Here is a 57,671-nt window from a genome sequence, read left to right on the forward strand (position 1 = left end):
GTCTCCCTCCGGCGAGGGCCGCCTTGTTGGATTAGTCCAATTGGTGCGTAACAGTCCTTATGGACAGCCATAAGCGCAGTACTCAGCTTGAACGGCTTGAGGTGGTCGAGACTGGTCGCCGGCGACGCTGGTCGGATGACGAAAAGCTGCGGATCGTGACCGAAAGCTTTCAAGCGCCGCGCGCGATATCGTCGACAGCAAGACGCCATGGCATATCACGTTCGTTGCTGATGACATGGCGGCGCTCGTTCGGTCCCGAGCCGATCAGCCCTCAAAGCGAGCAATCCGGCTTTGCGCGGGTCGTCCTTGCCGCTGAGGTCGAGCCGGCGGTTGCTGCCACAGCGACGAGCGGGCAGATGGTGATCGTCGTTGGCCGGGATCGTCGGGTGATTGTCGATGCGGGCGTCGATGCGGCCGCCCTGGCGCGGGTGCTGCAGGTTCTGGAGCGTCGATGATCCCAGTCTCTTCGAGCGCACGCATCTGGATTGCGACCGGCTACACTGACATGCGCAAGGGCATGCAGGGTTTGTCATTATTGGTGCAGGAAAGCCTTGGTCGCGATCCGTTCGCCGGAGATGTCTTCGTGTTCCGCGGACGCGGCGGTTCGCTGATCAAGGCCTTGTGGCACGATGGAATTGGATTGTCGCTCTACGCGAAGCGGTTGGACCGTGGCCGTTTTGTCTGGCCGGCGACGGTGGGCGGTGTGGTGGGGCTGAGCGCGGCGCAGATGAGTTATCTGCTGGAGGCGATCGACTGGCGCAATCCGCAGCACACGTGGCGGCCACAGAGCGCAGGATAGGCTCAAAAAAGTTCTGAGGTGCGGAAGAAAAGACGCCTCAAATCGCCTCTTTTGTGATTCCATCGGGGCCATGGGTGACGGCCTTGAATCGCTGCCAGACGACATCGAAACGCTGCAAGCGGCATTGATCGTTGCTCGGGCGGAGGCTGCGGCCGCCCGTGCCCGGCAGTCCGACGACCAGGCGTTGATCGCCCATCTGAAGCTGCAGATCGAGAAACTCAACCGCGACCGCCATGGTCCGCGCTCGGAGCGTACCGCGCGGCTATTGGATCAGCTTGAACTGACGCTGGAGGAGCTGGAGAGTTCGGCGACGGAGGACGAACTCGCCGCCGAAATGGCCGCGGCCAAAACCACGAAGGTGGCGTCGTTCACGCGCAAGCGGCCGTCACGCCAGCCGTTCCCGGAGCATCTACCTCGCGAGCGGGTGATCGTGCCGGGACCTGTGGCGTGCGCCTGCTGTGGCGGCGCGCGGCTGTCCAAGCTCGGCGAGGACATCACCGAGACGCTGGAGGTGATCCCGAAATCCTGGAAAGTGATCCAGCACGTCCGCGAGAAGTTTACTTGCCGTGATTGCGAGAAGATCAGCCAGGCTCCGGCGCCGTTCCATGTGCTTGCCCGCGGCTGGGCGGGGCCAAGCCTGCTGGCGATGGTGCTGTTCGAGAAGTTTGGTCAACATCAGCCGCTGAACCGGCAAGCGGAGCGCTATGCCAAGGAGGGCGTGCCGATCAGTCTGTCGACCCTGGCCGACCAGGTCGGCGGCTGCACCGCGGCGCTGGCACCTTTGTTCAAGCGCCTCGAGGCCTACGTACTGAGCGCCGAGCGATTGCACGGGGACGACACCACGGTTCCGGTCCTGGCCAAAGGCAAGACCGACACCGGCCGGATCTGGGTCTATGTGCGCGACGACAAGCCTTTTGGAGGGCAGGCCCCGCCGGGCGCGGTGTTCTATTACTCGCGCGATCGGGCCGGCGAGCATCCCCAGGCTCACTTGGCCAACTACAGCGGAATCTTCCAGGCCGATGCCTATGGCGGCTATGGCAGGCTTTACGAACCGGGCCGCAACGCAGGTCCGATCCTGGAAGCCGCGTGCTGGGTCCATGCCCGGCGGCCGTTCTTCGTGATGGCTGATCTGGCCGAGAATGCGCGTCGCAAGGCTCAGGGCAAGAGGCCGGCAGTGATCTCGCCGCTGGCGCTGGAAACAGTCCGCCGGATCGACGCCCTGTTCGAGATCGAGCGGACCATCAACGGTCAGAGCGCCGAAAGGCGCCAGGCAGTTCGCCGGGAACTCAGCGCGCCGCTCGTGGCCGATCTGGAAGCCTGGATGCGCACACAACGCGCCAAGCTCTCGCGCAGCAACGATGTCGCCAAGGCCATGGACTACATGCTCAAGCGCTGGAGCGCATTTACCCGCTTCCTCGATGACGGCCGCATCTGCCTGTCCAACAATGCGGCGGAGCGTGGCGTGCGCGGCATCGCTTTAGGTCGGAAGTCGTGGTTGTTCTGCGGCTCGGATCGCGGCGGCGAGCGGGCGGCGGTGATGTACAGCCTGATCGTCACCGCCAAGATGAACGACGTCGATCCGCAAGCCTGGCTCGCCGACGTTCTGGCGCGCATCGCCGAGCATCCCGTCCAAAGGCTCGACGAACTGCTGCCATGGAATTGGCGCTCTGCCATCCGGAACGTTGATCAAGCCGCCTGAGCCGAAAATGACCCGCGCGCGGTCTTCGCCGGATGCTTACGCAGAAGCCGGGCCGGGAGGCATTCGCTTTCCTCTTGGCGCAGCGGGCGACGCGATCGGTATCGTTTCAGGGGTGGGAAATGATCGATCAAGCAGAGAAGGCCCGCGGCACGCCCTTCGGCAAGCCGCGGGAGAAATTCACGAGAATTCCCGAAATGCTTGCAGCAAGCACCGGCCGGCCGTAGGCTTACTCTCCGGTACGACCGAGGGCTACCACCCGGGAGTGCCGAAATCCCAAATTGTCTACGAGCTTTGATCGCAACAAGCAGTTTGACAGACGCACTTACCGACAGGCCTCTTCGCTAAGTACCGGCTGTCGAACGATGGAGCAGCAGATGCAGTTGGCTCTTGAAATTGACCTATCCGCTGCGTCATTGCAAAATCAGGTTTTCAAGCAAATCCACGGTTTGATCGTGTCTGGCCGACTCAAACCCGGTGCACGCCTTCCCGGTACCCGTGCCCTCAGTGAGCAGCTCGGGGTCTCGCGCAATACAATCATACTCGCCTATGAAACGTTGACATCCGAAGGCTATCTGGAGTCCCGGGAGGGCGCCGGAACATACGTGTCGACGACGCTTCCCGACAACTCTCTCTCGGTTGCGAGTGCTTCGAACCACGATGCCACCTACCATAAGCCGGTTCACTTGTTCGTTCCGGTTGCCGACGATGCAAAGCGATCCGTGGCCGCCAGTGAAATCGTCTGCGACTTTGCACTCGAGAGCACTGATCCGGCCTGCTTTCCGCGCAGCGTATGGCGCCGCCTAACGAATTGGCGCATGCAATCGTCAAAATTCAACTTGACGTATTCCGGTACGCCCAAGGGACTTCGGGATTTGCGTGAAACGCTTGCCGTGTATCTTGGCGCTTCGCGCGGCATTTCATGCAACCCGGATCAGATCGTCATCGTCACCGGCGTTCAGCAGGCGTTGAATGTCGCCGCCCACCTGTTCGTCCGCGCGGGTACGACAGTGGCGATGGAGGCACCAGGCTGCCGGACAACAGCGGACCTTTTTCGGGCCTATGGCGCACATATAGCGCCTGTTCCTGTCGATCAAAGCGGGATCGTTGTCAGACACTTGCCGCAGTCCCGGAACGGCCTCGCCTTTGTCACTTCAGCGCGTCAGTATCCGATGGGCGTCATGCTGTCGGCTTCCCGACGCGACATTCTGCTGAGCTGGGCCGATCAAACGGACTCTCACATTGTCGAAGTCGATTTCGACACCGAGATCAGGTATCAGGGCTCACCGCCGCCACCTCTGAAGAGTCTCGATACCTACGGGCGGGTCGTCTATGTTGGCTCTTTTGCAGCTTCCATCGGCCCAGGGCTGAGAGTGGGCTACATGGTCCTACCGCCGCATCTGGTTAATCCAGCCGTTCACGCCGCTTCATTGCTTGATCACGGCTTTCCGTGCACCGGCGTTCCTTGGCTCGAGCAGGCGGTGCTGAACGATTTTATCGAAACCGGTGCCTTTGAAAAGCATCTGAGAAAAATCCGCAAAACATATATGGCGCGGCGCGACTGCTTGATTTTGGCGCTTCAAAAGCATATCGGATCCGTCCAGACAAATCCGGTACATTGCGGCACGCACTTGGTATGGGAGTTGCCGCCGGATTTGCCGAGTGCCGTCGAATTGCAGACGCTCATGCTGAAGCAGCAGATCGGCGTTTACACGTTGCGCGACCAGAATATCGGCGACGCGGATTACCTTGAGAATTGCGACAGATATCTTCTGCTGGGGTTTGCGGCACTTTCGGAGCCGGCCATCGAAGAGGGAATTTCGAGGCTCGCCAAGGTGCTTTGACGCTCTCCAAGAAATGAAGCCGGCCATGATGTCTGGCTCCTGCGCTTGCGCGAAGCAAATTGCGCGCTTACGCACCGCGCTGGAAGAGCGCCAACCTGCTCAACATTGGCCGTGAACCGGTACCATCCGCTTTGCTCGCACCGGCGCTGTGAGGAGCACTCGTGTCTCACTAGTTTGTGGTTGGAAATTGCGGGCGAGCTCCTACTGCGACGGCGCCGGCAGTTAGGGGCGCCGGCGGGCGTTTTCCACTACGGCCATGGCGCTGCTGCTAGATATCACAAGGGAGCAAAAGATGAGTGGCACGGCTACGAATTTGAGCGACTATGAAGCCATCACGAAGGTCGTTCAACACTATCTGGACGGCGCCAAGTCGGGCAAGGGAAGCGATATGAAACCCGCCTTTCACAAGGACGCTACGATCTTCGGGTATGTCGGATCCGACTTGTTTGCAGGCCCTATTCAGGGATTGTTCGACTGGAACGACAAGAACGGCGCCGCCACCGGAATCCAATCTCGCATTTCGGAAATCGACATCGTCGGCACGATCGCGAACGTGCGCCTGGAGATCGACAACTGGAAGGGATCGCGCTTCACCGACATGTTCACGCTGCTGAAGACAGATGGGAAGTGGCAAATCATGAACAAGGTCTTCCACCTTCACAGCTGATTTATGACCTGCCCAAGAGGCCTCCACGATGTCGATCTCGTGGATCGGCGGCTCTTGCAGGGTTCATTTGCAGCTCCTCTCCCGCGGAATATGACCTTTTCCGAGGAGCACCTGAACCCGGCTTCCCGCCGGGTTCTTTTTAAGGACCGTCAGCGCCGACTTAGGCATCCCACAGAACAAAGTTCGCGCCTTTGTCGGCAATCATGATTGTCGGCGTATTCGTGTTGCCCGAAGTTATCGTCGGCATCACCGATGCATCGATAACGCGCAACCCATCCAGACCGATCACGCGCAGGTGCCGATCCACAACGGCCAGCGGATCGTGCTCTAGGCCCATTTTTGCGGTGCCAACTGGATGGAAGATGGTCGTTCCGATGTCGCCGGCTGCCTTGGCAAGAGCAGCTTCGCTGTCATCGACCGACGGACCTGGGATATACTCCTCCGGGCGAAAGCGGAGAAGCGCCTGCTGCTTCATCAAGCGGCGCGTAACGCGAATGGCGTCGGCCGCCACGCGGCGATCTTCGTCGGTCGAAAGATAGTTCGGGGCAATGACAGGCTTCGCCGACGGATCCGTCGAGCGCAAGCGGATGGTGCCGCGAGAAGTCGGCCGAAGATTGCAGGCCGCAACCGTGATCGCAGGAAAGCGGTGCAACGGTTCCCCAAACTTATTGAGTGAGAGGGGCTGCACGTGGAATTCGATGTTTGCTCGATCGAAGATACGCGATGAGGTTGTAAAGATCCCGAGCTGCGACGGCGCCATGGTAAGCGGACCACGGCGAAACAATGCGTATTCGAGGCCCATGAGCGCTCGCCCAATCGGCGAGTGATAGGTCTCGTTGAGTGTCTTGACGCCATGGACCCGGTAGATCGCTCTCTGCTGCAGGTGGTCTTGCAGATTGCGGCCAACACCAGATCTGTCGGCGACAGTCGTAATGCCAAGTTCGCCGAGCCATTCCGCCGGCCCGACGCCGGATAGTTGAAGGATCTGGGGCGAACCGACCGAGCCGGCACATAGGATCACCTCGCCTTTCGCACGAACATCGGTCGTCCGTCCATGCTGCTGGAATCGGACACCCACAGCACGCTTGCCGTCGAAAAGCACCTTCTCGACCAAAACGCCTGTTTCGAGACGCAGGTTGGCACGATGAAGTACCGGCTTCAGGAACCCGCGCGCCGACGACCAGCGAAAGCCGCGCTTCTGATTGACGTGGAAGTATCCCACACCGGTATTGTCTCCGGTGTTAAAATCGGTCGTTGCCGGGATGCCCATCTCGACGGCCGCTTTCGCAACATTGTCGAGGATATCCCACCGCACGCCGGGGCGTTCCACACGCCACTCGCCGCCAACTCCATGATGTTCAGTTTCACCCAGGAAATGATCATCAAGGCGTTTGAACACCGGACGGACATCGTCCCAACCCCAGCCGGTGAGACCGAGTTGGCGCCAGTGATCATAGTCTGACGCCTGACCGCGCATCGAAATCATGGCATTGATCGCGGACGAGCCGCCGATCACCTTGCCGCGGGGATATTTAAGGGACCGCCCGTTCAGCCCCGCTTCGGTTTCTGTCTCGAACATCCAGTCCGAACGTGGATTGCCGATCGCAAACAGATAACCAACCGGAATGTGAAACCAGATCCAGTTGTCCTTGCCACCGGCTTCCAGGACAAGAACCCGCTTCCCTTTATCGGTCGACAATCGATTGGCGACAACGCAGCCGGCAGACCCGGCTCCCACGACAATGTAGTCATAGTCGCCATCCAGTTCACTGCTGGAAACCACCGTCTTCTCCAATTGTTGAGGGGTTGCGGTACCCCGCGCGCGAGCCCTTGCACGTCCGGATCACAGACCGAAGCACCCGGAACAGTGAGCAGTCAGCGGTGGCGGAAGACCGGCGCCCGCTTGTTGACGAAGGCGTTCATGCCTTCCTTCTGCCCTTCGGTCGCAAACGCTGCTTGAAACAGAAGACGCTCATGCCGCAACCCTTCCGAAAGGGGCCCTTCGAACGCCCGATTAACGGCTTCCTTGGCCATTTTGACGGCCGGCGCGTTGTAGCCGGCGATCGTATGCGCGGCCTCCAGCGCAACTTGCATGAGATCGCTGCTCGGCACGACACGCGCAACGAGACCGACAGCCTTCGCCTCGGCGGCCCCGATGGTGCGGCCGGTCAGAACAAGATCCATGGCAAGCGATTTGCCGACCGCACGTGTTAGCCGCTGTGACCCTCCAATACCGGGCAAGATACCGAGCTTGATCTCCGGTTGTCCGAATTGTGCGTCTTCCGACGCAATGATGAAGTCGCAAAGCAGCGCCAGCTCGCAACCGCCACCAAGCGCAAACCCGCCGACCGCCGCTATGATCGGCTTGGAAATGGATTTGACGTCATCCCACGGTCCGAGAAAGTCTTTCATGTAGAAATCGGTGAAGGGCTTCTCGGCCATTTCCGCAATGTCCGCTCCGGCCGCAAAGGCGCGCGCGCTGCCGGTGATCACGACCGCTCCGACCCGATCGTCGACATCGAAGGCTTTCAATGCCGCCAATGTCTCGATCGCCAGTTGCCCGTTCAGGGCGTTCAAACTCTTTGGCCGATTCAAGGTAATGAGGCCCACACGATCGCGGCGCTCCACGATAATCGTCTGCGGCGAACTCGTCTCGGGTGTTGCGGCCGGCGGTTCTGAAGGGGATGGGCTGTCTTTGCGGATGGGGGCGACAGTATTGCTCATGGCCTGTTTCCTACGTTTGGGGGATGCCCGTGTCATTCGGCCGCTCGCGGCAGCGAGCCGGACGCATCGATTTCGTCGGGGATGACGTCACCGGCCGCCGCGTTCGCGTAGGCGCCATGTGTAGCCATGAGCTCGTTCAGAATTGCTTCGCGGTGCTGATTGAGGCCCGGCGAGCGGGCGGGCGTTTCGACATCGTTCTCGGCGTATCCGGTCAGTCGGATCGGGTTGCCGGCGGTACGGATATGACGGGTACCCACACCTCTGACCTTCACGATCATGTTCCGGGCCTTGAGCTGCGGGTGATCGAACAGCTTGTCGATCGTGTTGATCGGAGAGCAGGGGACGCCGGCCTCATTAAGCTTTGCAACCCAGTGCTCAACAGGCTCGCGCGTGGTGACCGCCTCGATCGCCGCGATCATGGCGGGACGATTGCTGCATCGCAGATCATTGCTTATGAAACGTGGATCTAGTGCCAACGCGGGCGATCCAAGCGCGTCTGCTATCAGCATGAAAAGCGTGTCGTTGCCCGCGGCTATGATGACGCGTCCGTCCTTTGCGGCGAAGCTTTCGAACGGAGCCAATGAAGGGTGACTGTCGCCGGTGCGGCCAGGTATCTTACCTTCCACGTCATAGCGTGCGAGTGCCGTCTCCATCAGCGCCGCCTGGCAGTCAAGCATGCCGATATCCACACGCGCTCCCTGGGCATTTTGCACGCGTTTGAAGAGCGCGGAGAGGATGCCGACAGTCGCGAACAGAGCGGCACCGAGATCGCCAAAACTGGTCCCAACGCGCGAGGGCGGCCCGTCAGGCCATCCTGTTAAGCTCATCACACCGCCCATCGCTTGCACGACCATGTCGTAACCGGGCAGATCACTGAAGGGCCCCGTATGGCCAAATCCCGAAATCGACGCATAGACGATGTGCGGGTGAGTTTTGGCGAGCCGTTCGGCGCCATAACCAAGCCGGTCCATGACGCCGGGACGAAAGTTCTCGACGACCACATCGGCCTTGTCCAGCAGCCGCTCAAGCAATTCCCTGTCGCGCGGCGACTTGATATCGAGAACGATGCTCTCTTTGCCGCGATTGAAGCACATGAAGTAGGCCGACTCGCCGTCGACGAACGGACCGAACGCGCGCGTATCGTCACCGGTGCCGAACTTCTCGATCTTGATAACGCGCGCACCGAGATCGGCCAGGACCATGGTGCAATACGGTCCGGCCAAGACCCGCGAGAAATCAAGAACTGTAATGCCTTCGAGAGGCCCCTTTTTTGAAGCCTGAATAGGTGTGCCCTGCATAGTACCTCCTCCCAAGACGCTGGCCGGCGTGCTCTCGTCGCGAACAAACACTGAGAATTTCGGTCCGTTGGAGTCCGCGTCGGCTCGTTTTCCGCCCTTCCGGCCCGGGGTCGCCAACGCCGAACTGATGGCATCCCAGCTCAAAGCGGCGAACCGAGACTATCAAATCGGGACGCTTGCCCGGTGAAGTACCGGTCCAGTCGAAAGGCCTGAGTCCGCCAATACCCCTCCGGGGTCCAGCTCGTAGAAGCGGACCGGAGAACTAGTACCGGCCGCCACTCCATAGAGGTCAGCGACCGGCGCTCTGGCCGCCGTCGACGTGCAAAATCTCGCCGGTGACGAAGGGAGCGTTTTCGAGAAAGAGGATCGCGTCGACGATATCCTTGATTTCTCCCATCCGCCCGACGGGATGCTGCTTGGCAAGGAACTCATACTTTTCGGGAGCATGCATTGGCGTCTTCATGACACCAGGAGCGACGGCGTTAACCCGGACTCCCTTTTTTGCATACTCGATCGCGAGCGACTTCGTGGCCGCGTTTAGCCCACCCTTGGTTAGCGAGGCGAGGACCGAGGGAACATTGCTGTTGGCGTGATCGACGAGGCTGGTCGTAATCTGCACGATATGGCCGGAGCCTTGCTTCAACATTTCGGCCGCGACTCGTTTGGTGATCCGGAAGAAGCCTCCAAGATTGACCGCAACGATCGAAGCATAATCTTCCTCGGTATAGTTGATCAGCGGCTTGGCGATGAATATCCCCGCATTGTTGATGAGGGTGTCGATACGTCCGAAACGTGCCAAGCCTTCCTCGACGATGCGATCAGCCGTCTTGGGATCCGCGACGTCGCCCGCGATCGTCAAGATGTCCGGATCCGTGCTGGGCTTGATGGAGCGTGAGTTGGCAATCACACGGTAATTGTGGTCGCTATACGCCTTCACGAGCCCGGCGCCGAAGCCCTGCGATGCGCCGGTGATGACGACGACCTTCTGCTCTGTACCCATGCCTGCCTCATTCATCAGCGGACGACGTCATTACCACCCGCCAGACGGTCCACGTCTGATCCCACAAACCTAGTGCGAGTTGGGCACGCGCCGAATGGCCGTCATCCGGCAGGTTCTGTTCCAGAAACTGGAACAATGGGTAGCCACACTAGAAGCCGCCGAGGCCGCCGTTTTTCGTTCAAGGAGCAGGTGGCCGCCCGCCGAACTCAGCCAGGAGCCGAGTTCGGCAATCGCAGTCCTTCAATTCACGCGACCCCTTAGGCCGTTTCGCGCATTTTCGGCTTGGACTGATCACGTGCGATCATCTGCAGAATCTCATCTACCGCGGCTTCGGCCCACCGATGGAGCTCTGCCGTGGTTCTATTCTGAAGCGGATGCGCCACGTACACCGCGGCACCATCCAGACCGATCGATGCTTTCTGGGACTCGAACGCCTGCCGAAATTCAGTCGTCAGGACACTAACGCCGGCAAGGCCTTTCTTATCGAGATCATTCAAATCATGCGTGGAGCATGACGTGCACGATCCGCAGTCCGACAGCGCAATGATGACTGCATCACAATTTTCGGCAATGTCCTTGATCATTTCACGAGGGGCGACCCGGGTATTTGTGGGCTTCTTGTATCTGAGGGTCTTGATGCCGCGTCCGGCGCAAAGCTGTTCGAGACGGTCGATGAACTCGTCGCCACGCATCTTCCCGATATCCATGAGCGCGATTGTCTTACCGCCGACGGTCTCGAGCGGGGCTACACGATCCCGCAACGCCGAGGCCGACTCGGCCGTGGGGTCGCGGAAACTCACTCCGTATCTCATATGGTAATCTCCCTGGTGACTGGCTTTGATTCATTCCGGAAACGGCCACCGGTCCAGCCGGCGCAGATCGCTGAGAACAAGCCCGCCTGTCCGCCAGCCTGAACGATCAGGAGGCCTTCGGGCCAGAACTTGTTGACCATTTCGTCGACCCGCTTTCGGTCGATACCTTCGCCGACACCATGTGCGCCTTGGATCACATCCTTTCCGGGACGTACCATTGCCCTGTGAAGCTCCTCGGTGATACGTCCGCGGTCCCATCCGGCTTCGCGGAAGATCGCATAGTGCTCGGGCACCAGAACCAGCATGGCGTTTGTGAATTCGCACAGCTTGGGATGTCCGACCGCGAGCAAGGACATGGCCAGCGATTTCGTGAGTTCTTCGGGAGTTCGGGATCGCTGGTCTAGGAACCCTTGAATTCCGTCACCTTGGAAAAGCGTAACCGCATTCTTGTCACGCCCGATCCCACGCGCGACTGAGAGCGGCATCCATGTTGGATCGGACTCATCCTCCGCGAAGCAGAATGTATATTTACCGGGACCTCCCAGCACTGCACGGTCGAGCTCTCCCGGGCGGCCGCCCCCGACATTGCGAATGATCAGTTGAAGCGCCCGGCCGATCGTTGCGTTGGCGCGGTTACCCTGGCCAAGACAATTGATGCCGGAGTTCATGCCGATCTCGCGAGCGATCGGTCCATTTACAACGACAATAGGGCCCGAAAAGCATGTCGTGCACAACAGACCGTGCATCGTGAAGAGCGGATCCAACGCTGCCTCGAGTGCGCTCAGAACGACCGGCATATATTCGGGCCGGCAGCCGGCCATCACCGCGTTGATCGCGACCTTCTCGACGGTGATGGGTGAGAGATTGGGGGGAACGTCGCCGATGATCTCGTCGGGCTTGCGTGTCGTCCCTTCAAGCATGCGCAAAATGCGAAGGTCGGTCGGTGGAACTACCGGCAGCCCGTCGCTGAAACCGCGATCGAAGCAAACTTCGATGTCGTCATCCCACTCGCCGAGCCGGATCTGCCGCGACTTGTAGTCAAGCTTGCCGTACTTAGCGCGCAAGGCGTCGTGAACGCCCGGCTCCCGTGATTTCGAGCCGCACCCGGGCCGCATGTCCGGCAAGCCCTCTCCGAGAGCTTTGAGACCCGTAATCGTCTCCCAATCATGACGATTCCAACCGTAGGTTCGCGCGATCTCCTTACCATCTTTCATGCGGACGAGTGTCGGAACGGCTTCGATATCGAACGAGAAAGATGATTCGAGCGACGTATCGTCAATTGCTGCGACGCACGACGGAAAGGTCGGATCGTCCTGCGTATAGATGACGATCGGTAGGTTGTCGGCAATCTGCCCAAATACCGGTTCGACCATTTGGCAGGTCTCGCATTCGCGTTTGGCGAAGATCACAACACCATCCTGCTGTCGCTCGCTGATATCCACGGTCATGGTCTCCCTACTCTTAGATCGGGGTGTCCACTCGCGATTGCCGCAAGATCACCGCCCTTGGTCAATTACAAAGTCGACGCTATTTTTAGTCCGGCTGCGGCGATATCATCGACGCCGCCGGGACCACCTCTTGGTCGGCAGAAGTCACAAAGGGTTTGAGGTTAAATTTCACCCCCGCACCAAACCGCTGCGCATAAGCAGAATCGGCCTGCACCGGATCGAATTCTGCGCTCATTTTTGAAACAACGACGGTCGCGACGCCATTTCCGATGATGTTCGTCACGGATCTGGCTTCCGACATGAAGCGATCGATGCCAATCAGCAACGCGAGCCCCTCCACGGGCAACACATGCGTGGCAGAGAGTGTCGCTGCGAGAACCACAAACCCCGATCCTGCGACCGAGCCGGACCCCTTGGAGGTGATGAGAAGCAACAGCAGAAGTCCGATCTGTTGCAATACGGTCATTTCGATCCCATAAGCCTGCGCAATAAAAAGAGCAGCCATCGAAAGGTAGATCGCAGTGCCATCGGCATTGAACGAGTAACCGATCGGAAGGACGAGTCCGACGCTCGATCGTGAACATCCCAACTGTGAAAGCTTGTCCATCAGCCGCGGCAGCACGCTTTCTGAGGAGCAGGTCCCGAGGACGATGAGGGCCTCGTCGGCCATGTAGCGCAGAAAGCGAACGAAGCTGAAGCCATTCAATCGGGCAACCGCGCCGAGCACGACGAACATGAAGATGATGCAGGTCGCGTAGACGGCAACCAGCATATGGCCCAGGACAAGGATTGATCCGAGGCCGTAGCGGCCAACGGTAAACGCCATGGCGCCGAATGCGCCGATTGGCGCGAGCCGCATGATCATCCCGACGATCTTGAACAGAATATCGTTCGCGGACTGGGCCACCAAAACAAAGGGCCTCGCTCGATCACCGACCAAAACGGCCGCACAGCCGAACAATACTCCGAAGAAGACGATTTGGAGCAGATCGCCCTTCGCAAAAGCCGCCACCGCGTTGTCAGGAACGATGCCAGACAGGAAGTCGAAAAAATAAGACCCGACGGGAGCCGCTTTATATTTAGATATGTCGACGGCCTGGCTACCGACGGCAGCCTTGTCGAAGCCGGCGCCCGGCTTCAGGACGTTCATAACGATCATGCCGACGACCAGAGCAATCGTCGAGACTACCTCAAAGTAGATCAGCGCTTGTCCGCCCACGCGCCCCAACCGACGCAAGTCACGCACTTCCGCAACGCCGATAACGATCGTGAGAAACGCGATTGGCGGAATGACCATCTTGATCAACTTGATGAAGATGTCGCTCAAGATCTGCATCGAGACCCCGACAGCGGGCCAAAGCACACCCAGGGTCGCGCCCAACAAGAGTGCCAGCAAGACCTGCACGGTGAGATTCTTCGAGAGCCTTCCGAGCAATGTCGTCATCTGAGCTTTCTCTTTGGGGGGTGCTTGCACGGAATGCCGGATTAACGATGAAGGAAAGCGTCTCCTGGCTAGGCCACCGGCTGGGGGATTCCAACGGGCGGTCGGTTCGCGGCGTGTGACGCGCGATCGGCTAGATATTTTTCTGCTTCGAGCGCCGCCATGCAGCCCATGCCAGCTGCGACGACGGCCTGCTTGTAACGGTCGTCGCTCACATCACCCGCCGACCAGACGTTCTTGCGCGACGTCGCCGTCGACCACGGAGCAATCTTGATGTAGCCGTCATCAGTCATGTCCAACTGGTCTCGAAAGAGCGACGTCGCGGGGTCATGACCGATGGCCACGAACGCGCCGTCGACCGCGATCACAGATTCAGTTCCCGTTGTTCTGTCGTGCAGCCGGAGTCCGGCCAGGCGGGGTGATGGCTCATCTTTTCCGAGGAAAGCGACGATCTCGGTATTCCACATCACGTCAATCTTCGAGTGGCCGAAGAGACGATCCTGCATGATCGGCTCGGCGCGCAGGCTGTCGCGCCGATGAACCAGCGTTACCTTGGAAGCGTGATTGGTCAGATAGAGAGCTTCTTCGACGGCCGTATTGCCGCCTCCTATGACGACGACCTCTTTGCCGCGATAGAAGAATCCATCGCAAACGGCACAAGCCGAGATGCCGTAGCCCGAATAGTCGGCTTCGCCGGGACGACCGAGCCATTTTGCCTGCGCGCCCGTCGCGATGATCAGAGTGTCCGCCAGATAAACATCGCCGGAGTCGCCTTGGGCGACGATTGGATCCTGCGAAAGGTCGACCGAAGTGATGGTGTCGTAGATGATGCCGGTGCCCACATGCTCGGCCTGCCGCCGCATTTGATCCATGAGCTCCGGCCCTTGGACTGCCTCGGCAAACCCGGGAAAATTTTCGACGCCCGTGGTCGTGGTGAGCTGTCCGCCTGGCTGTATCCCTGTGACCAGCACCGGATTGAGATTTGCCCGAGCCGCGTAAATCGCGGCCGTATAGCCGGCAGGCCCCGCACCGATGATCAGGACCTTCGTCTCGAATCTGGCCACGCGAATACCTCACAAACTGGAATTCCAGTTTATGGCAAATGTAATATTTCACGTCAACTGGTATTCCAGATTGGTCTACGCAACGCCTCGATTACGAGGGCCTCGGTTTGCCATCACTTCAGCGGGCCGACGATGCGCATGGCAAGTTGCTGGACGATCTTCAAATGCGAGGTGAGCTCTTCATTCGCCTCAGCGATGCGGCCCGTTATCGTCAAATCGACGATCCGCCGATGCTGCTCCACCGCTCTGCGCATCCGCTCAAGGTCGGGAGGCAACCGATGGCGAATGGCATCGAGCTTATGCGTGATGATTTGATATGCTTGGGTCAGGAGAGGGTTTTCCGCTGCGTGCACAAACGCCTGGTGGAATGCCGAGTCCATTCTCTCGGCCTCTTCGACGTCCTTCGCCTCAACTGCCAACGCACCGCCAGCAATCTGTTTCGAAACCGCACTGGCGAGCCGCTCGGGATAATCCGTAAGAATGCGAAGGGCGCCTAGCTCGAGGATCGTGCGCATCTCACACAAGGCACGCACGGACTCCTCGTCCAAGACCATAACGAACGTCCCACTCTGGGGGCGGATCACCACCAGTCCTTCTCGCGCGAGGCTGGCAAGAGCCTCTCGCACCGGCGTTCGGCTGATCCCTAGAGACGACGCGAGCACGCGATCGGACAGCTTCTCGCCGAATCCGAATGTTCCACGGATGATACCTTCGCGGATCGTCTTCTCCGCTTGCGCGCTCAGATCTACAGTTTGGTCCATAAATCTGGCATACCAGAGCCTCAGATCGAGAGCAATGAACGGGCGCACCATTTGACTTAACCGCCGTTCTAACGCGCCGCTCATGCACATCGACATCGTAAGTCATCTATGACCGATGTCGCCAACCGACGCGGGTGACCGAGATAGCTTCATTCGACGTTTACTGCTTGGCCTGACGAACCGAAGCAGCCAACTTGCTTTTCAGGATCTTTCCCGTGGCTGTTGCCGGTAGGCTTTCGAGCCTGATGATCTGCGACGGCCGCTTATAGGACGTCAGAAGAGGATTTATATACTCCGCCAAGTCGTCAACGGTCGTTTCCGCGTCCGATTGCAGCTGTACGAACGCTATGACTTCCTCATTGCCCGGGACCGGCTTTCCCACAACCGCGGACTGAATGACCGCTGGGTGGGAGTTTAGAACCGCCTCTACTTCGGCTGGGTATACATTGAAGCCTGACCGAATGATCATTTCCTTTGCCCGCCCCACGATATACAGGCAAGCATCGTCGATACGGCCAAGGTCCCCCGTATTGAACCATCCCCCACCGTCGATGGCCGCGGCGGTCAGCTCGGGTGCGTGATAATAACCCAGCATGACGTTCGGTCCGCGGACGTGCAGCTCGCCGACCTCGCCCGCAGCTGCAATCGAGCCATCCAATCTGACGATACGCCCTTCCACGCCCGCAACGAACGAGCCCACGGTCTGATCACTTTTCGGCTCATCAGGACGAACGCTTGAGATGGTCGGCGAGCACTCCGTTGTCCCGTAGCAGTTCAACAGTGGGACTCGGTATCTCTCTTCGATACGCGATTTCAGTGTGAGATCCAGCGGCGCGCCGGCAACCATTAAGTGCTTGAGGACGCCGCAATCATCGCGCATAGCGCCGAAGGCATCTTCGTATTCCAGCAATCTTTGAAACGTCGCGGGGACTCCGCCGAGTATTGATACCTCCCCACTCGATATTGCTTTTGAAACAAGCGCCGGCTCGAATCTACGGACTAGGCGGCCGGTTGCGCCCATCATCATGGACATCAGCAGAAACGTGAACCCGGCGATGTGTGAGATTGGAAGAACAATATAGAGCTGGTGGCCGATCCCTCGGGCCTCATACAAAGCGTTTGTTCGCGCGCTAAAGAGAAGGTTCTGATGCGTGAGCATAACTCCTTTTGGAGTTCCCGTGGTGCCCGATGTGTAAACAAGAATAGCAACTTGCTTATGCCCGTCTTCCTCGACGCGCTCCGGACGCGCGGCCACGTTGATTTCGGACGCAGCGATCTCGGCAAAACCGACGATACCGGCGGACTTTGCGTTGTAAGACACCGCGTGCGTTGCAGCCTCAGGAGACACGCCGGAGGCGAACAGAACCAAGCGCGCGCCGCTGTGCTCTCGGATTTGCTCCAGCTCCCGTTGCGAAAGCCGCGGGTTGACAATTATTGCCCATGCATCGAGCCGGCTCATGGCCAGTAAAAGGACGGCGGCCGCGGCGCAGTTCTCGCTGACAATCATCGCGCGATCGCCGGCGCGTACCCCCAGTTCGCCCAATCGCGTAGCCGTATCCATCGAGGATCGCCTTAGCTCCTCAAATGTCAGTGCATTCGCATGGTCGATGACGGCGGGTTGCTTCGGCGCAATGGCCGCTTGGTTATCTACCGCCAAGTGAAGACGACGCGGCAACTCCGCGATGATGTCATCGATACTAAGCGAATGAGCCACGCACTACCTCCCCGCGACCGGCCTTTGCGCTATTCGGCGCGGAAGCTCCATTGAAACCTACAAAGCTTGATTTACGCGCGGCCGAAGAGACCTTGCGATGACAACATTCTGTATCTCAGTTGTTCCATCCAGGTACTGGGCAGCTTTAGCGCCAGCGAGATGGCGCGAGATAGGTGTCTCGGCCAAGAGTCCACGCGCACCACTGAGCTGCATGCATTGAGCGACCGCGCTCAACGCTACTTTTGTAGAAAATTTCTTGGCGTGCGCAGCATCAATTGTCGCCCGCTCCCCTCGATCAAGCTTCGATGCAGCAGCCTTGAAGAGCAGCTCTGAGGCCGAAAGATCTGTGGCGACGTCGGCCAGCATCCATTGCACCCCTTGAAAGTCGATCGTCCTTGAACCAAACGCCGAACGCTCGGCCGTTGCCTCTATTGCGAATGCGAGGCTTGCTTCCATCATTCCGCAACACATAGCGCTAACCAGCGTGCGCGCGACATCAATCCCGCTCATCGCCCGTTTGAACCCTTCACCGGGATGAGCAAAAAGCGCTTCATGGGGCACGAAGCAGTCGGCGAGTTCGACGCCGGCAAGACCCATGGAATGGCACCCGACGAGGTCATACGGAGCCGTGATGGAGAGGCCTGGACATTCCCTCTCGATGAGAAAGGCGGCAATGCCTGCCGGCCCCGTTCCAGAGTCGGTCTGGGCGTATACGAGAAAGAGATCTGCGGACGTGGCATTGGTAATCCATGCCTTGGATCCGCTTATGCGCCAGCCCCCTTTGTCAGGCGTCGCTGTCGTCCGCATGGCGGCCGCATCAGAGCCTGCTGAGGGCTCGGTTATGCATACGGACAGTATCAGCTCTCCGGATAGTACAGAGCGAAGGTATCGCGCGATCTGAGCCGGCGATCCTTGCTCCGATATCGATCCAGCAACCGCGCTGTGCACCGCCAAGCTGAACGCGAACGCGAAGTCCGCGGAGGCTAGGATTCGCAGGACGGCTCCTGTGGACGAATAATCGAGACCCAGGCCGCCAAACTCAGCACCGATTCTAATTGATCCAATTCCCGCATTGATCGCTTCACGGATTTCGGCCGTGGCCATCGCGCGCGACTTCTCCCAAACAGGGGCTCTCGGCAATATCCTCGTCCGAGCGAACTCCTCCGCGATCGTTATTATGTTCATCAATCTTCCATAGGAAGCTGCGGGCCTGGTCACGTCCGCTGGTCGGGTTGGCGCTTGAGGTTCTGAACAGCATTCAGCCGCGATAGGTAGGCGGGCTGAGGATGCTGGGTGCGGAATTTTCCGGCGCGTTCGAACTCCCATCGGGTTGCTATTAGATCCCGCCGTCTTGACGGCAGCCTTCGCGTTCCCGCAAAATTTTCGATCAGGCCTGTTCAGAGCTAGGCAGTCACCGGCGTCACCATCAAGCGCATTTTTGAGATAGATATATCTCTATTGGAGATAAGTGGAGGGCCGACATCGTTCTCCATGCCGTCCATTGCATGAGATGCCCGGATACACGGCGTTCTTGCAGTGTCTTTCAAAATTTGCGCGCGTTGTCACGTTTGACAAGCGTGGACAGGGGCAGCCGATGCACTCGCAAAAGACGCCCCGCGAGAGCGCGACGTCTCTCACGGCAAGTCCAACGTGATCGATGCCGATCGTCAAAGGGGCATCATCCAGCATTCAGACAACCTCCTGATATCGTTGACTTGGTGTCCGGCACACTAAATCTACCGCCCCGCGATTATGTTCGAACGGACGGTGGGCGGAAGCTTCTGTTCGGAAACGCGAAACCGTGCCGAACGACGTGAAAAAGGCAAACCGTTTAACCCGTGAACTCCCGGCGTGCCGCGCGCACACTCGCCACGATGTGCGCATGCACCTCCGAAACCCTGCGTGTATGGTGCGTGTCGGGATGCGAAATCAGCCAATAGTTTCGCACAAAGCGAACCTCAGGCAACAACCGCTTGAGCTCCGGAAACCGTCGCGCGGCGTAGTCGTGAAGTATGCCCACGCCGTGACCGCCCCTCACCGCCTCCATCTGCGCCACAACGCTCCCGCACTCGTAGTGCCTCGTCATGACTTTTCCGAGTGAGGACGCGTAGTCGAGCGCTCGGCTGTAGACGAAATCCTCAACATGCGTCACGAAAAGATGGCCGGCGAGATCGGCTTGCTTTCGGATTGGTCCTAAGCGCTTCAGATAGCTCTCTGCACCGTAAACACTGAGCGTGTAGTCCGTAAGCTTCTTGACAATCAGGCGCCCTTGCTTCGGACGGTCCAAGGTGATCGCAATGTCGGCCTCCCGCCTCGATAGCGAGAATGTTCGCGGCAGCGGGACAAGTTGAATGAGCAGGTCGGGGTGCTGCGCGGCAAGCGCACCGAGGTGGTTGGCTAGAAAGTAGTTCCCCAATCCATCAGGAGCGCCGACGCGGACCGTGCCAGAGATGGCGTCCGATGATCGGCCAAGTTGGGTGCCGACCTGAAGGAATTCGGATTCGGCACGCTCCGCCGCAGCGACGAGGGCCTCGCCTGCGCTTGTCAGGACACAGCCCGTTGTACGCCGTTCGACCAACCGGGTTTTCAGTTCCTGCTCAAGCGCGGTGAGTTGCCGTGCAACGGTCGCGTGGTTTACACCCAAGCGCCGAGCGGCACCGAGAATTTGACCCGTGCGGGCGACCTCTAGGAATATGCGGATGCGGTCCCAATCCATCGAGTTCAATTCCCGCAAGCACACTACGAATTTTTTCAATGATGTGGAGATTTCAACATTCCATATCGAATCTATGGAAGCAAGCAGGCTACGCCTGCGTCGCCAAAGCGAAAGATGACAGTCGGGAGCTTGCAGTATTGGTCACTGCGACGTCCGGTGCCTACCTCGCGGCCTTACCCGCGGAAGGAGGCTTGGATACCGGCGGCTTATGATAAATACGGAGTCGCTCAGATCCCGGCATACCACTCATAGCCGCGATCTTCCCAATAGCCGCCTTGGCCGCCATGCAGACCAGAGAGGCTTTGCACTAGTTCGATACGCATGATGTATTTGGCCATCTTGTAACCGAGCTGCCGCTCGACGCGCAATCGCAGCGGTGCACCGTGGCGGACGGTCAGCGGTGTGCCGTTCATGTCATAAGCGAGGATCGTCTGCGGATGCGCAGCATCGATCAGATCGATGCTCTCATAGTAGCGGATCTTCTCGGGATAGGCAGATTCGCCGCCATCGTCCAAGGTGTCGGCGCAATGGAATACGGCAAAGCGTGTCTCTGGTCTCACGCCAGCGCGCAACAGGAGTTCCGAGAGCGGCACGCCGGACCATTTGGCTATGCAGCTCCAGCCTTCGACACAATCATGCCGGGTGATCTGGGTCCGGGTGGGCATGGCACGCAATTGCTCAAGCGACAGCGACAGTTCGTGCTCAACGAGGCCATGAACCTTCAGGCGCCAATCGGTGAAATGATTGCCGACGAGCTTGAGGTAGTCCTCGTCCTGCGGATCAATTGAACCATTGGGACGAAACGCCGGGGAGATGTCGGCCTCACTATATTCGGGCGCGAGCCGATGAGCCCCAATGAGGAAGCGCTGCATTTTATAAGTGAGGCTGCTTGCGGCATTGAGGACAGAACGGACGCGCGGTGCGACGGCGACGCGGTCACAGCCCGACAAAGCGAGGCCACTAGTTGCCGCAAATGCCCACAACAAATCGCGACGCCGTGGATGTTCAAGCGACATCTGGCGTCCTCGGATTGCCGAGATCGTACCAGCCGGTGATCATTGAGCGCAGATTGTTCCAGACACCCGAGGCCAGCACCATCATGAGATGTACAATAACGAAAAACGTGAGGCTCGATGCGACGAAGAAGTGGATCAGCCGCGCCGATTGGCGCCCGCCGAACAGCGTGAGCAGCTGCGGCACGGCGCTGTCAATCCCGGGCGACATCGTAAGGCCCGTGAGGATCATCAACGGGAACAGGACGAAGACGACCGACAGATAGGTCAGCTGCTGCAGCACATTGTACCGCCTCGCCGCTGCACCGCGTGGGAAGCGCAGGCGCAGATGCTCAAGGACCTCCCTCCCGACATGGCTGAGTTCGCGGCGGCTGGGGAAAAGATCTCGGTCAAAGTGCCGCCTTACGGTGCCCCAGGCAAAATAGACGAGACCATTCAGAACCAGCAGCCAGGCAAAGAAAAAATGCCAACGCCGGCCAGTCGCCAGATCCTGGTTGCTCGGGATCGTGATCCAGCTTGGAAAGGCACGCCGTGAGATTTGGCCGTCCTCGCTCGAGATGCCGAGTACGCCTGACGTATCGAAGGAATGGCCAGCGATCATTGTCTCTCCAACGAGGCCGTCCTCGGACAGGCGCGCTTGGATCGACATAGCTGGATGGTCAAAGTCCGATCGCTCGCCTAAATAGAGCGCCGGGTGGGCATTAAAGATCTGCAGTCCGCTCATCAGGAGCAGTGTGAAGCAGACCGCGTTGATCCAATGCGTGACACGCACCAGCGCGGCATGGCGGAGGTACCAGCGCTCGGCGACAGGCCGATCAGTGCTGGGAACGGTGGCCATATCATGCTCCGGCGCTTCGGACGCGCTACCTGCCAAGCGCACATACTTCACGTGTCGGTGGACCGCAAAGTATGTGCACTCTGAGCGGAATGAGGCGATCAGCGGCGTGATCGCCAGTTCTTCATTTACTTCGCGGCGTCCTCGATCACGCGGGCGATCGCGGCGGGCTGCGAGACGAAAACAGCGTGGCTTGCGGGCACTTCGGTGACCTTGGCGCCCGAACGCTTGTACATCCAGCGCTGAAGCTCAGGGCTGATCACGTGGTCCTCAGTGGTCAGAATGGCGTAGCTGGGCTTGTTGTGCCAGGCCGCCACCGAGAGCGGTGCACCCATAGCCTTCTGGGCAAGCTGCTGCTCCGAGTCGGCCATGAACTGAGCTTGCTCCGCCGGGACGTCCTGGGCATAGGTTTCCCGGAACTTCGCCGCCGGGATGAAGAAATACTTGTTGTCCGGCGTAGCCTTGTTGACGGAGACCCGCATGGCATCGTTCGGCGCAGCGAACTTCGACATCAGCGCACCGCTGGCCTCTCCCTTGTCGGGCTGCAAGGCGGCCACATAGACGAGCGCGCTGACCTTGGGATCGGCGCCAGCTTCCGTGATCACCGAGCCGCCATAGCTGTGACCGACCAGCACGACGGGACCGGTCTGCTGATCGATGACGCGCTTGGTGGCATCGACGTCCTCGGCGAGGCCGGTGAGCGGCTCCTGCACGATCGTCACATGGAAGCCATCCTTGGTCAGGATATCATAGACGGCGCGCCAGCCTGAGCCATCCGCCAATGCGCCATGGACGATGACGACGTCCTTCGCAGCCGGCTTCGTCTCGGCGTGGGCGACCGCACCAGTCATGGCAAGCACGAGGGCGATCGCGGAAGTCTTTCGTAGTAAGGACATGGGAGTCTCCTAGTATGTTTCAGCTTGCCCGTCTCGCAGGACCATCTCGGCGCCGGGCGGTGTCCGGTGATGGCTAATCAGGGTTGATAGAGGCCGAGTTCGCGTCCGGCTTGGCAGAGGCCAAGATCAGGCCGGCTGATTCTTCACGGCCAGAACGTCGACCGGCTCGACTGACGGCGGCTTTGCCAGCATTTCCTCGACCCGCGACATCAAAGCCTTCGCCATGTTGCCGGCGAGATGTGCCTGGCGATCTTCTTCGCTGGTAAAGGCGTCGAACACGCCGAACGTCGTCGGCGAGAGCTGCAGGGCAAACCAGACTGGCGTGCCCGCCTCTTGATTTGTCAGATCAAGGCCGCTGACGAGAAAATCTTTCACCGCCCGTTCCTTGCCGGGCTTGGCTTCCAGCCGGACGAATAATCCACACTTGAGCGTCATTGCTTATCTCCATTCGTTGATCGCCAAAAACTCCAAGGTGGACGTATCTCTATGAGATAAGCGGCTCAGCTAGTATTGGCAGGATTGCCAATTTTGATACCAATTAGGCCACCTACCTTCCAGGTTACGCCGATTTACGGGCATCCTTGATTACAAATTCGAGCTGGATCCGTAGTCTAAGCCTTGGCAAAATGCCTAATTCTGATATCGTTTTTGCCATGCGCATCCATGTCCTTGCTCTGAACGACGTGCTCGACACTGGTCTCGCCGCGGTGCTCGACGCCTTTGCCTTCGCCAATGCGCTGGCGGAAATGCACGGCATCTCCTCCGTGCGCTTCAAGACGAAAGTGGTCGGTTTGCGTGAGACCGTCACAACAGCGCAGGGCCTGAATGTTCCGGTCACCTCGGCAGTGCGCGCGCAGAAGCCCGATGTGGTGGTGATGCCCGCCATCAACCGGATCATGCCGAAGCCGCTGGTGCAGATGTTGGCCAGTGGCGAAGTGCGCGAGGCCGGTGCGGTGTTGCGCAAATGGTCGGAGCGCGGTGCGCTGGCTGCGGCCGCCTGTGTTGGCACCTTCGTGTTGGCGGAAGCGGCTTTGCTCGATGGCGAAGAAGCAACCACCACCTGGTGGCTGGCGCCTCTGTTCCGGGAGCGATATCCGCATGTGCGGCTCGACGAGTCGCAAATCATCGTTCAGTCCAACGCGGTCGTCACCGCTGGCGCGGCGCTCAGCCATCTGGATCTGGCGCTGACCTTGATCCGACGCGCGGACCCTGCGCTGGCCGACCTTACGGGCAAGTATCTGATGGCCGACGTCCGCAACTCGCAGGCCGCCTACGCGATACCTGGGCACGTAGTCCATGGCGATCCGCTGGTACACAAGTTCGAACGATGGGCACGGCAACGCCTGGCCGAGGGGTTCTCGCTGGATCAGGCTGCCGCGGAACTCGCCACCAGCAAGCGTACGCTGGCTCGCCGGATGCAGAGCGTGCTTGGCAAATCTCCCCTCGAATACCTCCAGGATTTGCGGATCCAGCGGGCAGTGCACCTGCTTACAACCGGCCATGCCAGCGTCGATCAGATTGCTGCCGAGGTCGGCTACGCCGAAGGCGTGACGTTGCGCGCGCTGCTGCGCCGGAAGCTCGGCCGCGGCGTGCGCGAAATCCGCCGCAACCTCTGAGGTCGCATCACTCTTGGCCGGTGTTACGGAAGCCCACGCTGCCCAATGGCCTGTGATGATCCGCTCGATCTCTGTCGAGAGAGGCGAAAATTCCACCCAACGAATGGACGTCATCAGCGCGATCAACACGCCTTGGCTGGCGACGATTCACGCAAATGACGCGTCATTGCTGATTCCGGTCTCTAACTTGAATTTCCGCACAACGAATGCGCGATAGTTCTCGTTGTTGTGCAGACTTGGACGTTTCATATGGCGCGTGCGGAAAACAAGGAGGCTCATCGTGGTTACGCAAGTTCAGCATTATATCAATGGCCAGCGCGTTTCTGGCCGTAACGGGCGGTCATCGTTCGTCTTCAATCCTGCGACCGGCGAGCAAGCGGCATCCGTGCCGATCGCGAACGCCGCGGATGTGGCGGATGCCGTCGCGGCGGCAGTGAAGGCTGCGCCGGGATGGGCGGCGACGACGCCGCTGCGGCGGGGCAGGATTCTCAACCGGTTCCTCAGGATCCTCGAGGAACGCACCAGCCAGCTGGCAGACGTCATCGTCGCCGAGCATGGCAAGGTTCACTCCGACGCGGTCGGTGAGATTCAGCGTGGTATGGAGGTCGTCGAGTTCGCGACGGCCGCCCCGCAGCTGTTGAAGGGCGAGATCACTGAGAATGTCGGGACGCGCGTCGATAGCTACTCGATGCGCCAGCCTCTCGGCGTGGTCGCCGGCATTACCCCGTTCAATTTCCCCGCCATGGTGCCGATGTGGATGTTTCCCGTTGCCCTTGCCTGCGGCAACACCTTCATCCTGAAGCCCTCCGAGCGCGATCCGTCGGCATCCGTCATCCTCGCGGAGTGGCTCAAGGAAGCGGGCCTGCCCGACGGCGTATTCGGGGTCGTCCATGGCGACAAGGAGACCGTCGACGCGCTGCTCCATCATCCCGACATCTCGGCGATCAGCTTTGTGGGATCCACGCCGATTGCAAAGTACATCTACGAGACATCTGCCAGCGCCGGAAAGCGCTGCCAGGCGCTAGGCGGTGCCAAGAACCACATGATCATCATGCCGGACGCCGACATGGACCAGGCGGTCGATGCCTTGATGGGCGCTGCCTTCGGCTCGGCCGGTGAGCGTTGCATGGCGATCTCCGTCGCGGTGCCAGTTGGCGAGACAACCGCGAACCGGCTGATCTCGGCGCTGGAGCCGAAGATCCGCAGCCTCAAGATCGGGCCCGGCACGGATCCAGAAGCGGAAATGGGTCCGCTGGTCACCAAGCAGCATCTGGACAAGGTCCGCGGCTATATCGACGCCGGCGTCGCGGAGGGTGCCAAACTGCTGGTCGACGGCCGTGGCTTCAACATGCAGGGCTACGAAGACGGTTACTTCATCGGCGGGTCGTTGTTCGATCACGTCACGCCGAACATGAAGATCTACAAGGAAGAGATCTTCGGTCCCGTCCTGTCTGTTGCCCGTGCGCCCGACTACGACACCGCCGCGCGCATGATCAACGAGCACGAATTCGGCAACGGCACCTCGATCTTCACGCGTGACGGCGACGCGGCTCGGGAGTTTGCGCACAAGATCAAGATCGGCATGGTCGGCATCAACGTCCCGATCCCGGTACCGATGGCATTCCACTCCTTCGGTGGGTGGAAGGCGTCGATCTTCGGCGACCACCATATGCATGGCCCGGAAGGCGTCCGCTTCTATACCCGGATGAAGACAATCACGAGCCGCTGGCCAACCGGGATTCGCGCCGGCGCCGAGTTCGTGATGCCCACAATGTCCTGATCGCAACAACCGGCCCGCTGCTCACCCAGCAGCGGGCCGACCAGGAAAACGGCGGCGAAAGCCTGTCGGTTTCAAAACTCGATCTGCAGCCGCGATCGCGCTCTCGAAGACGAAGCGACAACGCATAGCGACACGGAGAATGGATGATGCCCCTTTTGTGCTTCGATCTTGTTGAGGGACGTTCGGAACGGCAGCTCAAAAAGATACTAGACGTCACCCATGAGGTGTTGGTCGACTCATTCAACGTACCCCATCGCGACCGCTATCAGATCGTCAGGGAGCACCCGCCTTCCAGAATGATCATCGAGGACACGGGCCTTGGTATCAAGCGCACACCCAACATGCTTGTCCTTCAAGTCACGACTCGCCCTCGCAGCCGCGTGATGAAGCAAACATTCTATAGTTCGTTGGTGGAACGGCTTGCCGATCAATGCGGCATTTCGCCGAGCGACGTTGTCGTGACGTTTGTAACGAACACCGATGAGGATTGGTCATTTGGGCTCGGACGTGCCCAGTTCCTCACGGGTGAGCTCTAGCCTGTCGAAGCCCAACGGTTGGACCTAAAGGAACTCCGGATTAGTTTTTTTGCTTGCCAGCGGCCGGATGACGCCGCTCGGGGCACCTGTCTGCCGATCATCAAAAATAATCACGCCGTCGGGCACGAAATCGAGTGTCCCGACGGCGCTGAATACTGGGTCCTTGAAGTCCCCAGCGGTGCTGGATTTAGAATCACAATCCCGCCGGTTGAAACAGCCCGTTTTAGCCGCGCGTCACCCGAGGGGATGTGACTCTCGCAAACACTGAGGCGAAGGCTTGAACAGTTGCCGGTCAGGCCTTCAACTGCGCCAGGACTCCGGCGATATCGCCCATGCCCCAATGCTCGATTATCAGGCCGCTTTGAACCCTGAAGATATCGCAGGAGGTGAATCGGAGCGCACGGCCGGTTGGCGCAACTCCCGAAAGCGGGCCGTTATGGGTGCCGCTATAGACGAAGCTTGCGGCCGCACGATCGCCCGACGCGACCGTGGCCTCGATCTCCACCTTGAGGTCCGGTATTCCCGCCAGCCGCGCAGTAAAAACTGCCACCGTCCCCTGCTTCGGCGACTTGCCCTGCGGCGGCGGCGGTGCGGCCGCGCTGAGCTGGTGGTTGACGTAATTATCAGAGAACAGCGCCGCGAATGCCGTGAGGTCGTGCGCGCTCAAAGTCGCCGCAAACTTTTCAATCAACGGTGCGGCTGCGCTCTTCTTGTCCGCCATGGCCGGCGCGACAAGTGCCGGCAAGGCAAGTGCCGATCCCGCCAACGTAACCGTCTTCAAGAGATTCCTTCGATCCATAACATTTCCCCGATCTGATCATCACATTTCCCGCCGTCGAATGTAGGAGCGGAACGCGCGGCAAACTGGCACCTATATCTCTTGGTGGCCAAACCACGTTTTGTTGTAGCCGACGAGTCTTTCAGAGAGCCGATATCAGCCGAAACGATCGCTCGAACCTCGCTGCTTAGAGCTCTCCTGACGGATACAGCTCCGCAACAACTCGTGCGTTTCGGGAGCCATGGCGTTAGGGGTCTTCTTTGGCCGGGCTCAGATTGCCGCAAGGCGCTTTAGCTTGGCCTCGTCCCATGAAATCCCGCTGCCGACACTCTCCGGCGTGAGAACCATTCCGTCGCGGATTTTCAACGGTTCTTCGACGATCGCATCTGCCCAATCAACATACTCAAGCCAATGGGCGGTGGGCGTGGCGCAAAGAAGATGCGTGCTGACTTCCGGCATCAGATGCGACGACATTTCGATACCCTGGGCTGCAGCGATGCCGGCCGCATGCAGCCAGCCGGTTACACCGCCAATCCGCGCGACGTCGACCATGACGTAGTCGCTCGCGCCAGTCGTGACGGCACGCAACAGGGCATCCGGGCCGTTGAGGTTTTCGCCGATCTGGACCGGAACCTTCAGTTCACGCGCCAGTGCGGCGCTCGCCACATAGTCATCGTGGGCTATCGGCTCTTCGAGCCAGTAGATCCCCTCCTTTTCCAGCTCTCGTCCACGAAGAACTGCTTCCGCGGGTGTCAGGGCCTGATTGTAGTCCACCATGATCGCAATATCTGCACCGGAAACGCTCTTGCGGACAGCCCGCAACGCGGCCAGGTCCTCAAAAAGCGTGGGGTATCCGAGCCGGACCTTAACTGCTCCTAAACCGCTCTCCAGAAGCGCCCTCACCTCTCGGGCAAGGCTATCCGGCTCCATCAGCCCAAGCCCGCGGCTGTCGTACGCACGTAGCGATTTAGGCCCTGACCCGAGTAGGGCGGACAGCGGAACACGATGCATCTGCGCAGTCGCGTCCCACAAGGCCATATCGAGCAGTGAAAGAGCCATCCGCACGGCGCCGGTCACGCCGAGTAGTGCAAACTGGCGCGCGAGGGTCTGCGATGCCTCAAAAGGTGTGGCGTTCTTGCCCTTGAGGAGTTCGACCGCCTCGTACAGATGTGAGGATATGGCAGTCGCGCCCGAGGGCCGATAGCAAAACGTGTATGCCTTGCCCGTTACGCCATCTTCGTTCAGCAAATCGACAAGTAACAGCGGCACAGCCCTCACAACAGCCGCGCTCGTTCCCAGCGTAAATTTCAGCGGGACCATCACTCCGCGGGTCGTTACCGAGCGAATTCGTTGCCCTGCCGTACTCACGCCGTTCGTCATTTTGATCTTTCACTACGTTTCGGGATATCGGACCGACAAGCGAAGCGCCCCTTCTACTCGGAGGCCCGCAACTATCTTGCCCGGGGCTGCTGCGCCTAGCCTGGGCTTTTCTGTACTGGCCATGCCGCTCGAAACAGCTTTCTGCGAGCCAAGCTATTCCTCGCCGTGAATCCTTCCGGAAATGCTCATGTTGCCGGCGGGATGCTCAAACAGGAGAACATTGATGATCTTCGGATCGGAGCCGATCGATTCGTGGGTAACCTTGACGATGTCACGGATCAACTGCGTCTTACGGGTCTTGGTGAGACCCGCTGCGATATGACATTCAATGTAGGGCATAGTTGCCTCCCTTTCCTATTTCAGGCGAGCAATGAGCTCTTTGTCGTTGGCATTGCCTTCGACAAACTCGGGCAGGTGTTGCCCATGCTCAACGAAGTTAATGCCTCGCCCCTCTCTGATGACAAAGAAGATGTTGTTGGCCGGTTCACCGGTAGCTTCGCTGACGACACGCAGCAGGCCGGCCGAAAGCGCTCGCTTTTGCTCATCCGAGCGGCCGTACCGCATGTCGCAAGAAATCATTGACATCGGGATACTCCTTCGTTGACGCGAATGACTATTGAATTCCGGGGTGAAGCGCAGGGTGGACCGCCTTGGGGTTCACTTTCCCAAGGATATCCATCAAATCAGAGATCGGTCGCTCGTCGATCTTCTCGACCGCCTTGATGATACTGTTCCGTAGTGCTTCATCTGCAAATGGCTCGCTCAGCCAATTGAACTTCTCGACCGTGCGTTCCCATGACATTGGGTTGCCGAGCCCGCCTTCGTATCCAAGCTGCTCGCGATCGAAGGTACGACCGTCTTTGGCCTTGATAGCGATCCGGGTGTTCAGCTCGTGCGGGTATCTGGCGGTGAAGGCATCGTCGGGAGCTATCGTTACCTTGCTCAACAGGGCTTGCGCGTCATCGGCCTGGACACGCGCCTGCTCGAGCTGCGCAGGCCCGACCTCATCGTCCAAGAGCGCCGCCGCAATCAGGTACTTCAGGTTGTAATCCGCTTGCTCCTTGGTCTGCGGTCTGTCTTTTGAGCCAAATGCGCCGCCGCCTGCGATGTCGAAACCTGACTGGAAGATGTCGCACCGGACGGCCTCGATATCGCCGGCCGCCAACTTATTGTCGCGCTTCAACTTGAGCACGGCTTCAAGTACCGGCTGACCGTGAATGAGCGAACAGAATTTCTTCATGATCGTAAGCTTGATGATCTCGAGCGAGTCATCCGACCAATCAACGTCGATCTTTTGATCAAACATCCGCAGCAAGCCGTTCGGTCCCTCAAACAGCCCAGATGGACCGGTGAAGCCGCGCTTGGCGAGCGATGCGGAATAGACGGCGCGCATCCCGGTCATTCCGGGAGAAAAACCCTTCCACTGCGATACCGGTTCGACGTGAACGCAAGTGAGGGAAATGTTGTCAACAGTCGCGATCGAGATCGCATGCGCGATCTGCTCAGCGTTCAGCCCGAACAGCTTTCCTGCTCCAGCGGCAGCGGATATTGCGAGCTGAATTGCATGATTGAACCCCTTCGCCATGACGGGGACAACGGCGGTAAACCGGCATTGGATTTCGTAGGCCACCGCAAGGGCGAGCATGAAGTCTTCGCCGGATGCCTTGGCGTGCTCGGCAGCAGCCAGGATCGCGCCGAAATTGTCGCTGGGATGACAGAGTCCGCCCGGCGACATGTAGCTGTCAAGCAGGTCGACATATCGCACCAACCCAGAGTTATATAAGGCGGCCTGGTCCGGAGCGGTCTTACCGCCGCCGATCAGCGTGCACGATCCCCCGGACCGGTACTCCGCAAACTGCTCGCGCAGCGCCGCGAACGGCGCTCCCGGAAGCGCGGAGATCGCGCATCCCAAGCTATCCAGAATATTTCGCTTGTAGAGCTTGCGCGCGTCAGGCTTTAGAGACGTCGCAGCAGCCCGGTCGGCAAAGTCGGCGATCGCGTTTACCGTGGATACGGAAGTCGCATTTTTCATCAGCATGTAAACGTCCTTGGCCGCGTCCCATACGATTGAACTGGTATAGTTTCGATGGAACGTGCCTTTATCATTTGAGATCAGCAAACGAATAGATTCGAGAAGGCAATCTGCACCGCAGATTACTCGGCCAGGTGCAGAGCTCGTTGGATAAAGGGGTCGGCATCAGGCAACGGAATTGAGCAGGGTGGTACCGCCCAGGAGACAACGCCATCAATTCCGGCGATCGAGCAATCTCTTATCGTTGCTGCTCAGGCACGAACGCATCAGATCTGCGTACCGAGATAATCGGCGACGACCGAGGCACGTCGCTTACACCTGCCGCGATGAAATGCCATCTTTGCCGACTAAATGTGGCTCGCGGATTCGGGGCCTTAGGCAGGCTTCGAAGTTTGAGAGAAGATCGACCCTACTTCGTCAGCGCAAGGCTGGCCGTCGTCTCGGTCCCAGGCAGAAACGACCAGAATGAAAAACGCCTGGACGACTTCCTTTCGGAACTCGGCGCTCTCGCAACGAGCCGGACTACTCGGCAGCCGCCACATGCAACTCGGGGCCCGGCCGTACAATCTGAAGAAAGGCAGAGAGTGCACTGGAGACGTAGGCGTCTGTGCGCCGAATGAACACGGTCTGCACTTCAGAAAACTCGGACTCCAATTCATGCACTGCGACTTGGCCGTCCCGCCATGCCGCAACAACTACTCCCTTGGGCAGCAGTGTAACTCCAACGCCCGCCGCCACACAGCCGAGGATTGCGTCGATCGAACCGAATTCCAAAGGCTGCGCCACAAGTATTCCCGCCTTGTTCAGCAGATTCTCAAGCCTTATCCGATAGGAGCAACCGACACGGAAGACAATTGTTTTCAGTTCGTTGATCGAGGAAAGCTCTTCGATGCTTCGAATTGAGCGAGGCGTTACCAAGACGAGTTCTTCCCGAAACAGGCACTCCTGTTGCAAATCTGGATGATCCACCGGCCCCGCAACAAACGCACCCTCCAGCCTGCACTCGACAACGTCCTCGATGAGACTGCAGGTCGTCCCGGTCGTCACCACTGGACGAACCTTTGGGTAAGCTTTGGTGAAGCTCGCAAGCACAGACGGAAGCCGAATTGCCGCAGTCGTTTCAAGGGTGCCGAGTTCAAGGACGCCACCGGGGGTGCCGTCATCCCTTGCGGCCGCCTTGGCGTCGCTGAGGAGCTTGGTTATTCGTGCCGAAAAGGGGAGCATCCGGCGCCCGGCCGGCGTGACCTTCACGCCGCGTGCATGCCGCTGGAATAGCTGAATACCAAGCTCAAGCTCCAACGCTCTTACGCGCGCGGTGACATTGGATTGGACAGTGTTCAGCTCAGCCGCAGCTCGGTTCATACTGCCGTGCCGAGCAACTGCCTCAAAGACCCTTAGATCGGTTGCGTCCATAACAAGCCCTATCTTCTGAAGCGAACGGTTCGGCATCAACACGCTTGGTCGAGTGATTATCTTGATCCAAGCCACCCGTTTTACAAGGCCGAATCCGAACGGCTTATGCCTGTTTTCGAACACAAGGACCGATTGCAGCGAGCTATCACTAAAAGTAATACCGATATCTCAAACACAGATATCGAAACGATAACCCGTCGAGGCCCTCTTCTAAGGATTCGTCGTCCATCAAATTGGAAGCGGTTGGGCGCAGATCGAAACGATGCTGGCCGCGCAACAAACGAGTGCACCGCGAAGGGATCCTAACGGCTTCGCTGTGTCGGAGGGGACGCGTCAGCCCACCCCGTTCCGTCACTCCAACGAAGCGCGGGCATACTTGGCGAGCCTCTCTTTGGCCTCGACAACGACACGGCGCACGACGTCACCTGCCTCGGGCAGGTCATGAATCATGCCGATTGACTCCCCGACCGTCACATTCGCCACATCGAAGTCGCCGACGCGCGACGCCGCCTCCACCTTTTCCAATTCGTCGGCCTGTAGTGCCCTTAGCTTCTCTTCGTGGCCATGCCACTTTTCGATGAACCCATTCTTCAGCAGCCGCCCGGTGTATCCTTCCGGCCAAGCTCTCCGCCTTACAATATCGTACACGCTGGTTCGTATCGTCTCATCGCCCGAAGCTGCCACCACCTTGGCTTTGGCACTCGGACGGATAAGGGCCTCCTTTGTTGCCCAAAAGCGGCTGCCCATGAGAGCGCCTTCGGCGCCGAGCATCAGAGCCGCAGCAAGACCTCGCCCGTCGGCGATTCCGCCCGCGGCAACAACGACCACGTCAGGTGCGTATTTGCTCAGAGCGTCTACCACCGTCGGGACGAACGGCAATGTCGATCGGGCTGTTTGGCCGTGGCCGCCCGCTTCCGTGCCTTGCGCTACGACGACGTCGGCTCCGACATCGGCGGCTCGCCGCGCTTGGTCGACCGTATGGACTTGGCAAATGAGGGGCACCTGGGCTTGTTTGATGCGCTTTGCAAATGGTGCCGGATCAGCAAAGGATAACATGATCGCGCGCGGATGACGCTCTATTGCGAAGTCGAGCAATTCCGGCTGTTTTGCGACCGACCAAGTGATGAAGCCGCATCCCACATCTTTGCGCGTGATCTTCGCCGACTCCGTCTCGAACCAGGCACGGTCGCCATATCCGCCGCCAAGCAGGCCGAGCCCGCCGGCGACGGCAACCGCAGTGGACAGGTCTGCGCCCGCGGCAGGCGTCATCGGCGCAAGGATGATTGGGTGCTCAATATTAAAGAGCTTCGTCAACCGCGTCCTGATCATCGTCCTACCCTTTCCACTGTTATGCCACTAAGCTCCGGCGTTCTCTGCCGTGTGACTTCTTGTGCACCGCGATGCCCCGTAACAGTGACAAGCACTTCCTCTTTCGAACGTTCGGCACTTGACTAACCGCCCGACATTCCAACGTCGCTCCATTATTTCGTAGACACCCAGCGCCGCCAATACTCACTGGTCGGAAAACACTCTTTCGCGGCACGTACGAATGCCGGCTTTTTGAACCACGGCATCGGTCGAGAGGCGGGAGAATTGAGCTTTGAGACGAGGCACCGCAAAATCGACGAAAGCCCGTACTTTGGGAACGGCAAGCCGTCCCTGTGGGGAAATCAGATGCAGAGGGATCGCGGAAGCATCGTCCTGCCTGAGCAGGACTTGTAGCCTGTTTTGCGAGAGTTGCTCCGCAATGTGATAGGAGAAGAGCCGGGTGATGCCTCGCCCCTCGACGGCCGGGGCAATAGCGCCACGAACACTATTCACTACGAAGCGTGGCGTGAAATGAACCGATCGCGGTATCGACGATCCTTTCGCCGGTGGAAAGGTCCACGAATCAATTCCGAAGTGAGTCATTGCGATGATCTTGTGCTTTGCAAGATCAGCGACCTCTTCGATTTTCGGATGCGCCGACAAATAGCGGGGCGATGCCGCTACGACACGCCACACCGCTCCCAACCGGATCGCGACGAGCGTGGAATCTGTCAAATTGCCAATTCGCAAGGCGATATCCATGCCTTCATCGATAAGTTTCACCGGTCTATCGAGCAAAAACAGCCTGACAGAGACGGTTGGATAGGCGTCCATGAACTCGTCCAATACCGGGCGCAAGATATCTTCGCCCGCCGCGACTGGAGCTGTTATGGTCAACGTGCCACTCGGGGTCGATCGTTCACTTGCCGCGACGAGATCAGCCTCCTCAAGATCTGCAATGACGCGGCGACACACAAGCGCATAACGTTCCCCCGCGTCGCTTAGCTTGAATGACCTCGTCGTGCGGTGAAGAAGTGTAACACCTACATGCGCCTCAAGAGACGCAAGCGCCCGGCTTATCGCAGCAGGTGATCGTCCCAGCTTGCGTCCCGCTTTCCTTAAGCCTCCCTCATCGAGGGTGGCGACGAAGATCTTCATGGCGTCGATACGGTCCACTTACCCACCACTTGACACTTGATGTCAGTCAACGCCTCAATGTGCGAACAACATATGCGCAGCCCGACAAGTCCCGGGCAGATCGCGAACTGTTTCCTGCACTAGATTATGCGTCGCCGATCGTACGACGATGTTGATTGAGGCTAGGCAGCAGTTGGCGCCACCATCAAACGCATTTTCGAGATAGCCTTATCTTTTCTGGAGATTGGCAGACGGCGTGTCTACGATTCCCGGGTGCTACCGATGACTTCGCATGGCCCGTCAAGGCTATTCATCGCCGCTGGTCGATCGACCCTAGATCTTCGTCGCAACCTTATCGGCGCGACAGATACCGCGTTCGATTCAAATCGCTTCGCTGGGGTGTCGATCAGCCTCGGCAGCGTTTCGACGCGAAGAAATGCGGGCGTTGCTGCGCGGGCATCGGGCAGTTGAAGCAGTTAGCTATTGAATTCCAGGCTCGGACATCGAATCTATTCCACGTATCGGGCAACGGATGGCCCCGTTAGGCGCCAATCCCCCTCAGGTTCTGCCTTGGTGATCGATACCAGCCAGCAAACAAGCAGCGTCAGCGGCAAGGTGAAGAGCGCCGGAGAGTCGTACGGAAAGATTGCGGGACCAAGACCCAACACCTTTGACCATATCGTCGGGCCCATAGCCGTCAGTACAACCGATGAGATAAGCCCGAAGGTGCCACCGATGACTGCACCACGGGTCGTCAGGCCGTCCCAGTAGATTGCCAGGATCAGCAAGGGGAAGTTGGCGCTGGCTGCAATCGCCGTGGCAAGCGCGAGGAGGTAAGCCACATTCTGGCCCTCGCATGCCAGTCCGAGCAATATGCCGAGCACTCCCAATGCAACCGAGGAGATCCGCGATATCTGGAGCCGCGTCCGCTCAGTGAGTTGCCGTCCGGACAAACCTACGACGAGATCGTTGGCAGCCGACGAGGCGCCCGCTATGAGCAATCCAGAGACAACCGCCAGGATCGTCGCAAACGCAACCGCAGAGATGAAACCAGCCAAGATGCTTCCGCCCACGGCCCTCGCCAGATGGATGGGAGCCAGATTGTTCCCGCCAAAGAGTACGCCACTGGCACTGGCGTAGGCGGCATCCCCACGGAGGAGCGCGATACTGCCATATCCGATAAAAAACAGCATCACAAAGAACAAGCAGATCAGGCAGGTCGCGTAAAACACTGACAGACGCGCTGCCCGCTCGTCGCTAACCGTGAAGAAGCGCATGAGGATATGAGGCAACCCAGCCGTGCCGAACAGGACTCCGACGCCAATCGACAGCGTCGCGACTCCGTCCTGTGCGAAACCACGAATATCCATGATCCTGTCGCCGATTGGATGATTGCTCACCGCCGTCTTGAAGAGATCCGACATACTGAATCCGAACCTGACCAAGACCAGCACCGCGATTATGCAGCTTCCGCCGATCATCAGAACGGCCTTGATGATCTGAACCCACGTGGCGGCCCGCATGCCGCCGAGAGTCGAAAACACAATCATGAGCATTCCAACCATGATGACCGCCGGCGCGTAGCCGATTCCGAACAGCAAGGAAATTAGCTCCCCTGCGCCGACCATTTGCGCCACGAGGTAGAAGCTCACGATTACGAGGGTGGAAGAACCCGCCAGGATGCGAACCGGCCGCTCTTTCAATTTATGAGTCAGCACGTCTGCGAAAGAATACTTCCCAAGGCGGCGCAGTGGCTCCGCGACGAGAAACAGTACAATAGGCCAGCTGGCCAAATAGCTGGCGGCGAGGAACATTCCATCCAAGCCTGAGGCATAGATCGCGCCCGACAGACCGAGGAAGGCGCCGGCGGACATGTAGTCGCCCGCTATGGCAAGGCCATTTTGCCCTGACGAGATCGAGCTTCCAGCCGTAAGATATTCCGATGAACTGGTTGCGTGGCGCGCCGTCCAGAAGCTGATGAGCAGCGTAAGCACCGCGAAGACCACGAAGAAAAAGATGGTCGAAACGTCCGCCTGGCGCACTTGAGACTCGGGCTGCGCCGAGTACGCCGATCCACTAACCCCGAAGGTATATGCAATCGCAAACAAGAGGCTCATGCCATTCCGTGACATACGCATCATTCAATCTCCGTGCCGCATGAACACGAATAAGCCGGTCAAGATGACGCTCAAAGCCATGCAGCTGGCCAACGCGATCATCGCTGGACTAAAGGTCATTGAGGCAATGGCGGCGGGCACCGGGTGCCGTGCGCAGTAGAGGACGAAGGCCATCATCGCCAGGTATGAAAGGATCATCGCGAGCATCAACCGGACACGGAGCGTGTCTGGCCTGTTCGCGGTGACGCGCGACGGATGCACCTCATCGGTTCTGTGCAAATTCCTCTCCCTGCATGGGATTGCGTGTGCGTCGCATGTTCTGCGATCATGTTGGTTCAACGCTAGGCAACCGCTGGCGCAACCATCAAACGTTTTTTCGAGATAGCCATATCTTCTCTTGAGATTGCCGGACGGCTCATCTCGCATTTGCAGGGTCTATCGATTGCTTTGCTTCGCTCCGCCAGAGCGATTCAGCGCCACCGATCGACCGGTCGCAAGCGCTGGTCCTCGTCTTATCGGCGCGAGAGATACCGCGTTCAGTTCAAATCGCTTCGCCCGGATACACCAAGTTCATAGGCTCATTTGGCAAGCCTAACCGGGAGACATCTGGCGACGGCGAGCAGTGAATACGCTCATAACCGGCCGAAGGACGATCGGCGTGTCCACCGAAAGGATACCCCGTGTTTGACAGCATCAACCACAGGCTCACCCGGGAGATTTCTCATGAAGCTCTATTGGTCGCCGAACTCCCCTTACGCCCGAAAGGTTGTGGTGGTTACCAAGGAGTTGCAGATCGACGATCGTGTTAAACTCATTGAGACATCTGCAATGCCGACCAAAGAGAACCCGGAGCTTTCGACGCTCAATCCGGTGACCCGCATACCGACGCTTCAATTGAATACCGGTGAGGTTCTTTTCGATAGCAGCTTAATCTGTGAGTACCTGGATGAGTTCTCAGACGGTGGACTGCTGCCGATGCTTGGACTAGCCCGACGGCAAGTGCTCAAGCTCGAACTGTTTGGCCTGGATATCATGGACCGCGCTGTGGTCTGCCGCCAAGAAACCCTACGGCCTGAAGGCTACCGCTGGAGCGGATGGGTCGATGCTCAGTTTGATCGGATCGGCAAGGTGCTCGACGTCCTTGACGCCAATGCACCAGCACTCGATCCTGACCTCGGCTCCATCACCGTCGGTTGCGCCCTCGAATATCTAGACTTTCGCTTCGGTGACCGCCCCTGGCGATCGCAGCGGCCGCGGCTGACTGCCTGGCAGGAGCAATTTGCCTTGCGGCCGAGCATGACCAGCACAAAGCATCCTCGGTGACCAGAGTTCTAGGGCATCGGCATGCCCGTTAGCCGTCGTGCAATTGCTCAGGCTTGTCACACGCCTCCCGTCGGCGAAGCCCGTCTGTCTTGACCGGCAAAGAGGCTCCCGGTGCCCTCTCCCAGACTCGCCGGGATCTCCTTGGAGGTCCCGGCGCTTTTTATGTCCGCGGCAACGATCTGAGCTGAGATTTTGCCGTCGCTGTCGCTCTATCGATCGTGTTCAGATCGCGATAGATCGATGGCTGATACTCGTTGGCGCTGATTGAATGACATACCAGCCGGTCCACGGGTTACGGCTTCGTTTCCAGTATAACCTCTAACTCGATCGGCATGTCCATCGGCAACCTCGCAACGCCCATCACAAGCCGGGCCGATACCTTCTTTGGGCCAAATACCTGGTTGAACAGTTCAGAGGCGCCGTCCGCTATCCCTGGCTGATCAATAAGATCTCCTGAAGTTGCGATATAGACACCGAGTCTGACAACGCGGCTCACCTTGTCGAGCGATCCCAGGCGCTCTTTGGCAACGGCGAGGGCATTGAGAGCCGCCAGCCCCGCCGCCTCCCGGCCCGCCGCGCCGTCCAGTTCCTTGCCGACACGTCCAACAAACTTCGGCTTCTGGTTTACGACAGGTAGCATGCCGGTGAGGAACAGCAGATTGCCGGTCTGCACTGCCTCGACGTACGCGCCGAAAGGCTTGGGTGCCTGCGGGAGTTGGATACCCAACTCCCGCAGGCTGACTTCCGCGCTTACCATCTTCCGGAATGCGCGCCGCCATCAACGTGCAGCGATTCCCCGGTAACATTCTGCGCTTCGGTCAGATAGACGATCGCATCAACGATGTCCTTGACGCTGGAGACCGTGCCCAACGGGGCGAGTGTCTTCAGGAACTCGTGCGGATCGTCTTTGTGCAGGGGGGTGTCCACCATGCCGGGCGCGACCGTGTTAAAGCGGATGCCCTGCTTCGCATATTCGACTGCCAGGTTGCGGGTCATGGCCTCCAGGCCGCCTTTGGTGATCATCGGCACCGAAACGGTCAGGCCTGCGATCGGGTTTTCGACCAGCGACGAGGTGATGCCGACGACACTGCCGCCCGACTTCTGGGCCAGCATCTGCTTCACGGCATGCTGCGTGATGTAAAGATAGCCTTCCAGGTTGGTTGACGACAGCTTCTTCAGATCTTCACCGGTGTAATCGGTAAATGCCTTAGGGAAGAAGATGCCGGCATTGTTGACCAGCGCGTCGATCGAACCGAACTTGCTGATTGCGGTCTGGGCAACCTTCGCGGCCACCGATGCATCCCCGATATCGCCGTCAACCAGCGCGAGCTTGGGGGACGTTGGCAGTTCCTTCGACTTGCTCACGCTGCGCGATGTCGCGACGACGTTGTAGCCCTTGTCGAGGAACGCCTTCACGGCGCCGGCACCGATGCCCTGGGAAGCACCTGTTACGATAACTGTCTTGCTCATGATATTCTCCGTTGTTTTTGGGTTGATCGTCGGAAGGGCACTCGCCTGAATCTTCCGCTCGAAACTTCACTGCGCTGCGACGATGTCTACGCGCACGTCGAGGCTGTTCCGCGTCGCGTTCGAGTAGGGACAGATCTGATGGGCCTTCTGCACCAGCGTCTCAGCATCAGCCTTTGCCAACCCGGGCAGATAAACCGCGAGGCCGACCTCAAGGCCGAAACCGCCCTCGGCGCGCGGACCAATTCCCACGGTAGCCTTGACGGTGGTATCACCCGGCACCTTCGGGCCACCCTGCGTGGCGACGAACTGCATGGAGCTAAGAAAACAAGCGGCATAGCCAGCAGCGAAGAGCTGCTCGGGGTTGGTGCCCGGGGCACCGTCGCCACCCAGCTCCTTGGGCCGGGTCAGGCTGACCTTCAGGTTTCCGTCTGGGGTGGCAGCATGGCCGACACGACCTCCCGTCGCTGTGGCATTGGTTCTGTATAAAACATTGGTTGGCATCGCTTTCTCCTCTTCATGCGGTGTGTTCGCTGGTGGGAGGAGAATGGGAGCTGCTGGCTTGATTGATTAGGCGGAAATATCTGGAATTACATTTCCATTTATGGAAAAATCGCAAAAATGGCTGATCTGAATGACATTGCTGTATTTGTGAAGGTTGCGCAGCTCGGAAGCTTCAGCCGTGCTTCACACGCTCTTGGCATGCCGGTTTCCACCGTGAGCCGGAAGGTCTCGGCACTCGAAGCGGAACTGGGTGTCACGCTGTTGCAAAGGACCACGCGCAAGCTCGCGCTCACTTCGCAAGGCCAGGATTATTTCCACGAATGCAGTGAACCGCTGAACCTCCTGTTCGACGCTGAGCGGGTTTTGACACAGACCCAGAGGAAGCCGGAGGGTACACTCAAGATCTCCGTGCCCGTGGTCTTGGGGCAAGATCCTTTTCTCGAATTTATCTCTGATTTCCTGAAACTCTATCCGAGGATCAAGATCGACCTTTTCATCACCAACCTGTTCCTGGATCTGATCGCAGAAAATGTCGATGTCGGCATTCGCTTTGGTGAGCTGAAGGACTCGACCTTGATTGCCAAGAAGCTTGGCAGCCAGGTCCGTTATGTCGTCGCCTCCCCCGAATATTTGAAGGATCGCAAGCCTCCCACCAAGCCCGCCGACCTCGGGCTGCATCAGTGTGTCTTGCTCAACGGCAAGAATAACGAAGCAGAGTGGGAATTGCTGAATGGACGAAAACGCGCGGAAATCCGGGTTGCGGGCCCTATTTCAAGCCGGGACTTCCAATCCGTCAGCACGTTTGTTTATCGAGGGCACGGTATCGGTCTTTTGCCCTCTACCTATTGCAACGACAAGATCGAAAAAGGTGAACTCGTAAGGTTGCTGCCCGACTGGGCTTCGAGGCAACTCGAAGTGCACGCCGTCTACCCTACAAGGAATTTCTTGCCTTCAAGGCTACACGTATTCCTTGAAGCGTTGAGGGCCTGGAAGAGCCCCTTGTGGACTTTACCTTAGACAAAACGAGCCACATACCGACGTTGCCGCGAAGGCAACCGAATTATGAATCAGGTTTACCAACGTAACTGCAACAAAAACTGGCACGCCTGTTTCGCCGCACATCATCCGCGAACGGCGACAACTCCGTGCGCTCGAATAAGACCGCACCGACCTCCTCATGGTTGCGACGTATCGCCCGGCCTCGGTTATGATTTCCTCTCTTGATCTCAAACGGTACTTTTTACTCGTCAGGCCGAAATTCCTTTCGATAGGCGAATAGCGCTGGAGTTCCGCCAGACATGATAAACAGCACATTTTGTCCAGGCTTGAGGACTCCATTGGCAATGTCGTCCAACAGGCCCGCGAAGGCCTTGCCCGAATAGACCGGATCAAGGAGAAGGCCTTCATGGCGAGCCATGAGCCGAACCGCCTTTTTCATGGCCTCGGTCGGAATGCCGTAACCCTCGCCAAGCTGTGCGCCGCTAATATTGACTTCGTCCGGAGAAACACCGGGAGATTCAAGCAGCCCCAACGTCGCGTTGATTTTTTCAAGTGTACCGCGGCGAGCCTCCTCAACTCTTGCCAGCACCGCAAACGACTTGACTTTAGCTGCACCTACGCCAAGGGCGGCGAAGCCCGCCGACAGGCCAGCGTGCATCCCGCCACTGCCATTTGGCACGACTATGTGCCCAAAATGGATGTCCTGCGCAGCCGATTGTGCCGCAATTTCACTCGCGCATGCTGCGTAGCCAAGACACCCTACTGAGGACGACCCTCCAGTCGGAGCTACGTAGACCTTACGGCCGCTCGCCCGGAGAATTTCTGCGCGCTCCTCGGCGACGGCAAGCGTGCTCACGTTACCAGCAACATCGTGAATTGTCGCGCCGAACAAGTCATCGAGAATGATGTTGCCACTCTCCATATAGTCTTCGTCGTCACGCGCTACCACGCGCCCGAGAACCAATTCACAACGCAGTCCGTAGCGAGCGGCAGCAGCAGCCGTCAGCCGCGCGTGGTTGGACTGTCGTCCGCCAACGGTGATGACGGTATCCGCGCCTTGTGCAATAGCATCGCCCAACAGGAATTCGAGCTTCCGCAACTTGTTGCCGCCTCCACCAAGGCCCATCACATCATCCCGCTTCACAAAGAGACGAATTCCGTTCAACTGCTCCCCTAGCGCAGCTTCAATTCGTCGAAGCCGTTGGATCGGTGTCGCCAGATCAAGTAGAGCGACGCGAGGCATACGCCGAAGATGCAAGTCGAGTGTCTCGGTCATGGAGGCGCCTACGTAAGGTGATGAGAACAAGAGAAACCGTTCAGTATCATGAATTCCCGCCCCATGAAGCGTTCGTCGAGGCACGCCCAACTCAACCGCGACGTCCGATCACGGCGTTGAGGGCCTGGAAGAGCCCCTTGTGGACTTTACCCTGGACAACACGAGTTACATCCCGACGTTGCCGCGAAGGCAACCCAACTTGGTGGCGATGACTACTTGGTCGCGATATACACTTGGGATTGTGAGATCTTAAATTGGCGACGGCGGATTGGTCTGCGTAACTGTCGACCAGGGGGCGCCTCCCTCAGGCGCTTTTCCGAGACTTGCCGGAATCTCCTCCGATATCCCGGCGTCTATTTCAACCCGAAGACTGTCTCCTCCTGCTCAACGGCGAGGGAGCGGTTTGAGCAGGGACTTGGCCATCTCAGTAGCCTGATTGATGGCGTTTCGATCGCGGTAAACCCTCGAAACGACGAAGCCGCCCTGCACGACAGTTATGAGCATCAGCGCAAGCTCGTTGGCATCGAGGCGTTTCGCGATTTCTCCGTTGGCTTGAGCTTCACGAAGAGCTGCTGCAAGGAGCTGTTGCAGTTCGCGGAAATAACGTTCGACCGGTTTCCTCAACGAAGCCTCAGCGATGGACGACTCGCAAGCAAATCTACCCATCCTGCAACCCTTAAGCCCGTCGCGAGCAACGTCGAGAAAGCGGAAGACGCGATCCAACCCAGAACCATCTGTTCCGACGGTCTCGCGCGCGAACTCACACATTTCATCGGACACCTCATCCAGAGCCACCGACGCGAGGTCCAGTTTTCCCTTGAAGTGGTGATAGAGACTGCCTTGCCCTGCACCACTTTCGTCTAGCAAGTCGCGCGGACTTACGCCCTCGTAGCCGCGCTCCCACATCAGCTTCTTGGCCGCCTTAACAAGCTCGCCCTTCGCCTTCATGACATCCTCATGATCGCGTCGAATCAACCGAACGTGATTGTGTCATGTAACTACTAGTATGTAAAGACAACTGCCGATAACGGGGATCAGCCATGTTTTCTCAAGGCGTGCGGCCATGATGGTACTATTATGATGAAGGCCACGTCTCCCTTTCACGCCGGCGAGCAAACGATCCAAAGCCTTGCCGGCGTGCGTGATCGCATGGAACTCAAAGGGCGCGCAGTCATCCGAGACTACATGCCGGAGCAGCATCGAGCGTTCTTCACTGCGATCCCGTTTATGCTCGTGGGAATGGCGGACCAGAACGGACACCCCTGGGCCACAACTTTGTCTGGCCCCCCAGGGTTCGTGACTTCTTCGGACGCGAATCTGCTTACCATCGAGTCATGGCCCGATCTGGGTGACCCCTTGCATTCGTGCATTCGCGATGGTGCTCCGGTCGGGGGCCTCGGAATCGAGCTTTCGACGCGTCGCCGAAACCGGGTCAACGGCCGCATCGAAAATTGCGTTATCGGCGAAGGTTTCTCGATCAGGGTTCAACAGAGCTTTGGAAATTGCCCGAAATACATTCAGGCACGTAGCGAACGGTCGCGGATCTGCTCCAGGCTCGCGCCCGAAACTCGAACGGCTTCCCATCTGGGCGATGACGAGGTCAGCTTCATTACCGAGGCCGACACTTTCTTTATTGCATCTCGGTCGCCGCAACTCGCCCCGCAAGAATCCTCGCAAGGTCTCGATGTCTCCCACCGCGGCGGACGTCCCGGCTTCGTGCGGGTGATTTCGGCAAACGAACTTAGCTTCCCGGATTATAGCGGCAACTTGCTCTTCAACACGCTCGGCAATCTGGAAACGGACGCGCGCGCCGGGCTTCTGTTCATCGACTTCCAGAGCGGCCGGATGCTGCACATCATCGGTAGAGCCAGGATCTGCTGGGACGTTTCGGAGACGATGCGGTCCGCTGGGATTGAGAGGCTCATCTTTCTCGACATCCAATGCGTCTTGAACCGCGAGCATGCATTTCCGCATTTGTTCGACTTTGTCAGCTACTCGCCGCATCTGGGGACGGAGGGTTAGGATACCAAAATTCCCCAATAGGAAGTTTGCGATCGCTTGACACGAGATGCCGGCTTCCGCCGGCGGACCGCGAATGGCCGTCTTCGCAGAAAACGTAAGGAGACAGCGATGCTAAATCTAACCCGCCGGAGCGCTCTGTTGACGGCAGCAGTTGCAGGAGCAGCGTTCGGCCTGCCCAAACCGGTCTCGTTCATCGAGGCTGCGCTCGCCCAGAAGGGACCGGAAGCCGGCAAGGGCTTTCGCCCGTTCAATTTCGGTAAGGTCCAGGGGTTCATCTTGAACGATGGCGTTTGGGAAAAACCTCACGATCCCTCGTTTATCAAGGATGTGTCCGTTGACGAAACCAAAGCCGCGCTGGCAGCCGCTGGGATCGCGAATGAAGTCGTGCCTATTCCATTCAATGTCACCTTGGTCAAGTTCAGCAACGAAACGGTTCTGTTCGATGCCGGCACGGGCGGTCAGTTTCAGCCCACAGCCGGAGCGATGATCGCCAATATGGCGGCAGCCGGTATCAAGCCGGAACAGATCACGAAGGTGATCGTTTCGCATTTCCATCCAGACCACGTTTTCGGGCTTATGAGCAAAGCTCCAGATAACACGCCGACTTTCCCGAACGCCGCGGTTTACGTGCCAAGCAACGAGTATAAGTTCTGGATGGATGAAAGCATCTTCACCAAGCTTCCTGAGAAGCAGCATGGCCTGCCCAAAAGACTTCAGGCGATGTTCCCACTCCTGAAGGACAAGTTGAAGCAATACGAGTGGGATACGGAGGTTATTCCGGGCATCCGCTCGATCGCGGCACCAGGCCACACGCCGGGCCACACCGCATTCCATGTCGCATCAGGTAGCGAGCAGCTGATGGTGCTGAGTGACACGACGAACATGCCCGCCCTGTTCGCGAAGCACCCGAACTGGCACGGCGCAATCGATGCTAACCCGGTGCTTGCGGAAACGACGCGGCGCAAGCTGTTCGATCGTGTCGTGGCCGACAATGCGCTCGTTACCGGCTACCATTTCCCGTTCCCGGCCGTTGGTAAGATTGTGACGGACGGCGCGGGTTATACTTTCGTGCCTGTTGCATAGCCAAGCACGACGTGGAGGGAGGCGGCCATCGATTCCCAATCGGTGGCCGTTTCGGCGCAGCATCTCTTGGATTCCCGAGACGAACTTGCTCGGACACCCGAAATCGTATGTCGCCCGACCTGCAGTTCTGCAAAGGAGGAGGAAGCTCGCAGCAAGGTCAGCGTCGTCGATGGCATTTCGCCGCAATACCCATTCCCGGATTCCGCTTGGCACGGTGCACAGGCTCCGATGCCTCCCATGGACGCGCCTTTCGGGTCAGTTCGATCGCGGCGCCTGGCGGGACGGATCGTCGACCAGTGGACGGTTGACGTCAAGTTTTCGACCAATGTCCGCTTTGCTTTCGTATGAGCCGTTCAGTCAAAAGACAACCGCATTTGCGCTAGGCGCGGTATCCTGAGCATTATCGAGCGCGAGCTGCATCGCGGCATATCGACCTTCGGAGCTTCTTGCCACAAGAAGCGACATTCGCCGGCGTTGCTCCGCAGGCCATCTCAAACGGGGCAAACTAGCTCCTCGGAGCGACCTATCAGCAGCAACAATGAGAGCACACATGCACGCCCTGTGCGTGAGCTTCAAAGCCCGAGTTCTGAGAGCCCTGGATGGTCCACGGGACGCGGTCGTGAACGATCCCAATGGAATTTGCGCTCAGATTCCCCGATCGGAAGATCGTTGATGCAGGCAAAGCGCTTCTCCATCAATCCATTGGCGGCAAACTCCCAATTTTCATTCCCGTACGAACGAAACCAGTTTTCGCTATCGTCATGCCATTCGTAGGCAAACCGCACAGCGATCCGATTCTCCGTGAATGCCCAGAGTTCCTTAATCAGGCGGTAATCCAGCTCCTTCGTCCATTTGCGCCTAAGGAACGCGACTATCTCGGAGCGACCTCGGATAAACTCCGATCGATTTCGCCAGGAACTGTCCGGAGTATAGACGAGCGTGACCCGTTCAGGATCGCAGGAATTCCAACCGTCTTCGGCGCCTCGCACCTTTTGCGTAGCAGTCTCACGAGTGAAAGGTGGAAATGGGGGGCGGGTCTCAGTCACGACGAAATCCTCGTTTTAGGGTTAGATTGAACAAAGCGACCCAAGCTCGCTCGAGAGACTTGCGAGGGGCCCTACTCGCTGCGCGGCTATGATCGCTTTGCCTGTACGGCTTATTTCACCAATGGCTCGTGGACGACTGGCCTACTGTTCAGCCCCACGACGATAACTAACCCGCGACGCGCACGAGACCGGATCACCGTGTCGTGCTGGTCGCTTAGCCGGCCGCAGTGACCGTGTCGCCGATGCGCAACGCTCCTCCCTTGGTCACGGTGAGATAAATGCCGAGATGAATGTGACCGAAAATACGCATCAGTTCACGAGGAACGTTGATATCCCGGATTGCGCTATCGGGATTGACCTCGGTGGCCGGACAACGGCGGGTCAGCCGCATGCCCCTACACCGAACAGAACCCAGCATTAGCTCCTGGTTGAGCCACTCGTTCTCTACCCACGGATCGAGTCCCTCGACGAGAATATTTGCCCGGAACCTGCGCGGATCGAGCCGCTCGCCGATACGCGCTTCGAGGTCCCTCACCGAGGCCAGGTTAAGCACCGATATAGCGTGCATGAGCTCGGACGAGTGCACCCCGACGTCGGTGAAGCAATGATTGGCCGCAGTGACGAGTCGCGGCTTCGATGATTTCTGACCTTCGGGAAGAAAGCGTGCGAAGAACGCTGCGATAGCGGCGCAACCCTCGGCACATTGGACGTTCGCCGACAATCTTTCAGTACCGTCGATCACTGACAACAATCCGGTGCTGCCGTCGTAAGACGTTGTCAACCGCGCCAAAGCTTCCTGGCGTGCCAGCACCATGAACTCGAATTTGCTCAGCGGCCGAGGATTTGTTTCGTCAAACACGGTCGACGGCAGCGCCAACGCAAATGCCCTGTCGCCCGACACGCCTCGACCAGCTTGCAATGTCACCGAGTTGAGGGGCTCAGATGAGAGCCCCTTGATCGGGTATCTAGACAATCCGGAAACCTGAGCCGGCATGCGTTCGCCTTCAGCAAGGGGAAATTATGCAGTGACGTATCTTGCCAATTCGGTGAGTGTCGTCCCAATGGCGTCGGGCCTTACACCCAACTCCTCAACGGGCGCGTTCACATGATTCACCCAGAAGGTCTTGAGGCCGAACGATTTGGCACCTGCTGCGTCCCACCCCCCGAACGCCGCAAACACGATATTTTCGCGCGGCAAATTGAACACAACCTCGGCCATCTGATAGGCGCGCGGATCCGGCTTGTAGGCCTTCACGCGATCAGTGCTCAAAATGTGCTCGAATAGATCGAGGATGCCGGCGCTCTGGCTCATTTCCGTCAGCATCTTCGGGGTCAGATTCGAGACGTAAGCCAGTCGGATCCCTGCTTGTCGCATCGATTTAAGCGCCTCGACCGCCTCCGGCCAAGGTTTCACGCGAAGGAAGGCATCCATGAATTTATCGCGCGCGTCCGGCTTGAGCTCGATCTTCGCAGCCTTGAACGCGAACACCAACGCATCGTCCAGGATGTGCCAAAAATCTACATAAGTCTGGTTGAGTGTCCTGAGCCAGCAATACTCGAAGATGCGCGTGCGCCAAGCACTGGCCAACTGAGTACCTTTGCCGGGAAAGATTTCATCAATTACCCCGTCAACCGAGAGCGGGTTGAATATCGTGAACGCATCGAATCCGATCGCCTTGATCTTACCCACCACCGTCTGCGCCAGTGCGTCCGTGCCAAACACCTGCGCGGCTCCCCCTGCTGCAGCGGCCGCGCCGGTCATCCGCAACAAGTCACGGCGGGTCGTTGTCTCAATCTGACGGATCATCCGAGTTTCCATAGTTGCTTCGTCGTTGGTGGTCAGTGCGGGGCACAACGATTGTAGGTCGGTGCACCTGAGCCTCGCTTGTTGTTCATGGCGTTGAACGCGAATACGCGCGCAGTCAGCTCCAGATAAAAAGAGATCACTTCGGCATCTTCCAAACCTGATGAAAACATACATACTAGTTGGTACAGTGCAAGTAAGAACTTTGTGTGGCGCGCTCGACGGCGAGCGCTATTTGGAAGCTATATCCGGCAGACGCTTGTGAGTGGCGGAGGATCTTGCGCGGCCCGAAGCGGCCTCTCGCCCGCCGATCAGCATCCGCGGGCTCCCTAGGCCGATTAACCCCGCTCGGGGCGCTCGGGCGTTGACCAATGGACCGGCATTCAGCCGTGATACGCAAACAGCTCGATTGGATCACTGAAGCCGCGCACCGGATATTCGCCGACGCGTTCGAGGTCGAAATCGCTGTTGACGAAGTCCGTGAACGCGCGGGACAGCAGCACCGTTCGCCCCAGTTGTTTGGTGAGGGTTTCGAGACGCGAAGCCATGTTGACCGCCGGACCGATCACCGTGAAGTCGAGCCGGGTCTGTGACCCGATATTGCCGTACATGACGTCGCCGACATGGATGCCGATGCCGTACTTGAGCGGCTCACGGCCGGTTTCGCCGTTCTTTTCGTTCAAGGCAATCATGGCCTGGCGGGCCTCAGTCACGGCATACAGCAGATTTGCACAGGCCGACGGGTTGCTGAGCGGAAAGATGGCAAGCAGACCGTCTCCTATGAATTTCAGTATTTCCCCGCCATGTCGCGCAATCGGCTCCGACATCGCGTCGAAATAGCCGTTCAGAAGATCAATCACGTCATCACGCGGCCAATTGTCGGAGATCCGGGTGAAATCACGAAGATCACAGATCATGATGGCGGCGCGTACCGTCGTTCCGCTTCCGCGCCTCGTGGCGCCAGCCAGAACGAGTTCGCTGGCATGCGACCCGACATAGGTTTCAAGCAGCGTTCGTGCCAGCCGGTTCTTCATCCGGATTTCGCTGACCAACGCCAGAACCGGCAACAGCCTTAACAGGCCGGCGATATGCGCGTCGTCGAAACCTCCGAGCTGGTCGGTTGCAAAGGTCACAATATGCCGCTTGCCGAGTGTATGGTACAGCGGCCACGCCACATAGTCAGTGAGGCCTTTCGCCCGCATCCTGTCATAGAAGGCATGCTTGCGGCTCAACGCGGTGTCGCGCTCCAGATTCTCGCGCACCTCGCTGGCCCCATCATGGAGTTCGTTGGCGGGACTGTCGATGTAGTCAGGACGCTCCCTGACGTCGTAATCTACTCTCCTAAGCTCGGCTTCGCGCGTCCCGTCGGCCCACATGATCCGGGAGCCGAGCCATTGCGGATGGAGGATCATGACATGAAGCGTCGCTCGCTTGACCGGAATGCCCGCTCGCTGGAGCCGGAGACATAGCTCAGCGAAAATAGTGTCAAGGAAGCGCTCGTCGCGCGTGTCGTTTGTCAGCCAGTGCAGAACATCGCTGTCAGAATGTGCGGTGACGTGACCGATGTTTGGCAGCGCGTTCATATCCTGCTCCTGACCGGTGACCTGGATCCGTCTCGAGCGGCCAGAAGTCACGACAAATCCCCTTGCTTGTGGAGGGGCTGCGGCGCCGGTTGGACCCAGCCGAGCGGCGCCGCACCGCGTAACGCAGCTAACTTACGAACGGCGGCGTAGGAAGTCGACGACAAGGTTTGTCGTCGCGGCCGGCTGCTCTTCCGTGATCCAGTGTCCGCAATCCGGGATGATCACGTCTTCGACGTTATCGGCGACACACCGCACCACCGCGCCGATCATCGGCCCGAACGTAGCTTCGCCACCCAGGGCCAAGACCGGCATCTTGAGTTTGCCTTTCGCGAGGAACGCCTTGTTGTCGGTCGCATCCTGGCTGAACGACAGGAACTGGGCAAAGCCCGCTCGCATTGCGCCGGGTTGCGCGTAGAGCGCCGCATAATGCTGGCGCTTCGCTTCATCAAATCGCTCCGGATGCCGGGAAAGTTCGTTCCAGAAGCGGTCGAGATAGATGCGCTCGCGGCCGGCGACCAGGCGCTCCATGTCATGACCACCGAAGCCAAAGTGCCACATGGCCGGCTCCTGCAGGATCTTTTCCCAGGGTCCGATGCCGGGCAGCGGCGCATCGATCGCCACCCATCGGCTCACGCGCTCAGGGTGGGTGGCCGCGACTGCGTAGCCCACCATAATGCCGATGTCGTGCGTTACCAATTCGAACGTACGCACGCCCAGAGCGTCCACGACGCCCACCACGTCCGCCGCCAGATTCTTCTTGTCATAGCCCCCGTCAGGCTTCGACGAGAGGCCCGACCCACGCAGGTCGGGCACGATAATCGTGCGGTCTTCGATCAGTGCACTCGCCAGATGACCCCACATGTCGCCCGATGTTCCGAAGCCGTGCAGCAGGACCACTGCCGGGCCATGACCGCCGACCCGCACGTGGATAGATGTACCGTTGGTTTCGATCGTCCGCGTCTGCATCACAGCCGGGAAGGGATAAATCCCATCTACTTGGACATGCTCGCTCATCTGTTCGCTCCTGGTTTGGGCGCGTGCCGCACCCGTTAGTGTGAACTGGGCCACCGCGCCCAGGCCGATAGCGGTCGTGCTCAGAAAGTCGCGGCGAGAGGGGTTGAGGTGCTTGATCATGCGAATTCCTCCTGTGCGGATCACGGTCGGCATGTACGGGCAAAGTTCCGTGCCGGGATCGTCCGACTATCGGTGGTCGAGGTCGGGCGCGGGCATCGGCTCAATTTGTTTTATATCGATCGTCATAAAACATGCAATAGATTTTTTGACGATCGTAATAAAACAGGGTTAGGTTGTTCGCTCTGCTCATAGACCGACGGATCTACATGGCCAGGCCCAGGGAATTCGATGAAGACACGGTGCTTGAAGCCGCAACGCAGCGCTTCTGGACGAACGGCTATGAGGCGACATCGATGCGTGACCTCGCCGACCACACCGGAATGACGACGCCGAGCCTTTACAATGCGTTCGGTGATAAGAGGGCCATCTACCGTCTCGTGCTCGATCGGTATGTTCGTCGGGCGCTCGAATCCTGCTCGGCGATTTTCGGGGACGATGACCCGCCCTTACGCGCACTGGAGCGATACTTCGACGCTCTCATAGAGGAGACGCGGGCCGACGCCCTGCAGAAAGGATGCTTCGTCGTCAACACCGCGCTTGAGGTCGCCCCGCATGACGCTGACTTCCGTGATCTGGTTACGAACGTCTTCGACCGAATCGAGAAGTACCTGCGCGATTGCATCGCCAACGGCCAGTCCGACGGGACAATTCGAACCAAACTGCCGGCTGCCGACCTAGCCCGCCTCTTCCTCAGCGCAACGCTAGGCATCCGGGTGTTGGCACGGACGAGTTCGGAACGTGAGCTCCTTACCGGTGTCGTCCGCCCACTGTTCGCGCTGCTAAGAACAAAGTGAAAGGTTGAACGACGCGCGGCCGGGGTGGTGCGTCGCAAGGACGCCCTTGAGAAATGCCAGAGACGTCAGGTGCAATGCGCGTGCCTCCTGTGGGCGAAAACGCGCCCAAGGATTCGAGCTCCACTTGATGCGCTTGTGGTCGCGCATGCTTTCGAGGGCCGCGCGCATCGCCGCCGCGCGTGAGGCCTCGCCGAATAACCCGTAGTCGGACCACAGCTTGCAGCCGGCGAAGCGGACGCCCGTCGCGCCGCCAATGACCGCGACCTCGTTCTCCAGGTAGTGCAGCCCGAGGTCGGCAGCGACGCGACGGCCTTCGTCGATCGCCGCGGGCAATGCCGGGCGCGCCCAGAACTCGTGGTTGCCGGCCACGACCACGACTTCGAGCGGCGGCGGACAGGCCGCGCGCAATTCCCGCAGGGCGGCGGCGAGACCCTGCCGCGTGTCGCCGGCGACGACGATCACGGAAGCTCCGGGCGCCGGCGCCGGATCACCCTTGAAGCCGGCGAAATCGGATTGCAGATCTCCTTGTTGCGCCAAACCAGGAACTGGTAGGAAAAGCGGCTAAGCCCATACGCGGCAAGTGAGCCGATGACACAGGCGACGAACGCCCACCAATCGACATGATGATGCTGTTCTCGAAGCGCAGTGTCTCCGCTTTCTGGAGACCCCTGCTCATCCTGGGTCTCCGCAATTGAGCTTGCAAGAGAGCTAATCTAGCAGAGGCTAACCGCGAACGTCGGTACGAACGCTACAATTGGATGCCTATCACGGGCTGAAGCAGACGAATGATGAAGTCTGCAAAAACTCGAACGCATTGCCAACGATCGCAGCAGCTACCTGCGTGGCTTTCGATCTTCGGATCTTGCCTTTTCGTCCCCTCATCGCGCTGTAGAACGCGCGCACCCCGTACGCAGCATCGCCGATCCCGGACGGCGACGGCATCAGCTTCTTAAACTTATTCGCCGAACAACTTTCCTGCACCGGCCCAGTTTGCGGGCTCAACGTCCTCGAAAATGACGTAGATGTATTTTGCGTCCGTCCCGGTGTTCTTCACGATGCTCTCGGTAATTTCGGCGGCCACAGCTGCTTTTGCCTTGATATCCTTGCCGCTGAACCAGCTAACGCGTACGACGGGCATATCTTTATCCTTCCGATCTTCGGCGGATCCCCGCCAGGTCAAGGCCAGTGTCCCGGCACCGAACTCGCGTCGCGAGTTCGGTGCTCGCGGAACTAGTTGGGGGCCACCTCAGTGGGCTCTTGAGGCGAGGAGTGCCGCCTGCCTTTTCAAAGTGAATGGGAAGATATTCGTTGGCCCCACCTCTTCGGTTGCCCAGCCAGTCACTTGCAATCCGGAAGCCGTGGTGGCGCCGCCTGTTCGGCGTCAATCTTTCCGAGTAGTTGGTAATAGTCCCAAGGCGCTTTCGACTGGCTGGGAGTCTTGACCCGAAACAGATAGAGGTCGCGCATAACCCAACCGTCGTCGCGTATGCGAGCGCCGTGCGTCATCATGTCGTCGACCGGAAGCGAACGCATTGCGGCGGCTACCGCGGGACCATCGGTCGTGCCTGCTTTGGCGACCCCCTTCAGGTAGTGGAGAACGCCACTATAGACGCCGGCCTGCGCCATGGTCGGCATCTTTCCACCACTCAAGCTGGCGAAGCGGTTCGACCAGACCCGCGTCTGGTCGTCGAGATCATGATAGAAGGCCGCTGTGAGCGTGAGATTCTGTGCAATCGACAGGCCGATCGCATGGATGTCGGAAATGAAGGTCTGCATCGAGACGATCTTTTGTCCGCCGGATGCGACGCCGAACTCGTTCGCTTGCTTCAGCGCATTGACGAAATCGGAACCGCCACTGACGAACGCAATAACGTTCGCACCCGAGCTTTGTGCCTGGAGGATGTACGAGGCGAAATCGCTGGTCCCGAGTGGGTGCCAGACGGCACCTAATACTTTCCCGCCCTTCTGATTGATCACGTCGGTCGCGTCGCGCACCATTGCGCGTCCGAACGCGTAGTCGGCCGCGACGAAATACCAGGAGCCGGCGCCCTGCTCGATAACGGCAGATGCGGTGCTGCGCGCAGCCGATAATGTGTTGAAGGTCCATTGGAAGGTCGTGGGATAACACGACTTGCCGAGGATGTCGGACGCGCTGGCGCTCGAGAAGATTGCGATCTGGTTCTTCTGGCGTGCGATTTCCTGAACGGCGAGAGCGATAGACGATACAGGCACGTCAAAGATGGCCGAGACACCCTCGACGTCGTACCAGCGGCGGGCGAGCGCAGCACCGATGTCCGGTTTCCCCTGATGGTCGCCGATGACGACCTCGACGGGCCTGCCGAGGACGTTGCCGCCCGCGTCTTCCACAGCCAAGCGCGCTGCGATGACGGACCCGGGTCCAGCAAGATCCGAGTAAATGCCGCTCTGGTCGTTCAAAATGCCGATTTTGATTGGTCCGGTCGTCTGCGCGGACGCGCCGCTGATAAGGGCCAACAACGCAAGAGCGCTGATAATCGAGCGCATCACTCAAATCTCCTCCATAATTTGACGTCGGCGCTCCTTGGTGGGCGCTTCTTTTAAGTTCGCGACGCATCTGCTTCGCGAGTCCGGGCATCCCTTTGGACGTTATTTTTTTTGGCCTTCGACGAGAAATCGCTCGATCTCGCTCAAGGCTCGCGTCAAAAATCATATTTCATATATCAAGTCAATAGTTCATATATGAAACCATTAACTTTCCGAAGCATGGTCCTGCGTCGGAGCGATGCAAGTAGGCCAGCTCGCCACTGGATGAGGGATTACTCTCCATGGACAGGCAGGGATTTTCGGCTATGCATTGGCTAATGCCGACGGGCGGCTCTTGCGTGTCGCGCCGGTAGCTTCGGCAGGCAGGCAAACAAGTTGGATCAGGTTTTTGGATGAAGCGGCCCGCAAGAACACCCAGCTCGGCGAGTAAGGCGAAGAAGGTACCGTCAGGTCCGACGTATTCGGCTCCGGCTCTTGAGAAAGGGCTCGATATTCTGGAGATGCTGTGTCGCAGCAACATCCCGCTGTCGCAGTCCGAGATCGCCGAAAGCCTCGGTCGAAGCGTAAGCGAAATTTATCGGATGCTGACGTGCTTGGTGGATCGCAACTACATCGTCAATATTGCCGATACCTACGCGATCACGACAAAGGTCTTTGAATTGGCCCACAGCAATCCACCCACAAACCGGCTGTTGGCCGAGGCCGGACCGCTCATGCAGGAGCTATCATCCAGCCTTCAGCAAGCTTGTCACCTGACGGTCTATAATCAGGGCCGCCAGATCGTGATCGCGAAAGTGGACAACCCCGCTGGCATGGGGTTCAGTCTGCGCGTCGGAGCCGAACTCGACGTGTTGGTCTCCGCCTCGGGGCGCGCGCTCCTCGCATTCCAAGATCCGGAAACCATCGCGTTGCGCGTCAAGGAATCTGTTCAGCGTCGCCCGGAACATGCCAGCCTGGACATCACGCCAATTCTCGACAAAATCCGGAAACGCGGTTTCGAATCGATTGTCAGCCTGCAGATAAAGGGCCTGCACGCGGTTGGTTATCCGATCCTGGACACTCAAAATCGGGCGATTGCGGCCTTGACGGTGCCTTATGCTGAGCGGCTCGACCAGAGCAACAAGAAGACGGTGTCCGATGTCGAAGCCGTACTCGGAAAAGCGGCTCGGGCCCTTTCCGAGCGAATGGGCTGGCGCCATGGAGAAACGCCGGGAATGCGAAATGAGGTGGGCGAAGCCGCCACGGTCAGTGGACAAACGCCGGCTCGACGAGTGAACCGTCGATAGGCAACGGTCATCCAGCTCTGCCGGATGACCGCTCACCCGGCACTTCAGGCGGGCAGGCCACCGTCCACCATGAACGTCGCCGCCGTGACGTACGACGCCTCGTCGGACGCCAACCACAGCATGGGGTAGGCCAGTTCGGATGGGTCGGCCCACCGACGCATCACACACGGCGGAACCAGTTCATCAACTGCTTTGGCCCCGAGCCGTTTGACATGGAACGGTGTTCGGGTGAAGCCGGGACAGATCGCGTTCACACGGACGCGATATTCGGCCTCCTCGAAAGCCAGCGTCCGCGTCAGCGACAGAACAGCGGACTTCGTGGCATCATAGGCACCCATGCCCTTGCGGCCGTAAAGAGCATAGGTGGACGACACGTTGATGATGCTGCCCTTTCCACTGAGACGTAAAGCCGGTAGCGATGCTCGGGCCATTGATACGAAACTTAGCAGATTGACCCGCACGATTGCATCCCAGGTGTCCCAAGTTGCATCCGCGAGCGGCTCGTAGCGTCTAATTCCTACGTTGTTCACGAGCACATCGAGTTTGCCGAACGTAGCGACGACGTGATCGACTACACTCTTTGCGGCGCTCTCATCCTCGAGATCCGCAACGATTGCTTCCACGTGCGCGTCCTTTACGCTGCTGCGGATCTCGTTCGCGGCTTCATTTACGATGGATGAGTCGCGATCGACCAGAGCAACCTTTGCTCCCTCCCCGCAGAAAATCCGGCCAGCCGCGGTTCCAATTCCACCTCCACCACCGGTGATGATCGTGGCTTTTCCCTTCAGTCGGTGACCTGACATACGCTTATCCCTGTTGATTGGAATTCTTTACGATTTAGGTGTCTCTCAAGAGCGCCACCGATCAACTATGACTCGCTATCGCGGCACCCGCCGCGAACAACCTGTCGATATCGGCAGCGTCCAATCCCAATTCCTCAAGGACCGTTCTTGTCTCCCACCCTCGCGGTTGCGCACATTCCCGGAGCGACGGATATGCTCCGTCGCAGCGGATCGTCGACCGAATGGCCGCGATGCGGCCTTCGGACGGGTGATCCTCATGCTTCATCAATCCAACGGCTTGCAGGTGCGGATCGTCCGACAAGGACTCAAGTGTGTGACATGGCATCGCGGCAATATCGGCTGCCTGAAACACCGATAGCCACTCCGCCGTGGTCTTGCCCGACAGAGCAGCTCCCCTGATCTCGAACCATTCCTTCACATGAATCGCCCGCGCATTCACGGTCGCGAAGCGCGGATCACCCAGCAATTGGTCCCGGCCTACGGCCTTCAGAAAGGCCCGAACTTGCGGATCGGTGTTGATAGTCACCGAAATCCATCCGTCGGCGGTGCGTAGCGGCTTGTTTTGTGGATTGAGCAGCCGCTGATCGCCCACCGGTCCGACCGCGGGATCGAAGCTCTGTTGGGCCAGGTGCTCCTGCAAGACAAAGGCGGCCATGGTTTCGAACATGGGAATTTCGAGGCTGCTGCCACCACGGCCCGCGTTCCGCTTGACCACCGCTGCCAGGATCGCACCGGCCGCAATCTCTCCAACGACATGGTCGCAGATTACAAGAGGCACATACGCCGGCGCGCCGTCCCGGGCGAGGAAGAGGCCGGCGATTCCCGAAGCTCCCTGCACCACGCTGTCATAGGTCGGCCGGCCGGAGTAGGGCCCGTCCGTTCCATAGCCCGTGATCAAGCAATAGATCTTCTGCGGATGTTTGGCGCGGATCGTCGCCGCGTCGAGACCGAGGCGCTCAAGCGCACGCGGGCGCATGTTTGCGATGATGATGTCCGACGACTCTATGAGACGGTCAACGACAATCTTTGCGCCGGGCTTCTTGAGGTCGAGGCAGACGTTGCGCTTTCCTCGGTTGAGATGAAGGTAAGTGCCCGAGTGCTGACTGGTCGGTGACAGCCCTCCCAAGCCGCGCATGAGATCGCCTTCGGGAGCTTCGACCTTGATGATCTCAGCGCCGTACTGCCCGAGACGCCATGTA

At 58.9% G+C, this 57,671-nt stretch carries 55 protein-coding genes (1 of these 55 running past the window's edge); 14 read left to right on the plus strand and 41 right to left on the minus strand.

Features of this window, described 5'->3' with window-relative positions:
- The first annotated feature begins 59 nt into the window (after positions 1-59).
- The 5 genes from tnpA (at position 60) to UP06_RS00875 (ending at position 5,006) form a co-directional block, all read left to right on the plus strand.
- A complete protein-coding gene (gene tnpA / locus UP06_RS00850; protein ID WP_044999804.1) occupies positions 60-455 on the plus strand; it encodes an IS66-like element accessory protein TnpA in 396 nt (131 codons plus the stop codon).
- Positions 452-799: an IS66 family insertion sequence element accessory protein TnpB gene (gene tnpB / locus UP06_RS00855; protein ID WP_044999806.1), complete on the plus strand. Its 348-nt coding sequence runs from the start codon at positions 452-454 to the stop codon at positions 797-799. The genes tnpA and tnpB overlap by 4 nt, the downstream gene beginning before the upstream one ends.
- A gap of 70 nt (positions 800-869) precedes the next feature.
- Positions 870-2,498, plus strand: a complete 1,629-nt coding sequence (gene tnpC / locus UP06_RS00860) for an IS66 family transposase (protein WP_044999807.1) — start codon at positions 870-872, stop codon at positions 2,496-2,498.
- 374 nt (positions 2,499-2,872) lie between these two features.
- The gene (gene pdxR, locus UP06_RS00870) at positions 2,873-4,339 is read left to right on the plus strand and encodes a MocR-like pyridoxine biosynthesis transcription factor PdxR (protein WP_044999900.1); all 1,467 of its coding nucleotides are present in this window, start codon (positions 2,873-2,875) and stop codon (positions 4,337-4,339) included.
- Positions 4,340-4,631: 292 nt separating this feature from the next.
- A complete protein-coding gene (locus tag UP06_RS00875) occupies positions 4,632-5,006 on the plus strand; it encodes a nuclear transport factor 2 family protein (RefSeq protein ID WP_044999901.1) in 375 nt (124 codons plus the stop codon).
- A 160-nt stretch (positions 5,007-5,166) separates the two neighbouring features.
- Here the strand turns inward: UP06_RS00875 and UP06_RS00880 are convergent, their stop codons facing one another.
- The 16 genes from UP06_RS00880 to UP06_RS00960 all read right to left on the minus strand — a co-directional run bounded on the left by UP06_RS00880 (position 5,167) and on the right by UP06_RS00960 (position 23,163).
- The gene (locus UP06_RS00880) at positions 5,167-6,789 is read right to left on the minus strand and encodes a GMC family oxidoreductase (RefSeq protein ID WP_044999902.1); all 1,623 of its coding nucleotides are present in this window, start codon (positions 6,787-6,789) and stop codon (positions 5,167-5,169) included.
- A 92-nt stretch (positions 6,790-6,881) separates the two neighbouring features.
- Entirely contained in the window at positions 6,882-7,730 is an 849-nt protein-coding gene (locus UP06_RS00885; protein WP_082078496.1) for an enoyl-CoA hydratase, read from the minus strand.
- 32 nt (positions 7,731-7,762) lie between these two features.
- Positions 7,763-9,028, minus strand: coding sequence for a CaiB/BaiF CoA transferase family protein (locus UP06_RS00890; RefSeq protein ID WP_044999810.1), 1,266 nt, complete (start codon positions 9,026-9,028; stop codon positions 7,763-7,765).
- Between the two features lie 289 nt (positions 9,029-9,317).
- The gene (locus UP06_RS00895) at positions 9,318-10,028 is read right to left on the minus strand and encodes an SDR family NAD(P)-dependent oxidoreductase (protein WP_044999904.1); all 711 of its coding nucleotides are present in this window, start codon (positions 10,026-10,028) and stop codon (positions 9,318-9,320) included.
- A 257-nt stretch (positions 10,029-10,285) separates the two neighbouring features.
- Positions 10,286-10,828 carry a UGSC family (seleno)protein gene (locus tag UP06_RS39535; protein WP_156162694.1) on the minus strand — a complete coding sequence of 181 codons (543 nt, stop codon included), beginning with the start codon at positions 10,826-10,828 and terminating at the stop codon, positions 10,286-10,288.
- Positions 10,829-10,836: 8 nt separating this feature from the next.
- Entirely contained in the window at positions 10,837-12,288 is a 1,452-nt protein-coding gene (locus UP06_RS00910; protein ID WP_044999811.1) for a thioredoxin family protein, read from the minus strand.
- Positions 12,289-12,373: 85 nt separating this feature from the next.
- Positions 12,374-13,732, minus strand: a complete 1,359-nt coding sequence (gene dctA, locus UP06_RS00915) for a C4-dicarboxylate transporter DctA (RefSeq protein WP_063775624.1) — start codon at positions 13,730-13,732, stop codon at positions 12,374-12,376.
- Positions 13,733-13,800: 68 nt separating this feature from the next.
- On the minus strand, positions 13,801-14,793 hold the full coding sequence (gene trxB / locus UP06_RS00920) for a thioredoxin-disulfide reductase (RefSeq protein ID WP_044999812.1): 993 nt from the start codon (positions 14,791-14,793) through the stop codon (positions 13,801-13,803).
- Between the two features lie 113 nt (positions 14,794-14,906).
- The gene (locus UP06_RS00925; RefSeq protein ID WP_197087095.1) at positions 14,907-15,638 is read right to left on the minus strand and encodes a GntR family transcriptional regulator; all 732 of its coding nucleotides are present in this window, start codon (positions 15,636-15,638) and stop codon (positions 14,907-14,909) included.
- 76 nt (positions 15,639-15,714) lie between these two features.
- A complete protein-coding gene (locus tag UP06_RS00930; RefSeq protein ID WP_044999814.1) occupies positions 15,715-17,268 on the minus strand; it encodes a class I adenylate-forming enzyme family protein in 1,554 nt (517 codons plus the stop codon).
- Positions 17,269-17,325: 57 nt separating this feature from the next.
- Positions 17,326-18,594 carry an acyl-CoA dehydrogenase family protein gene (locus tag UP06_RS00935; RefSeq protein WP_082081200.1) on the minus strand — a complete coding sequence of 423 codons (1,269 nt, stop codon included), beginning with the start codon at positions 18,592-18,594 and terminating at the stop codon, positions 17,326-17,328.
- Positions 18,595-19,099: 505 nt separating this feature from the next.
- Positions 19,100-19,984, minus strand: a complete 885-nt coding sequence (locus UP06_RS00940) for a LysR family transcriptional regulator (protein WP_044999816.1) — start codon at positions 19,982-19,984, stop codon at positions 19,100-19,102.
- Positions 19,985-20,211: 227 nt separating this feature from the next.
- On the minus strand, positions 20,212-21,000 hold the full coding sequence (locus UP06_RS00945) for a molybdopterin-binding protein (protein WP_044999818.1): 789 nt from the start codon (positions 20,998-21,000) through the stop codon (positions 20,212-20,214).
- The gene (locus UP06_RS00950; protein ID WP_044999819.1) at positions 20,990-21,835 is read right to left on the minus strand and encodes a cytochrome b/b6 domain-containing protein; all 846 of its coding nucleotides are present in this window, start codon (positions 21,833-21,835) and stop codon (positions 20,990-20,992) included. Before UP06_RS00950 ends, UP06_RS00945 begins: the two co-directional genes overlap by 11 nt.
- A 125-nt stretch (positions 21,836-21,960) precedes the next feature.
- On the minus strand, positions 21,961-22,728 hold the full coding sequence (locus UP06_RS00955) for an alpha/beta fold hydrolase (RefSeq protein ID WP_044999820.1): 768 nt from the start codon (positions 22,726-22,728) through the stop codon (positions 21,961-21,963).
- A 126-nt stretch (positions 22,729-22,854) separates the two neighbouring features.
- Positions 22,855-23,163, minus strand: coding sequence for a putative quinol monooxygenase (locus UP06_RS00960; protein WP_044999821.1), 309 nt, complete (start codon positions 23,161-23,163; stop codon positions 22,855-22,857).
- 146 nt (positions 23,164-23,309) lie between these two features.
- On the opposite strand from UP06_RS00960, the gene UP06_RS00965 reads away from it, so the two are divergent.
- From UP06_RS00965 to UP06_RS00975, 3 genes are all read left to right on the plus strand, one after another.
- On the plus strand, positions 23,310-24,344 hold the full coding sequence (locus UP06_RS00965; protein WP_349509919.1) for a GlxA family transcriptional regulator: 1,035 nt from the start codon (positions 23,310-23,312) through the stop codon (positions 24,342-24,344).
- A 280-nt stretch (positions 24,345-24,624) separates the two neighbouring features.
- Positions 24,625-26,124 carry a CoA-acylating methylmalonate-semialdehyde dehydrogenase gene (locus UP06_RS00970; protein ID WP_044999823.1) on the plus strand — a complete coding sequence of 500 codons (1,500 nt, stop codon included), beginning with the start codon at positions 24,625-24,627 and terminating at the stop codon, positions 26,122-26,124.
- 146 nt (positions 26,125-26,270) lie between these two features.
- Positions 26,271-26,660, plus strand: a complete 390-nt coding sequence (locus UP06_RS00975) for a tautomerase family protein (protein WP_044999909.1) — start codon at positions 26,271-26,273, stop codon at positions 26,658-26,660.
- 292 nt (positions 26,661-26,952) lie between these two features.
- On the opposite strand, the gene UP06_RS39175 is transcribed toward UP06_RS00975, so the two are convergent.
- The 10 genes from UP06_RS39175 to UP06_RS01025 all read right to left on the minus strand — a co-directional run bounded on the left by UP06_RS39175 (position 26,953) and on the right by UP06_RS01025 (position 37,104).
- Positions 26,953-27,459, minus strand: coding sequence for an ester cyclase (locus tag UP06_RS39175; protein ID WP_082078499.1), 507 nt, complete (start codon positions 27,457-27,459; stop codon positions 26,953-26,955).
- A gap of 249 nt (positions 27,460-27,708) precedes the next feature.
- Positions 27,709-28,818, minus strand: coding sequence for an enolase C-terminal domain-like protein (locus tag UP06_RS00985; protein WP_044999825.1), 1,110 nt, complete (start codon positions 28,816-28,818; stop codon positions 27,709-27,711).
- A gap of 153 nt (positions 28,819-28,971) precedes the next feature.
- Positions 28,972-29,157 carry a tautomerase family protein gene (locus tag UP06_RS00990; protein ID WP_044999826.1) on the minus strand — a complete coding sequence of 62 codons (186 nt, stop codon included), beginning with the start codon at positions 29,155-29,157 and terminating at the stop codon, positions 28,972-28,974.
- A gap of 15 nt (positions 29,158-29,172) precedes the next feature.
- On the minus strand, positions 29,173-29,403 hold the full coding sequence (locus UP06_RS00995; protein ID WP_044999827.1) for a tautomerase family protein: 231 nt from the start codon (positions 29,401-29,403) through the stop codon (positions 29,173-29,175).
- Between the two features lie 28 nt (positions 29,404-29,431).
- Positions 29,432-30,856 (minus strand): MmgE/PrpD family protein, encoded by a 1,425-nt coding sequence (locus UP06_RS01000; RefSeq protein WP_197087096.1) that lies wholly within the window; start codon positions 30,854-30,856, stop codon positions 29,432-29,434.
- Between the two features lie 516 nt (positions 30,857-31,372).
- A complete protein-coding gene (locus tag UP06_RS01005) occupies positions 31,373-32,263 on the minus strand; it encodes a LysR family transcriptional regulator (RefSeq protein ID WP_044999912.1) in 891 nt (296 codons plus the stop codon).
- Positions 32,264-32,614: 351 nt separating this feature from the next.
- Positions 32,615-33,592, minus strand: coding sequence for an NAD(P)H-dependent flavin oxidoreductase (locus UP06_RS01010; protein WP_044999828.1), 978 nt, complete (start codon positions 33,590-33,592; stop codon positions 32,615-32,617).
- A 183-nt stretch (positions 33,593-33,775) separates the two neighbouring features.
- Positions 33,776-34,747, minus strand: a complete 972-nt coding sequence (locus UP06_RS01015; RefSeq protein WP_044999829.1) for a LysR family transcriptional regulator — start codon at positions 34,745-34,747, stop codon at positions 33,776-33,778.
- Positions 34,748-35,217: 470 nt separating this feature from the next.
- On the minus strand, positions 35,218-36,849 hold the full coding sequence (locus UP06_RS01020; protein WP_050031518.1) for a sodium:solute symporter family transporter: 1,632 nt from the start codon (positions 36,847-36,849) through the stop codon (positions 35,218-35,220).
- Complete coding sequence (locus UP06_RS01025) at positions 36,850-37,104, minus strand: hypothetical protein (RefSeq protein ID WP_044999830.1); 255 nt, start codon at positions 37,102-37,104, stop codon at positions 36,850-36,852.
- A gap of 444 nt (positions 37,105-37,548) precedes the next feature.
- On the opposite strand from UP06_RS01025, the gene UP06_RS01030 reads away from it, so the two are divergent.
- Positions 37,549-38,148, plus strand: coding sequence for a glutathione S-transferase family protein (locus tag UP06_RS01030; protein ID WP_044999831.1), 600 nt, complete (start codon positions 37,549-37,551; stop codon positions 38,146-38,148).
- Between the two features lie 292 nt (positions 38,149-38,440).
- Here UP06_RS01030 and UP06_RS01035 read toward each other — a convergent pair whose 3' ends face one another.
- The 3 genes from UP06_RS01035 to UP06_RS01045 form a co-directional block, all read right to left on the minus strand.
- Positions 38,441-38,905, minus strand: coding sequence for a RidA family protein (locus UP06_RS01035; RefSeq protein WP_044999832.1), 465 nt, complete (start codon positions 38,903-38,905; stop codon positions 38,441-38,443).
- Positions 38,899-39,618 (minus strand): SDR family NAD(P)-dependent oxidoreductase, encoded by a 720-nt coding sequence (locus UP06_RS01040; protein ID WP_044999833.1) that lies wholly within the window; start codon positions 39,616-39,618, stop codon positions 38,899-38,901. Before UP06_RS01040 ends, UP06_RS01035 begins: the two co-directional genes overlap by 7 nt.
- 66 nt (positions 39,619-39,684) lie before the next feature.
- A complete protein-coding gene (locus UP06_RS01045) occupies positions 39,685-40,119 on the minus strand; it encodes an organic hydroperoxide resistance protein (protein ID WP_044999835.1) in 435 nt (144 codons plus the stop codon).
- A 117-nt stretch (positions 40,120-40,236) separates the two neighbouring features.
- On the opposite strand from UP06_RS01045, the gene UP06_RS01050 reads away from it, so the two are divergent.
- Positions 40,237-41,136, plus strand: a complete 900-nt coding sequence (locus UP06_RS01050; RefSeq protein ID WP_044999836.1) for a LysR family transcriptional regulator — start codon at positions 40,237-40,239, stop codon at positions 41,134-41,136.
- Positions 41,137-41,359: 223 nt separating this feature from the next.
- On the opposite strand, the gene UP06_RS01055 is transcribed toward UP06_RS01050, so the two are convergent.
- Positions 41,360-42,376 carry a D-cysteine desulfhydrase family protein gene (locus UP06_RS01055; protein WP_044999914.1) on the minus strand — a complete coding sequence of 339 codons (1,017 nt, stop codon included), beginning with the start codon at positions 42,374-42,376 and terminating at the stop codon, positions 41,360-41,362.
- A gap of 402 nt (positions 42,377-42,778) precedes the next feature.
- Positions 42,779-43,342, minus strand: a complete 564-nt coding sequence (locus UP06_RS01060) for a TetR/AcrR family transcriptional regulator (protein ID WP_044999838.1) — start codon at positions 43,340-43,342, stop codon at positions 42,779-42,781.
- A gap of 129 nt (positions 43,343-43,471) precedes the next feature.
- Between UP06_RS01060 and UP06_RS01065 the strand changes: the two genes are divergently transcribed.
- Both UP06_RS01065 and UP06_RS01070 read left to right on the plus strand, forming a co-directional pair.
- On the plus strand, positions 43,472-44,416 hold the full coding sequence (locus UP06_RS01065) for a pyridoxamine 5'-phosphate oxidase family protein (RefSeq protein WP_044999839.1): 945 nt from the start codon (positions 43,472-43,474) through the stop codon (positions 44,414-44,416).
- A gap of 138 nt (positions 44,417-44,554) precedes the next feature.
- Complete coding sequence (locus UP06_RS01070; protein WP_050031519.1) at positions 44,555-45,499, plus strand: MBL fold metallo-hydrolase; 945 nt, start codon at positions 44,555-44,557, stop codon at positions 45,497-45,499.
- 572 nt (positions 45,500-46,071) lie between these two features.
- On the opposite strand, the gene UP06_RS39540 is transcribed toward UP06_RS01070, so the two are convergent.
- From UP06_RS39540 to UP06_RS01095, 5 genes are all read right to left on the minus strand, one after another.
- A complete protein-coding gene (locus tag UP06_RS39540; protein ID WP_082078500.1) occupies positions 46,072-46,545 on the minus strand; it encodes a nuclear transport factor 2 family protein in 474 nt (157 codons plus the stop codon).
- Positions 46,546-46,759: 214 nt separating this feature from the next.
- Positions 46,760-47,539, minus strand: coding sequence for an MOSC domain-containing protein (locus tag UP06_RS01080; RefSeq protein ID WP_044999842.1), 780 nt, complete (start codon positions 47,537-47,539; stop codon positions 46,760-46,762).
- A 24-nt stretch (positions 47,540-47,563) separates the two neighbouring features.
- Positions 47,564-48,352: a haloacid dehalogenase type II gene (locus UP06_RS01085; RefSeq protein WP_050031521.1), complete on the minus strand. Its 789-nt coding sequence runs from the start codon at positions 48,350-48,352 to the stop codon at positions 47,564-47,566.
- A 380-nt stretch (positions 48,353-48,732) separates the two neighbouring features.
- Complete coding sequence (locus UP06_RS01090; protein WP_044999844.1) at positions 48,733-49,932, minus strand: adenylate/guanylate cyclase domain-containing protein; 1,200 nt, start codon at positions 49,930-49,932, stop codon at positions 48,733-48,735.
- A gap of 132 nt (positions 49,933-50,064) precedes the next feature.
- Positions 50,065-51,066, minus strand: coding sequence for an alpha/beta fold hydrolase (locus tag UP06_RS01095; protein WP_502691254.1), 1,002 nt, complete (start codon positions 51,064-51,066; stop codon positions 50,065-50,067).
- A gap of 173 nt (positions 51,067-51,239) precedes the next feature.
- Here UP06_RS01095 and UP06_RS01100 point away from each other — a divergent pair, with 173 nt between their 5' ends.
- Positions 51,240-51,860: a TetR/AcrR family transcriptional regulator gene (locus tag UP06_RS01100; protein WP_245305368.1), complete on the plus strand. Its 621-nt coding sequence runs from the start codon at positions 51,240-51,242 to the stop codon at positions 51,858-51,860.
- On the opposite strand, the gene UP06_RS01105 is transcribed toward UP06_RS01100, so the two are convergent.
- The 3 genes from UP06_RS01105 to UP06_RS01115 form a co-directional block, all read right to left on the minus strand.
- A complete protein-coding gene (locus UP06_RS01105) occupies positions 51,846-52,322 on the minus strand; it encodes a metallophosphoesterase family protein (protein ID WP_156162695.1) in 477 nt (158 codons plus the stop codon). The two genes, UP06_RS01100 and UP06_RS01105, sit on opposite strands and share 15 nt — an antisense overlap.
- 493 nt (positions 52,323-52,815) lie before the next feature.
- Positions 52,816-52,998 (minus strand): tautomerase family protein, encoded by a 183-nt coding sequence (locus tag UP06_RS01110; RefSeq protein WP_044999845.1) that lies wholly within the window; start codon positions 52,996-52,998, stop codon positions 52,816-52,818.
- A gap of 200 nt (positions 52,999-53,198) precedes the next feature.
- A complete protein-coding gene (locus tag UP06_RS01115) occupies positions 53,199-54,383 on the minus strand; it encodes an ABC transporter substrate-binding protein (protein WP_044999846.1) in 1,185 nt (394 codons plus the stop codon).
- Between the two features lie 392 nt (positions 54,384-54,775).
- On the opposite strand from UP06_RS01115, the gene UP06_RS01120 reads away from it, so the two are divergent.
- Positions 54,776-55,669 carry an IclR family transcriptional regulator gene (locus UP06_RS01120; protein ID WP_082078501.1) on the plus strand — a complete coding sequence of 298 codons (894 nt, stop codon included), beginning with the start codon at positions 54,776-54,778 and terminating at the stop codon, positions 55,667-55,669.
- A 44-nt stretch (positions 55,670-55,713) separates the two neighbouring features.
- On the opposite strand, the gene UP06_RS01125 is transcribed toward UP06_RS01120, so the two are convergent.
- Both UP06_RS01125 and UP06_RS01130 read right to left on the minus strand, forming a co-directional pair.
- Positions 55,714-56,472 (minus strand): SDR family NAD(P)-dependent oxidoreductase, encoded by a 759-nt coding sequence (locus UP06_RS01125; RefSeq protein ID WP_044999847.1) that lies wholly within the window; start codon positions 56,470-56,472, stop codon positions 55,714-55,716.
- Positions 56,473-56,533: 61 nt separating this feature from the next.
- Positions 56,534-57,671, minus strand: the 3' portion of a protein-coding gene (locus UP06_RS01130; protein WP_044999920.1) for a CaiB/BaiF CoA transferase family protein. 68 nt of this gene lie beyond the right edge of the window; 1,138 of the gene's 1,206 nt are visible here — the last part of the coding sequence; the start codon falls outside the window, past its right edge; the stop codon is at positions 56,534-56,536.

Origin of the sequence: Bradyrhizobium sp. LTSP857 (genome assembly GCF_000938285.1) — a bacterium.
In the GTDB taxonomy this organism is placed as follows: Bacteria; Pseudomonadota; Alphaproteobacteria; order Rhizobiales; family Xanthobacteraceae; genus Bradyrhizobium.

Bases quoted from the DNA above. Each gene is read 5' to 3' on its own strand.
- tnpA (WP_044999804.1), top strand. From the start codon at position 60: ATGGACAGCCATAAGCGCAGTACTCAGCTTGAACGGCTTGAGGTGGTC.
- tnpB (WP_044999806.1), top strand. From the start codon at position 452: ATGATCCCAGTCTCTTCGAGCGCACGCATCTGGATTGCGACCGGCTAC.
- tnpC (WP_044999807.1), top strand. From the start codon at position 870: ATGGGTGACGGCCTTGAATCGCTGCCAGACGACATCGAAACGCTGCAA.
- pdxR (WP_044999900.1), top strand. From the start codon at position 2,873: ATGCAGTTGGCTCTTGAAATTGACCTATCCGCTGCGTCATTGCAAAAT.
- UP06_RS00875 (WP_044999901.1), top strand. From the start codon at position 4,632: ATGAGTGGCACGGCTACGAATTTGAGCGACTATGAAGCCATCACGAAG.
- UP06_RS00885 (WP_082078496.1), bottom strand. From the start codon at position 7,730: ATGAGCAATACTGTCGCCCCCATCCGCAAAGACAGCCCATCCCCTTCA.
- UP06_RS00890 (WP_044999810.1), bottom strand. From the start codon at position 9,028: ATGCAGGGCACACCTATTCAGGCTTCAAAAAAGGGGCCTCTCGAAGGC.
- UP06_RS00895 (WP_044999904.1), bottom strand. From the start codon at position 10,028: ATGGGTACAGAGCAGAAGGTCGTCGTCATCACCGGCGCATCGCAGGGC.
- UP06_RS00910 (WP_044999811.1), bottom strand. From the start codon at position 12,288: ATGACCGTGGATATCAGCGAGCGACAGCAGGATGGTGTTGTGATCTTC.
- dctA (WP_063775624.1), bottom strand. From the start codon at position 13,732: ATGACGACATTGCTCGGAAGGCTCTCGAAGAATCTCACCGTGCAGGTC.
- UP06_RS00925 (WP_197087095.1), bottom strand. From the start codon at position 15,638: ATGAGCGGCGCGTTAGAACGGCGGTTAAGTCAAATGGTGCGCCCGTTC.
- UP06_RS00935 (WP_082081200.1), bottom strand. From the start codon at position 18,594: ATGGGAGTTCGAACGCGCCGGAAAATTCCGCACCCAGCATCCTCAGCC.
- UP06_RS00940 (WP_044999816.1), bottom strand. From the start codon at position 19,984: ATGGATTGGGACCGCATCCGCATATTCCTAGAGGTCGCCCGCACGGGT.
- UP06_RS00945 (WP_044999818.1), bottom strand. From the start codon at position 21,000: ATGTCGCTTGAACATCCACGGCGTCGCGATTTGTTGTGGGCATTTGCG.
- UP06_RS00950 (WP_044999819.1), bottom strand. From the start codon at position 21,835: ATGGCCACCGTTCCCAGCACTGATCGGCCTGTCGCCGAGCGCTGGTAC.
- UP06_RS00955 (WP_044999820.1), bottom strand. From the start codon at position 22,728: ATGTCCTTACTACGAAAGACTTCCGCGATCGCCCTCGTGCTTGCCATG.
- UP06_RS00960 (WP_044999821.1), bottom strand. From the start codon at position 23,163: ATGACGCTCAAGTGTGGATTATTCGTCCGGCTGGAAGCCAAGCCCGGC.
- UP06_RS00975 (WP_044999909.1), top strand. From the start codon at position 26,271: ATGCCCCTTTTGTGCTTCGATCTTGTTGAGGGACGTTCGGAACGGCAG.
- UP06_RS39175 (WP_082078499.1), bottom strand. From the start codon at position 27,459: ATGGATCGAAGGAATCTCTTGAAGACGGTTACGTTGGCGGGATCGGCA.
- UP06_RS00985 (WP_044999825.1), bottom strand. From the start codon at position 28,818: ATGACGAACGGCGTGAGTACGGCAGGGCAACGAATTCGCTCGGTAACG.
- UP06_RS00990 (WP_044999826.1), bottom strand. From the start codon at position 29,157: ATGCCCTACATTGAATGTCATATCGCAGCGGGTCTCACCAAGACCCGT.
- UP06_RS00995 (WP_044999827.1), bottom strand. From the start codon at position 29,403: ATGTCAATGATTTCTTGCGACATGCGGTACGGCCGCTCGGATGAGCAA.
- UP06_RS01000 (WP_197087096.1), bottom strand. From the start codon at position 30,856: ATGCTGATGAAAAATGCGACTTCCGTATCCACGGTAAACGCGATCGCC.
- UP06_RS01005 (WP_044999912.1), bottom strand. From the start codon at position 32,263: ATGGACGCAACCGATCTAAGGGTCTTTGAGGCAGTTGCTCGGCACGGC.
- UP06_RS01010 (WP_044999828.1), bottom strand. From the start codon at position 33,592: ATGATCAGGACGCGGTTGACGAAGCTCTTTAATATTGAGCACCCAATC.
- UP06_RS01020 (WP_050031518.1), bottom strand. From the start codon at position 36,849: ATGATGCGTATGTCACGGAATGGCATGAGCCTCTTGTTTGCGATTGCA.
- UP06_RS01030 (WP_044999831.1), top strand. From the start codon at position 37,549: ATGAAGCTCTATTGGTCGCCGAACTCCCCTTACGCCCGAAAGGTTGTG.
- UP06_RS01035 (WP_044999832.1), bottom strand. From the start codon at position 38,905: ATGGTAAGCGCGGAAGTCAGCCTGCGGGAGTTGGGTATCCAACTCCCG.
- UP06_RS01040 (WP_044999833.1), bottom strand. From the start codon at position 39,618: ATGAGCAAGACAGTTATCGTAACAGGTGCTTCCCAGGGCATCGGTGCC.
- UP06_RS01045 (WP_044999835.1), bottom strand. From the start codon at position 40,119: ATGCCAACCAATGTTTTATACAGAACCAATGCCACAGCGACGGGAGGT.
- UP06_RS01050 (WP_044999836.1), top strand. From the start codon at position 40,237: ATGGCTGATCTGAATGACATTGCTGTATTTGTGAAGGTTGCGCAGCTC.
- UP06_RS01060 (WP_044999838.1), bottom strand. From the start codon at position 43,342: ATGAAGGCGAAGGGCGAGCTTGTTAAGGCGGCCAAGAAGCTGATGTGG.
- UP06_RS01065 (WP_044999839.1), top strand. From the start codon at position 43,472: ATGATGAAGGCCACGTCTCCCTTTCACGCCGGCGAGCAAACGATCCAA.
- UP06_RS01080 (WP_044999842.1), bottom strand. From the start codon at position 47,539: ATGCCGGCTCAGGTTTCCGGATTGTCTAGATACCCGATCAAGGGGCTC.
- UP06_RS01085 (WP_050031521.1), bottom strand. From the start codon at position 48,352: ATGATCCGTCAGATTGAGACAACGACCCGCCGTGACTTGTTGCGGATG.
- UP06_RS01090 (WP_044999844.1), bottom strand. From the start codon at position 49,932: ATGAACGCGCTGCCAAACATCGGTCACGTCACCGCACATTCTGACAGC.
- UP06_RS01095 (WP_502691254.1), bottom strand. From the start codon at position 51,066: ATGATCAAGCACCTCAACCCCTCTCGCCGCGACTTTCTGAGCACGACC.
- UP06_RS01110 (WP_044999845.1), bottom strand. From the start codon at position 52,998: ATGCCCGTCGTACGCGTTAGCTGGTTCAGCGGCAAGGATATCAAGGCA.
- UP06_RS01115 (WP_044999846.1), bottom strand. From the start codon at position 54,383: ATGCGCTCGATTATCAGCGCTCTTGCGTTGTTGGCCCTTATCAGCGGC.
- UP06_RS01120 (WP_082078501.1), top strand. From the start codon at position 54,776: ATGAAGCGGCCCGCAAGAACACCCAGCTCGGCGAGTAAGGCGAAGAAG.
- UP06_RS01125 (WP_044999847.1), bottom strand. From the start codon at position 56,472: ATGTCAGGTCACCGACTGAAGGGAAAAGCCACGATCATCACCGGTGGT.